The following is a 54752-nucleotide window of genomic DNA, read 5'->3' on the forward strand; positions in this document are numbered from 1 at the left end:
CATTGCTGCGCACGCGATCCTCACGCTGCCCTACCTCACCAACACGCTGCTGACCGACCTGCGCCACCTCGACCTCGGCCGTCTGGAGCAGGCGGCCGCCACGCTCGGCGCCTCGGGCTGGCAGCAGTTCACCGGCATCGTGCTGCCTAGCCTGCGCCAGAGCCTGATCAGCGGGCTAGTGATGGTGGCGGCCATCTCGGTGGGCGAGTTCGGCGTGTCGAACCTGCTCACGAGCTTCCAGAACCGCACCTATCCGGTGGTGCTGCTGCAGGCCTTCTACGGCGCGACGGGTTTCGCCTGCGCTGCCACGGTGATCCTGCTGGTGCTGGCGAGCGCGTCGGCGCTTCTTTCCTCTTCCCTCGTGAAGCAACGCGCATAAGCGGCAGGACCGATACGCCATGAGCCTCCTCCTCGACAAGGTCAGCTACAACTACCCCGGCAGCACGCACGGCCTGCACGACGTATCGCTCGACGTGCGCACAGGCGAGCTGGTCGCGGTGATCGGGCCCAGCGGCTCGGGCAAGTCGACGCTGCTCAAGCTGGTGTCGGGCCTGGAAACGGGCCACACCGGCCGCATCGCGCTCGACGGCGAGGACATGTCGCGCACGCCGGTGCACCAGCGCCACATCGGCATGGTGTTCCAGAGCTACGCGCTCTTTCCGCACCTGAGCGTGCTCGACAACGTGGCCTACGGGCTCAAGCTGCGCAAGGTGGCAGCCGCCGAGCGGCACCGCCGCGCGCAGGAGTTGCTCGACATCGTCGGGCTGGGCGAGTACTCGCGGCGCGCCGTGGCGCAGCTCTCGGGCGGACAGCAGCAGCGCGTGGCGCTGGCCCGCGCGCTGGCCATCGACCCGCGCGCCCTGCTGCTCGACGAGCCGCTCTCGGCACTCGACGCCAGCGTGCGCGGCCACCTGCGCGACCAGATCCGCGCCATCCAGCAGCGCTTCAACGCCACCACGCTGCTGGTCACGCACGACCAGGAGGAAGCGCTGGCCATGGCCGACCGCGTGGCCATGCTCAAGGACGGCCGGCTGCTGCAGATCGCCACGCCGCGCGACATCTACGAGAACCCCGCGAGCCGCGCGGTGGCGGAGTTCGTCGGGCTCTCGACGATCCTGCCCGCGAAGGTGGCCTCCCCAGGCCGGCTGGACCTGGGATTTGCCGAACTCTTCGCCGACACCGGCCAGCGCCCCTTCGGCACCGAATTGCACGTGCTGGTGCGGCCCGAGCACATCCGGCCCGACCCGGCGGCCGACGCCGTGAACCGTCTTGCAGGGCGCACCGGCGCGCAGCGCTACCTGGGCGCGCTCACGCGCTACGACTTCGAAGTGCCGGGCGCGGCCAGGCCCTTCCTCGCCGAATCGGCGAAGCCCGCGGCCGAGGCCATCGCCATTGCGCCCGAACACCTCCGTTTACTTGACCACTGACCTTTTCCTCCAAGGAGCCACCATGCAACGCAGACATCTGATCCAGGCCGCCGGCGCACTGCCGCTGGCCTCTCTCGCGGCCCGCACCGCATTCGCCTTCGACGGCCCCGAGCTCTACGCGGGCGAGAAGGCGCTGTACGCCGAGGCGCAGAAGGAAGGCCTTTGCGTCTCCTTCGACACCGGCCCCGAGTGGGCCAACTGGAAGTCGCTGTTCCGCGACTTCAAGAAGCGCTACCCCGAGATCGAGCTGACCTACAACGACATCGGCTCCGCCGCCACCGTGGTCGCGCTCGAGAAGACCAGGCGCCGCCCGCAGGCCGACACCGCCTACTACTTCGCCGCCTCGGCCGTCGACGCCGCCAGGAAGGACGTGGTCGCGCCCTTCAAGCCCGTCAACTTCGACAAGCTGCCGGCCGTGTTCCGCGAGGCCGATGGCCGCTGGTTCACCATCCACACGCTCAACATCGCCTTCCTGGTCAACAAGAAGCTGGTGAAGAACGTGCCCACCGGCTGGGCCGACCTGCTCAAGCCCGAGTTCAAGAACACGGTGGTCTACCTCGACCCGCGCTCCACCGGCATCGGCCAGGTGCTGACCTTCGCGGCGGCGTACGCCAACGGCGGCAGTGTCGACAACGTGCAGCCCGGCACCGACTACCTGGGCAAGCTGCATGCGGCCGGCAACGTGCTGCGCGTGGAAGGCACCACGCCCTACGCCAAGTTCCTCAAGGGCGAGATCCCGGTGTGGATCAGCTACGAGAACGACGGCCTGAAGGCCAAGCACGTCGACGGCATGGGCGACGCGGTGGAAGTCGTGATCCCCAAGGAAGCCAGCGTGGCCGCGCCCTACGCCATCAGCCTCGTGAAGAACGGCCCGAACCCGAACGCCGGCAAGCTGTGGCTCAACTTCATCATGAGCGAGGCCGGCCAGTCGCTGTTCGCGCAGGGCTTCGTGCGCCCCGCCGTGCCGGGCACGCCGCTGAGCGCCGACGTGGCCGCCAGGATGCCGGCCGCGCCGCAGATCAAGCCGCTCGACGTGGTGAAGGCCTCGGAGCGCAAGGCGGAAATCGACAAGCTCTGGGCGCAGGCTGCCCTGGGCAAGTAAAAGAAAGCCCGAAGGATCGTGATGCGACGCTTTGGCGCCTGGCCCGCGTGGGCTTTCATGGCGCTGTTCTTCGCGGTGCCGCTGGCGGCGCTGCTGCCCGAGGCCTTCGGCGAGGGCGGCAGCGCCTTCGGCCGGCTGTTCGGCAACCCGCTGTTCTTCGGGGCGCTGCGCAATACGCTGGCGCTCGGGCTCGCGGCGGGCGCGATGTCGGCGCTGGTGGGCACCTGCATCGCGATCGAACTCGCGCGCCAGCCCGAGGGGCGCCGCCGCTGGATGATGACCCTGCTGGGCCTGCCGCTGGCCTTCTCGGGGCTGGTGATCGCCTACGGCTTCATCCTGGCCTTCGGCCGCGCGGGCTTCGTGACGCAGTTGCTCGCGGGGCTGGGCGCCGACCCGGCCGCCATCGGCAGCTGGATCTACAGCGTGTCGGGCCTGGGTTTTGCGTATGCCTACTACCTGATTCCGCGCGTGGCGCTGTCGCTGTACCCGGTGTTCGCGAACCTCGACCTGCGCCCGGCGCAGGCCGCGCGCACGCTGGGCGCGTCGCGCTCGCGCGCCTTCCGGGACACGGTGGTGCCCGAGGTGCTGCCCTCCGTGCTTTCGAACGCCTGCATGGTGGCCGCGATCGCGATGGGCACCTACGGCACGGCGCTGGCGCTGGTGGGCACGCAGCTCAACATCCTGCCGCTGATGCTGCTGGCGCAGGTGGGCGACGGCGGTTCCGATTTCGCGGTGGCGGCGGCCCTGTCGCTGGTGCTGATGGTTGTGTGTGTGATCGTGATGGGAGTGGGCGATGTCTTTACGCGAAGGCGCGAGCGCGGCGGTGCTGCCGGCGCCGGTCACTGAGGCGCTGGAACGCCTCGCGCAGAAACAGCGGGGGCCTGCGCGCCACCGCCAGCCGGTGGCCATCATCGGCCCCGGCGACGGCGGCGCGGCCGAGTGCGAGGCCGCCCACGCGGTGGCGCATGCGCTGGCCGGCGCGGGCATGGCCGTGGTCTGCGGCGGGCGCGGCGGCGTGATGGCGGCCGCCTCGCGCGGCGCGGTGGAGGCCGGCGGCATCGCCGTGGGCATCCTGCCCGAGGACGACGACCGCAACGCCAACGAATGGCTCAGCGTGGCGATTCCCACCGGCATGGGCGAGATGCGCAACGGCATCGTCGCGCGCAGCGGCGTGTGCCTGGTCGCCATCGGCGGCAACATGGGCACGCTGTCTGAAATGGCGCTGGGCCTCAAGTGGGGCAAGCCGGTGTTCGTGATGCACGGCGACGTGGCGCTGCCCGGCGCGGTGCAGGCTTCCGACGTGAACGACATGCTCGCAAAAGTGCTCGCCTGCCTTCTGGCCTGACCGCGCGCTGGCAGGGCAGCCGCATTGCACAATGCCGGCATGCCCTACATGCCAACCTTCGTTGCTCCCGCCCGCTTCACCGACGCCGCCGCCGCACTCGAGCAGGTCAAGCGCATCTACCAGGACGGCCTCACGCACCTGCGCGAATCGATGCTGCGCTTCGTCGCCGGCGAAGAGCTGCCGGGTCGGGTGCGGGCCTGCTACCCCTTCGTGCGGGTGCACACCCACACCGTTTCGCGCCACACGCCGCCGGCCAACGCCGGCCTGAGCTACGGCTTCGTGGCCGGCCCCGGACGCTACGAGACCACGCTGACGCGGCCCGACCTGTTCGCGCGCTACTACCTCGACCAGTTCCGCCTGCTGCTGGAAAACCACCAGGTCGAGCTTGAAGTCGGCACCAGCACGCAGCCGATTCCGATCCACTTCTCATTCGCCGAGAACGACCACATCGAAGGCACCATGAGCGCCGAGCGCCGCGCCCTGATGCGCGACGTGTTCGACCTGCCCGACCTGGGCGTGATGGACGACGGCATCGCCAACGGCACCTTCGAGGCGCGCGACGGCGAGGCGCAGCCGCTGTCGCTCTTCACCGCCGCGCGGGTCGACTACTCGCTGCACCGCCTGCGCCACTACTCGGGCACCGCGCCCGACTGGTTCCAGAACTTCGTGCTGTTCACCAACTACCAGTTCTACATCGACGAGTTCGTGCGCCTGGGCCACGAGGCCATGGCCGACGAGAACAGCGAGTACGTCGCCTTCATCGAGCCCGGCAACGTGGTCACGCGCCGGCGCGGCCTGCCCGCCGGCTCGAGCGCCACCTACGGCCACCTGCTCGACGGCAGCCAGGGCACCGCCCCGCCGCGCCTGCCGCAGATGCCGGCCTACCACCTCGTGCGCGAGGACTGCAGCGGCACCACCATGGTCAACATCGGCGTGGGCCCGGCCAACGCCAAGACCATCACCGACCACATCGCGGTGCTGCGCCCGCATGCCTGGATGATGCTGGGCCACTGCGCGGGCCTGCGCAACACGCAGCAGCTCGGCGACTACGTGCTGGCCCACGCCTATGTGCGCGAGGACCACGTGCTCGACGAGGAACTGCCGCTGTGGGTGCCGATCCCGGCGCTGTCGGAGATCCAGCTCGCGCTGGAAAAAGCCGTGGCCGACGTCACGCGCTACGAAGGCCCCGACCTGAAGAAGATCATGCGCACAGGCACCGTGGCCAGCACCGACAACCGCAACTGGGAGCTGCTGCCGGGCAACCAGCCGCAGCGCCGCTTCAGCCAGAGCCGCGCGGTGGCGCTGGACATGGAAAGCGCGACCATCGCGGCCAACGGCTTCCGCTTCCGCGTGCCCTACGGCACGCTGTTGTGCGTGAGCGACAAGCCGCTGCACGGCGAGATCAAGCTGCCGGGCATGGCCAACCACTTCTACCGTGAGCGCGTGGAGCAGCACCTGCGCATCGGCATGCGGGCCATCGACATCCTGCGCGCCGAGGGCTCGACCCGGCTGCACAGCCGCAAGCTGCGCAGCTTCGCCGAAGTGGCGTTCCAGTAAGAAGAACGGCTCCAGCAGGCCTGCCGCGCGGGCCGGGCCTCAGGGTTTGTCCTGCCCGCTGGCGCGCGTGATCGGCGCGTTTCGCGGACATCATCCGGTGTACCCCACGACAACCGGAAAGAAGATGACCCAGTCGCGCTCCGTTCCCCCCATCTCCCGTCGCAGTTTTTCTGCATGGATCGCAGCCTCGGCCGCGGCAGCCGGCGCAGGACACGCCGCGCTGTGGCCGCGCACCGCGCATGCCGCCGACGCGCCGCTCAGCAACAGGCTGCGCATCGTGATTCCCGCCAACGAGGGCGGCGGCTGGGACCAGACGGGCCGTGCGCTGGGCGCCGCCATGCTGGCATCGGGCGCGGTCGGCCACGTGGTGTACGAGAACGTCGGCGGCAAGGGCGGCACGATCGGCCTGGCCAGGTACGTCGAGAAATACGACGCCGACCCCGACACGCTGCTGATGAGCGGCATGGTCATGGTCGGCGCGGTGGCGTTGCAGAAGCCCGCGGTCACCATGGCCAACATGGCGCCCATCGCCCGCCTCACCAGCGACTACGAAGTGATCGCGGTGAAGGCCGACTCGCCCATCAGGACACCGAAGGACCTGATCGCGCAACTGCACGCGGACGCGGCCAACACCGTCATCGCGGGCGGCTCGGCCGGGGGCGTGGACCACATGTATGCCGGCATGCTGGCGCGCGTGGCCGAGGTTTCGCAGTCCCTGGTCTACCAGGCGCACCCCGGCGGCGCCGAGGTGGTAGAGGCGCTGGAAAGCGGCAAGGCCGCGGCGGGCATCTCGGGCTACAGCGAGTTCGCCGAGGGCATCGCCGGCGGCAAGCTGCGCGCGATCGGCGTTTCGTCGAAGCGGCCGTTCCAGGGCATCGCCTCGGTGCGCGAACAGGGCGTGGACGCCGACCTCGCCAACTGGCGCGGCGTGCTCACCGGCCGCAAGGTGCCGCCGTACCGCAAGGCGGCCCTGCTGACGGTGGTGCGGCGCGCCACCGCCACCGACCTGTGGCAGAAAAGCATCAAGCAGAACAACTGGGACCCGTTCTGGCTGGAGGGCAAGGAATTCGAGAACTTCCTCGAAACCGACAACGCGATGGCCGGACCGCTGATCTATCTGCTCAAGCTGAAGGCTTGAAACCGGCTCTCCCCCAGGCTTCGCGCACTTCGTGTCGCTGCGCCACCCCTCTTCCGGTGGCGACACCTGCGGCCCGGCAAAGCCGGTTCCACGGCGTCCCGGCCTTGGGCTGCGCCGTGCGAAGCTTTGCGCCGAATCGGCCGCACTCTTTCATGCGAAGAGTTCCGGCATTTCGCGCAGCGCCTTCGGCGTCAGCGTGAGCGCCCGCCCATCCAGCTCCTGCCGCACCCATCCCCGTTTCAGCGACAGCTGCAGCCACGCCGCCCCCAGCGCGCCGCCCAGGTGCGGGCGGCGCTCGCTCCAGTCGAGGCAGGCGCAGGCGAAGCGCCGGCGCGAGCGGCGCACCTCGTCGATCTCCACGCCCAGGCTCTCCAGCGCGATCGCGCCTTCGGGCGTGAGTTCGTACGAGCCGCTGTGCAGGCCGCTGAGCCAGCCCTGGGCATGCAGCCGGTCGTGCAGCGCAACGCCTGCCGTGCCCGCCATGTGGTCGTAGCAGGTGCGCGCGCTGCGCAGGCGGCTCGGCGTGTTGGGCCTGAACCCGGGCGTGCGTGGTGTGCCGGCCACCACCATCAGGCTTTCGAGCGCGGAGGCGACGTCGTCGTTGGCGAGGCGGAAGTAGCGGTGCTTGCCTTGTACCAGCACGTCGACCAGCCGCTCTTCCTTCAGGCGAGCGAGGTGCGCGCTGGCGGTGGAGGCGGCCACCTCGGCGACGGTGGCGAGTTCGGTGGCTGTGCGTGCGTGGCCGTCCATCAGGCAGCTCAGCATGCGGGCGCGTGCCGGCTCGGCAATCGCGCCGGCCAGGCGGGCCAGCTGGAAGTCGGCGGAGGATGAAAGGGTGTCGTCCATGCGCCCATCCTAAGACGGCAGCGCACGCCACACTTCGTTCGCGGGCGAAGTGTGGCGGCAGCTTCGACCGCACACTGGCGCCATGACGAACACGAGCCCTACGCCTTCCGCCATGCCCGCCGATCCGGTCGCGGCCGCCACGCACGCCGATCCTTATCCGTACTACGCCGCCCTCCGCGACGGACCGCCGCTCGCGTGGGACGAGAAGCTGCGCCTGTGGGTGGCAAGCCGTGCGGATGCAGTCGAGCAGGTACTGCAGGCACATGGCGCCTTGCGCGTGCGGCCGGCCGCCGAGCCCGTGCCGCGCGCCATCGTGGGCAGCCCGGCCGGCGAGGTGTTCGGCCATCTGGTCCGCATGAACGACGGTGCCGCCCACGAGGCGCACAGGCCCGCGTTGCAACGAGCGCTCGCCGGGCTCGACCTGAACGCGGTGCATGCATCTGCCCTGCAGGTCGCGCAGCGCGTGCAGCAGCAGCCGCTCTCCGACACGCTGTTCTCGATGCCCGTGCAGTCCGTCGCGCACCTGCTCGGCTTTGCCGACGATGCACTGCCGCAGGTGGACCGGTGGATGCGCGACTTCGTGGCCTGCCTGTCGCCGCTCTCCACGCCCGAGCAGTTGCGGCACGCGAGCACGGCGGCCGGGGAGCTGATGGCGCGCTTCGAAGTCCTGGCAGCCGGCAATGCGCCGCGGCATGGCACGCTGCTCGCCGCGGTGCTGGCAGAAAGCGCGGGCGATGCGCCCCTGTCACGCTCGTTGCTCGCGAACCTCGCGGGCCTGCTCTCGCAGACCTGCGACGCCACGGCCGGGCTGGTCGGCAACAGCCTGATCGCACTCATGCGCGAGCCGTCGCTGCGGCCCTCGACTCGCACGCGCGACGGCCTCCAGGCCATCGTCGAGGAAACCGCGCGGCACGATCCTTCGGTGCACAACACGCGGCGCTTCGCCGCCGAAGCCGTCACCATCGCCGGCACCACCGTGGCCGCGGGCGACACGGTGCTGGTGCTGCTGGCCTCCGCCAATCGCGACCCGGCGTTCAACCCCGAGCCCGACCGCTTCATGCCCGTGCGCGCGCGCCGCCGCATGCTCGGCTTCGGCCACGGCATGCACGCCTGCCCCGGGCAGGCACTGGCCTGCACGTTGGCCGCTGCCAGCCTCCATACGCTGATGCTGCAGCGTGCGCCCGACCTCGATGCGCAGCGCCTGCGTGGCTGGAGCTACCGGCCCTCGGTCAACGGGCGCATCCCCGTGTTCCACTGACCGGTGCCCGCGAGGTGCGGCGACAGCTGCGCATCGCCCCAGCGCAGCGGCAGCGCGCCCGGCCGGCGCAGCGCGTGCGTGACGTGGAAGCGCACCAGCCGCTCGGCGCCTTCGAACGCGTCGACCTCGGGGCCGTTCCACACGATCTCGGCGGTGGCCGCCACGTGCAGCAGGTCGCCGCTGTCGAAGTCGACGAACAGCAGCCCCGCGCGCGGATGCACGGCCAGGTTGCCCAGCGTGTTGAAGAAGCGGTTGCCGTTGAAATCCGGCAGCACGAGCGTGTCGTCGCCGTCGATGCGCACGAAGCCCGGGCGGCCGCCGCGGTGCGACACGTCGACGCCGTGCGAGCTTGCGTCGGCCTCATCGCCCGTCGCGGTCTCGTCTGGATAAGCGGTGGCGATGAACAGCGTGTCGGCGCTGCCGATGAGGCGATGCGCCGCGAGGTCCAGCTTGTCCAGCCATTGCGCGGGCGCTGCGTTGCCGCTGCGTGGCGCGACGAACTCCGGCTCGCGCGCCTGGATGTAGCGCGGGCAGTTGCCGAAGCTCTGCTGCACGGCGACGGTGAAGCCCGCCGCATCGAGCGCCTCCACCGTGCCGTTCATGCGGTTGCGCCGCCGTGTCTGAGGCTGGATGCCGAGCAGGCCCAGCGTGGCGCCCTGCTTCAGCTGGCCGATGAGCGGATCGCCCGCCGCGGGCAGCGCATCGACGCGCAGGTGCGTGGCATCGGGCGAGTGCACGAAGCCGGTGGGCCCGGCGAGCACGCTGGCCCAGGGCTGCAGATCGGCGTCGAGGCTGCCGGCCACGATGAACGGCAGCAGCGAGAAGAACTCGCGATGCTGGTCCGGCATGTAGTCGCGGATGACGCGCGGGCCGGCGACCTCCATCTGCTCGCGCGAACCCACCAGCGCCTGCAGCGCGCGCTCGCCGGCATGGAAGGGCGCGGCGATCATGAGCCGACCTCCGCGGCGAGTCCGACGCGCGAGCGCACCATCGGCACGAAGCCCGGCAGGGCCTCCACGCGCGCCAGCCAGTCACGCACCTTCGGATAGCCGTCGAGCGAAACGCTGCCTTCGGGCGCATGCGCCACGTAGGCGTAGTTCGCGATGTCGGCCAGCGTGGCGGCGGGCCCCGCCAGGAAAGCCTGCTGCTGCAGATGCGTTTCCATCACCGAGAGCAGCGCGTGCGAGCGCTTCACCGTGTCGGTCGGATCGGTCGTGTGACCGAACAGCACCATGATCCGCGCGGCCGCCGGGCCATAGGCCAGCGGACCGGCCGCCACCGAGAACCAGCGCTGCACGCGGGCCGCGCCGACCGCGTCGCGCGGCATCCAGCGCGACGGATCGGGCGAATAGCGCTCATTGAGATAGACCAGGATGGCGTTGGAATCGGCCAGCGTCAGGTCGCCGTCCTCGATCACCGGCACCTGCCCGAAGGGGTTGCGCGCCAGGAACTCCGGCGTGCGGTTCTCGCGCTTGCGCATGTCGAGATCGATGCTCTCGAAGGGCAGGCCGAGCATCGTGAGGAACAGGCGCACGCGGTGCACATGGCCCGAGATGGGGGAGCCGTAGAGCTTGATGGGCTGGGTCGGCTGAATTGGGCGGACGGTGGTCATGGGCGATTCCTTTTCTGCAAAGAGGTGAGGCATGGGCCGGATTCTTCTCTCTTGCGCCGAACGAATGAATAGCCTTCCCTGTATTTGACTGCTGCGTTTTCCGGTTTAATCAACCCATGGATCGCTTCAAGGCCATGCAGACCTTCGTCCAGATTGCCGACCAGGGCAGCCTGACTCGCGCCGCCGAGGCGCTGGGCACATCGCTGCCCGCGGTGGTGCGCTCGCTCGCCGCGCTGGAGGCGCACCTGGGCGTGCGCCTGTTCCACCGCACCACGCGCCGCCTCTCGCTCACCGAGGAGGGCCGCAGCTACCTGCCCAGCGCGCGCGAGGTGCTGCTCGCGGCCGACGCCGCCGACCTCGCGCTCAAGGCCGAGGCGCGCGAGCCCGCGGGCCAGCTCACCATCACCGCGCCGGTGCTCTTCGGCCACATGTACGTGGCGCCCGCCATCGTGCGCTTCATGAAGCGCTACGAAAAAGTGCGCTGCAGCGTGCGGCTGTACGACCGCACGGTGAGCCTGCTGGAGGAAGGCATCGACGTGGGCATCCGCATCAGCCCGCTGGAAGATTCATCGCTCGTCGCGCAGACCATGGGCACCATCCGCCGCGTGCTGGTCGCAAGCCCCGAATTCCTCGCGCGGCACGGCACGCCGGCGCACCCGCGCGAACTGAACGGCGCGCCCTGTGTGCGCGGGCGCGTCGATGCGCCCACGCAATGGCAGTTCTACGAAAGCGGCAAGGCGATCAGCGTGACGCCCGACAACCGATTGGAGTTCAACCACCTCGCACCCGCCATCGAATCGTGCGCGGCGGGCATGGGCTTCGGCACCTTCTTCTCGTACCAGGTGATGCCGCACGTGGCGCAGGGGCGGCTCAAGCTGGTGCTCGAAGACTTCGAGCCGCCGCCTCGGCCTGTGAGCGTGATCTATCCGAATGCCCGGCTGCTGCCGGCACGCACGCGGGCGTTCATCGAATGGATGAAGATGGAGTTCGGCGGGCTCAGGCTTTGAGCGGCGGCAGCCACGCCGTCATGCGGCGGCCTGCAGCGAACTGTCGTGCAGGCATATCTGCGAGTGCTGCCTCATCAACGGCCAGCCTTCGCGCTCCAGGTGCGCGGCCAAGGCAGCGACACGCGCCTTGAAGCCGGCCAGCGGCTCATGGCTGCGCAGCGTCACGACGTGAACGTCGGGTTCATCGCCGATGTCGTTGCGCGAAAGCCGCGCGCCATGCTCTTCGCACAGCTGCTGCAGCGCCAAGGCGTCGCGCAGCCGCAGCTTGCCGTGCCACCTGAAATACTGGCCCGGCCAACCCAGGCTCTCGTGCTCCTCGATGGGCGCTTCGACCTTCACTCGCAGCACGGCCATGCCCGCGCGCGCCAGCCACTGAGCGAGTGCCATCGCCTCGGCCTTCGCCTCGGCCAGGTCGCCGCGCAGCCAGGTGGTGGCCATGGGCTGCTGCTTCCGCTCGCCGTGGGCGAGGTCGATCAGCAGCGGCTTGAGCCCGACCTGCTCGCAGACTTCGACGAAGGACGGGATCTGCGCGGCGTGCATCGCGCCGCAGGTCAGGTGCAGTTCGAGCCTGCTCTTGCCGAGTTGCCGGGCGATCGTGTTCATGGCGCGGGGGCCCTCGCAGGCAGGGGTTTGCCGTCGCACAGCGCGGCAACGTCGACGACAAGGCCGTGCACAGCCTCTTCCATGCCGAGGTTGAGCACCGACATGAATTCGCCGTTGCCACTGGCCCAGTTGGCGCGCGTGCCCATGCCGTGGTACTGGCGCACCACGGGCTCGTTGCCGGGCATGCGGTAGCTGGCCTGCAGCACGACGTGCGAGACGAGGTTGAGGCCCGACGACCACGAATGCGCGAGACGCAGCGCGACGTCGGCCGTGACCTGGCGCCCGGCGCCCGTCGACGGCAGCGTTGCGCTCGCGACCTGAAGGCCATAGCGGCTCGCGGACTGCAGCGCACCGCGGGTCCACCCGACCGGATCACCGCCGGCCCGGATGGACTGCACCTTCACCGGCGTGGCGTGCAGCGTCGGCATCATGAGCGTCAGGTTGCCGACGTTGGCCTTGTTCAGGCGGGTGTCGTCGATCCTCGGCACGTAGAGCGTGCAGCCGCTTGTCACGCGCAGCGCCGGGGCCGGCGTGCTGTTGGGCCGCTCGGATGGCTCGGGTGCCGCTTCGTAGATCAGGGGAAGCGGCTCGGTCTCGGTCAACGCTTGCGAGGTGCCCGGCGTGGCGCCGAGCATGCACAGGGCACTGAGAGCGGCCGGCCTCCAGGCGTGGCGTAGCGGCGTCATGGCGCGGCGCTCCTCACCGAATAGAGAGCACCGTCCTGATCGCGGAACAGCACGCGGCCCGGCCGCTCGTCGAAGCTCTGGCCGGCCACCGTCACCCACGAGCCATTGACGTTGAAGCGCGCGGTCTTCACCGCGCCCGAGCGCGCGCCGGCGATGTCCAGCGCCACCGCATGCAGCGTCTGCGTCATCGACTCGCGCATCATGCCGCGCAGCACCTGCCCGTCGTCGGCCGTGAGGCGCCGGATGACGGTGGCGCGCGCGACGCCGCCCACGGGCGTCTGGAAGATGGCGGCGGCGCGGTAGCTGGGCTCGCTCCTGCCGTCCTGCCAGAGCAGGGCCGAGGTGCGCGTGGTGAAGGCGCCCAGGCCGGGCTCCAGCGCGTACTGCAGCAGCAGCACCATGTAGGCCGGCCCATTCTTCGTGGCGGCGATGCGGGCCTCGTGCTCGGACTTGACCGGCATGGCCGCGAGCACCTGCGAGGAGCGGATCTTCAGCGGGAACGAGGACGGCTCGCCGAGCTGCGCCTCGAGCGCCCGGGCCGCCTCGGTGCGGTAGTCGTAGTCGAGCAGCGGGCCGACGATGGACTGCACCTCGGCGCTCATCTCTTTCTGGCGCGACTGCTGCACAGACGAATCGATGAGCGCGCCGATCAGCCCGCCGCCCGTGGCGGCGCTCACGCCGGGCGACTGCGCGGAGAACATGAAGCTCTCCTGCGCGACGACGACGCGCAGGTCGACTTCCTTGACCTTGTTGCGGTCCGCGGCCGCCAGGGGCCGGTGAAAAGGTGCGCAGGCGCCGAGCAGCGACACCGCCGCCAGCGCCAACCAGAAACGCAGCATCCTTGGGCCTCCCCCCGTGCAATGCCAGACATTCATCCGTTGATGGAGCAGAGATTGTGGGGCCGCCGGGAACGCGCTCCGACCCGGGTTATCGAGGGCCCATGGTGCCCGTCGTCTTCAGGCGGCTGTCGAGCATCCAGCCCATGGTGTCCTCGCCTGTCTTCGGGTGGATGAACATGACCTGAACCCATTCCTTGTACGGCGTGTGGACGGTGACGCGGTCCTTCGGGATCAGGAACTTGCCGCTGTCGCAGCCCGCGTCGGGAGCGGTGTAGAGACGGGCCCGGCCGGTGCCGACCACGACGGCGCCGTAGCGCGGAACGAAGCCAGGGCTCGCATTCGCGACCGCATGAAGCGCCTCGCACCGCTTGCCATCGGCGGGCGCCGCCGCCACGGCCTGCGCCGCCAACGCGGCCAGGTACAACACGCACCATGAAATTGCTCTGGACATCGGCGGATTGTCCATCGATTGAAGCGATGGGCACGCCTCGCGCCCGGCTGCGTCAGAATGGCCGCGTGCCGCCTACACCCTCTTCCTCCGCCCCGGCTCCCCTCTTCCACGCCAGCCATCTGCACAAGCGCTATGGCGACACCACGGTCGTCAACGACCTGTCGTTCGAGATCGCGCCCGGCGAGTGCCTGGGCGTGATCGGCCCGAACGGTGCCGGCAAGACCACCACCATCCGCATGTGCCTGGGCCTCACCGCGCCCGACGGCGGCGAGATCTCCGCACTCGGGCTGCAGATGCCGCGCGACGCGCTGGCCATCAAGGCGCAGCTGGGCGTGGTGTCGCAGTTCGACACGCTGGACCCCGATTTCAGCTGCGCCGAGAACCTCGTGGTGTACGGCCGCTACTTCGGTTTCAGCAAGGCGCAGGTGCGCGCACGCGTGCCGCAACTGCTGGAGTTCGCGGCGCTCTCGCACAAGGCCGATGCGAAGCCGGGCGAACTCTCGGGCGGCATGCGGCGGCGGCTCTCGCTGGCGCGCGCGCTGGTCAACGACCCGAAGCTGCTGCTGCTCGACGAGCCGACAACCGGCCTCGACCCGCAGGCGCGGCACCTGATGTGGGAGCGGCTGCAGGTGCTGCTGCAGCAGGGCAAGTCGATCCTGCTGACCACGCACTTCATGGACGAGGCCGAGCGCCTGTGCTCGCGCCTGCTGGTGCTGGACCACGGCCGCAAGATCGCCGAGGGCCGCCCGCGCGACCTGATCGCCGAGCACCTGGAGCCCGACGTGGTCGAGGTGTACGGCAACGGCGCGCTGACGCTGGCCGAATCGGCCGAGCTGAAGGCGATGGCGGCGCGCGTGGAAGTCAGCGGCGAGACGGTGTTCTTCTACACGCAGGACGCACGGCGGCTGCTCGATGCGCTGACGCGGCATGGCGGGCTGCGCACATTCCACAGACCGGCCAACCTTGAAGACCTGTTCCTCAAGCTGACCGGCCGCCAGATCCGCGAGGACGGCTAAGGATGAGGCTCACCCCCAGGCTTGCCCACTTCGTGGGGCCGCCAACCCCCTTGCAGGGGGCAATACCAGCGGCCCGGCAAAGCCGGTTCCGCGGTATTTCCGAGATGGAACAGCAACAATGAAAAACGCATCGAGCCCAGCGTCGGCAATGACAGTCTCTTCGCCCTCACCATGGCGCCCGCCGGAGCTTTCTCTGCGCTGGTGGCCCGTGTTCCTGCGCAACCTGCTGGTGTGGCGCAAGCTCGCCATACCGAGCCTGATCGGCAACATCGCCGAGCCGCTGATCTGGCTCGTGGCCTTCGGCTACGGCATGGGCGCGCTGGTCGGGCAGGTGTCGGTCGACGGCACGAAGGTGCCCTACATCCTGTTCCTCGCGAGCGGCTCGATCTGCATGAGCGCGATGAATGCGGCGAGCTTCGAGGCGCTGTACTCGGCCTTCTCGCGCATGCACGTGCAGAAGACCTGGGACGGCATCATGAACGCGCCAGTGGGCCTCGACGACATCGTGCTGGCGGAGATGCTGTGGGCGGCGTTCAAGTCGATCTTCACCGTGACGGCCATCCTGTTCGTGATGCTGGGCCTGGGCATCAGCCACAGCCCGAAGCTCGTCGTCGCGTGGATGGTGCTGATCGGCGCGGGCATCACCTTCTCGTCGATCGCGCTGATCTTCAATGCGCTGGCCAAGGGCTACGACTTCTTCACCTACTACTTCACGCTGTTCATGACGCCGATGATGTTCCTGAGCGGCGTGTTCTTTCCGCTGGAGCAGTTGCCTACGGCCGTGCAGGCGGTGGCTGCGTGGCTGCCGCTGACGAATGCGGTGGCGCTGGTGAGGCCGCTCTTCATGGACCAGTGGCCGGCCGGCTGGTGGGTGCACGCGATGGTGCTGGCGGTGTATGCGGTGGTGGCGTTCTGGATTGCGCTGGCGTTGACGCGCAAGAGGTTCAGGGCGTAGCGGGCTCAAGGCGGCTTGGCGGCCGCCACGCGATGACTCCGGCTGTTCGGGCCCGCACTTCGCGGCGAAAGCGGGCCGATGATGTAGTTCAGCGCGCGGATGTCGCGCAGCTCGAAAAGCTCGCCACCCCAAGGCCAGGGAAGCTCGAACGCGACACGGACCTCGGAGGCTGGTGCACGCAGGTCCGCGAGCTCGCCGATGGTCGGTGTTCGGCCCTGCAGCAGATCGCTTCGCAGGCTGCGGATCTTCGCGACCGTTGCTGCAAGCCCATGCAACTGCGCCTCCAGCGCCGCCTGATGAGCCGCCAATGTCTGCTCCAGCCCCTGCGGGTCGCCTTGCAGCACCCGGCCCACCTGAGCGAGGCTGAAGCCGAGCGCGCGAAGGGCGACGATTCCGGCGGCGCGAGCCATCTGTTCGGGGCCGTAGGCACGCCAGCCTGCCGCGGTCCGCTCGGGCGCCACCAGCCCGCGCTGCTCGTAAACCCGCAGGGCCTTGGCTGACACGCCGAGCCGCCTTGCGGCTTCGGACGGGTTCAGGAATCGGGTGTTCGATCGCACGATGAGAACCTTTTTCGACGAGTCTTCCTTTTTAAGGGCTGCCCCTGGGTCCAGGTCAACAGGCGGACACGAAAACCGGGTTTCATGCACTCTGGCCTTGCCTCGATACTGACACTTTCAAATTACATTGCACACAATCTAATTGCTCGCTACAATTCAGCCCATGCGTTCCACCGCCATCAACGCCGACGAAATGCTCAAGCTGGACAACCAGTTGTGTTTCGCCGTGTACTCCGCTTCGCTGGCCATGACCCGGCTGTACAAGCCGGTGCTCGAGAAGCTTCAGCTCACCTACCCCCAGTACCTCGTGATGCTCGCCCTCTGGGAGCAGGACGGCCTCATGGTCTCCGAGCTCGGCGAGCGGCTCTCGCTCGACTCGGGCACGCTCACGCCGCTGCTCAAGCGCCTGGAAGCCAACGGCTACGTGGCTCGTGTGCGCGACGTGGCCGACGAGCGCCGCGTGCACATCACGCTGACGGCCGCGGGCCGCAGGCTCAAGAGCCGCGCCTCCAACGTGCCGGCCTGCCTGATGGCGGCCGCCGAGTGCTCGGTGCCCGAGCTGGTTTCGCTCACCCAGCAGATCCAGACCCTGCGCGACCGCATCAGGAAGGCCGCCTGACACAGCGGCGAATGCACGCGCGCATTTATTTTTCTCCCGCTTCGATCGATCCCGCAAGGGGAGAGGACGAAGCCTTTTCACCACCCTCCCTTCAACTTCATCACCACCAAAGGAATCACCATGACCACCAAGCTCGACAAAGTGCTCTACACCGCAGAAGCCCACACGGTCGGCGGCCGTGACGGCGCAGGCAAGTCCAGCGACGGCGCCATCGACGTCAAGCTGAGCTCGCCCGGTTCCGGCAAGCCCGGTACCAACCCCGAGCAGCTGTTCGCGGTCGGCTATGCCGCCTGCTTCATCGGCGCGATGAAGGCCGTCGGCCCGAAGATCGGCGTGAAGGTGCCTGAAGACGTCGCCATCGACTCCAGCGTTTCCCTCGGCCCGACGAACGGCGGCGCCGCCTACGGCATCGCCGTGAAGCTGGCGATCACGCTGCCCGGCCTCGATGCAGATGCCAAGCAGAAGCTGGTCGACACGGCTCACCAGGTCTGCCCGTACTCGAACGCAACCCGCGGCAACATCGACGTCGAACTCACCATCGCCTAAGCTCCCCGAGCACACGCGAACAAGCGGTCCGGCCACAAGCCGGGCCGCTTTTTTCATGCCCGCCGATGTCTCACGGGTGACGCCGAAAACCGCCGCGCGATGGCGCCTTTCATCAAGCTTGGCTAACGTAGGCGCACACCACAACCGCCAGGAGCCACGCTCATGAGCACCACCAGCCTCCTCATCCGCAAAGACCAGCTTTCCAGCACGCGCCTTCACACCGCCACCGACGAAGCGCTCGCCGACGGCCAGGTGCGCGTGCGCATCGACAGCTTCGCGCTCACCTCCAACAACATCACGTACGCCGCCTTCGGCGACGCGATGAGCTACTGGCAGTTCTTCCCGAGCGGCGAAGAGGGCTGGGGCAGCATCCCCGTGTGGGGCTTCGCGAGCGTGGTGCAGTCGCTGCACCCGGGCGTGCCGGTGGGCGAGCGGCTCTACGGCTACTGGCCGATGGCCTCGGGCGCGGTGTTGAGCCCCGGGCGGCTCTCGCCCGAGCGCTTCACCGACATGGCGCCGCACCGCGCGGAGCTGCCTGCCGTCTACAACCAGTATTTCCGCTGCGCGAGCGATCCGCTCTACACGGCCGGCACCGAGGACATCCAGGCGCTGCTGCGCCCGCTGTTCATCACCTCGTGGCTGATCGACGACTTCATGGCCGACAACGACTTCTTCGGCGCCAACACCATGCTGCTGTCGAGCGCATCGAGCAAGACGGCCTACGGCACCGCCTTCCAGCTGCACAAGCGCGATGGCATCGAAGTGATCGGCCTGACCTCGCCGGCCAACGTGGCCTTCTGCGAAAGCCTGGGCTGCTATGACCGCGTGGTGACCTACGACGCGCTCGACAGCATCACGGCCGACACGCCCTGCGTGTACGTCGACTTCGCCGGCAACGGCGCGCTGCGCAACGCCATCCACGAGCGCTTCGCCAACCTGAAGTACAGCAGTTCCATCGGCGGCACCCACGTCGAGCAGCTCGCGTCCAAGGGCGCGGGCAAGGACCTGGCGGGCCCGCGCGCCACGCTGTTCTTCGCGCCGGCGCAGATCAAGAAGCGCACCTCCGAATGGGGCCCGGAAGAATTCGGGCGCAGCATGGTCGCCGCCTGGCACGACTTCATGGCCACCGTCACCGACGCGAAGGCGCCCTGGCTGCACGCCGAGCACCACAACGGCGGCGAGGCGGTGCAGGCGGCCTACGCGCAGGTGCTGGCGGGCAAGGGCGATCCGCGCACCGGCCACATCCTGTCCCTTTACAGGCAGCCCACCGCAGGCTGACGCCAGGGGCATCGCGCGGCGACGACAATCGCCGCATGACCCTTTCCTCCGCGGCGCCCGCGAACACACATCCTTACGAGAGCCTCACGCCCGACGTGGTGCTCGACGCGCTCGCGACGCTGGGCCTGCACGGCGACGGCCGGCTCACCGGCCTGAATTCCTATGAGAACCGCGTCTACCAGGTCTATCTGGAGGACCGCAGTGCCGTGGTGGTCAAGTTCTACCGGCCCGGCCGCTGGAGCGAGGCCGAGATTCTCGAGGAGCACGGCTTCTCGCTCGAACTGGCCGCCGGCGAGGTGCCGGCCGTGCCGCCGCTGGCCTTCGACGGCAAGACGCTGCACCACCACGCCGGCTTCGCCTTCAGCGTGAGCCCCTACCGCGGCGGCCGCGCGCCCGAGCTCGATGACTTCGAAGTGCTCGAATGGGTCGGCCGCTTCCTCGCGCGCATCCACACCGTGGGCGGCGCCAAGCCTTTCGAGGCCCGCCCCACGCTCGACCTGCAGACCTTCGGCATCGCCTCGCGCGACTGGCTGCTGGAGAACAACAAGATCCCGCTCGACGTGCAGCGCGACTGGGAAAAGATCTGCAACGAGGCGCTGGACATGATCGGCACCACCGCGCTCGCGGCCAACCCGCCTTCAGCCGACTTCCAGCCCCGCAAGCTGCGCCTGCATGGCGACGTGCACCCCGGCAACATCCTGTGGACACCCACCGACCGCCCCGGCGGCGGCCCGCACTTCGTCGACCTGGACGACGCGCGCACCGGCTTCGCGGTGCAGGACCTGTGGATGCTGCTGTCGGGCGACCGCGCGCAGCGCACCTCGCAGCTGTCGGGCCTGCTCGACGGCTACGAGCAGTTCCGCGAATTCGACCGCCGCGAGCTGGCGCTGATCGAGCCGCTGCGCACGCTGCGGCTGATCCACTACAGCGCGTGGCTGGCGCGGCGCTGGGAAGATCCGATCTTCCCGATCAACTTCCCGTGGTTCGGCTCCAGCGACTACTGGAAGGGGCAGATCCTCATGCTCGAGGAGCAGTGCGAGCAGATGGCCGAGGAACCGCTCTACGCCTGATCGCCCCGGTCGGCGGCGGCAAGGCTTTCGGCCACGCCCTCCAGCAGCCGCTCGACCAGCACGTTGGCCGGCCCGTTGCGCCAGATGCCGTAGGCCTCCGACTGCGCCACGGCCCTGTCGAGCGGCCTGAACACCGCCCCGCGCAGGGCCGAATGCCGCATCGCCTGCGGCACCAGCGCCACGCCAAGCCCCTGCGATACCCATGAGACCACCGCCAGCCAGTGGCGCACCTCGTGCCGCACCTCGGGCAGGAAGCCCGCGTCGGCGCAGATGGTCAGGATGCGCTCGTGATAGTCGGGCGAGACCTCGCGAGAGAAAAGCACGAAGGGCTGCTCGCGCAGGTCGGCCGGCGCCAGCACGCGCTTGCGGGCCAATGCGTGTCCGGCAGGCAGGCAGGCCACGAAGGGTTCGGACAACAGCAGCCGGTGCTGCAACTCGTCCGGCACGCGGTGCGTGTGGGCGAAGCCCAGATCGAGCCGGTCGTTCATCAGCTCGGCGATCTGCATGCCCGAATTGAGCTCGCTCAGCGTGATGCGCACCGCCGGATGCTTCGCCTGGAAGGCGCGCAGCGCCTGCGKCAGGCCCCGGTAGAGCATCGCCCCGACGAAGCCGATGCGCAGCCGCCCGGCCGAACCCAGCGCCACGTCGCGCGCCTCGATGGCGGCCTCCTCGGCCTGCAGGAGCAGCCGGCGCGCCGAAACCCGCAGCGCCTCGCCAGCAGGCGTGAGCCGCACCTCCTTGCTGTTGCGCTCGAAGAGGCGCGCACCCACGTTGTCCTCGAGCTGGCGTATCGCCACCGACAGCGGCGGCTGCGAGATCGACAGCCGCCGCGCCGCGCGCCCGAAGTGCAGCTCCTCGGCGAGCACGCAGAAGTAGCGCAGGTGCCGCAGTTCCATGGATAGTCAGATCGAATCGAACAAGACCAAATCGATATTAGACACGGATCGTCGCGGCTCCAACAATGCGCCAAACAAGGAACCCCAGGAGACAACGCGCATGTCCGCAGAGCACGCCCATCCGATCCCCGACCGCCACGGCCAGAACCTGTTCACCACCGACGCCGAGCTGCACGCCCTGCTCGCGCTCTACCTGCCCGACGACCTGCGCCGCCACATGCAGCCGCACTTCGAGCGCCTGGGCGGCCTCGCGGGCGGGCTGCTCGACGAGCTGGCCGGCACCGCCGACCGCAACCCGCCCGTGCTGAAGCAGCGCACCCGCACCGGCCTGGACGAGCAGAAGGTCGTCAAGCACCCCGCCTACGTGGAAATGGAGCGCCTCGCGCTCGCCGAATTCGGCCTGGCCGCCATCTCGCACCGCGACGACACGCTGGGCTGGAAGGGCAGGATGCCGCCGCTGGTCAAGTACGTGCTGACCTACCTGTTCGTGCAGGCGGAGTTCGGCCTGTGCTGCCCGGTGTCGATGACCGACTCGCTCACACGCACGCTGAAGAAGTTCGGCAGCCCCGAGCTGGTCGCCAAGTACCTGCCGCGCCTGAGTTCGCTGGACTTCGACGAGCTGGCGCAGGGCGCGATGTTCATGACCGAACAGGCCGCCGGCTCCGACATCGCCGCCACCGCCACGCTGGCCCACCGCGAATCGGACGGCAGCTGGCGCCTCACGGGCGACAAGTGGTTCTGCTCCAACCCCGACGCCGACTTCGCGATGGTGCTCGCGCGCGCCGATGCCGAATCGGGCGGTGCCGCCGGCATGAAGGGCGTGTCGCTGTTCCTGCTGCCGCGCCGGCTGGACGACGGCAGCCTCAACAGCTACCGCATCATCCGGCTCAAGGACAAGCTGGGCACGCGCTCGATGGCCAGCGGCGAGATCCGCCTCGAAGGCGCCACCGCCTGGCTGGTGGGCGAGGAAGGCCGCGGCTTCGTGCAGATGGCCGACATGGTCAACAACTCGCGCCTGTCGAACGGCGTGCGCGCCGCCGGCCTGATGCGCCGTGCGGTGGCCGAGGCCGAATTCATCGCTTCCGAGCGCCGCGCCTTCGGCCGCACGCTGGAACAGATGCCGCTGATGCAGCGCCAGCTCGACAAGCTGCGCCTGCCGGCCGAACAGGCCCGCACCATGGTGTGCCAGACGGCGCAGGCGCTCGCGCGCTCCGACGCGGGCGAGCCCGATGCGTATGCGCTGCTGCGCATCCTCACGCCGCTCATCAAGTTCCGCGCCTGCCGCGACGCGCGCAAGGTCACGGGCGACGCGATGGAAGTGCGCGGCGGCTGCGGCTACATCGAGGAATGGAGCGACGCGCGCCTGGTGCGCGACGCCCACCTGGGCTCGATCTGGGAAGGCACGAGCAACATCGTGGCGCTGGACGTGATCCGCGCGGTGAAGCGCGAAGGCTCGCTGCCGGTGCTGCGCGCGCACTGCGAGAAGCTGCTTGCAGATGCGGCGCTGGCTCCCGCCTTCGCCAAGGCCCTGCGCGACGCGCTGGACCACGCAGCCGCGCTGACCGGAACCGCCGCGCGCGAAGGCGGCGACGTGCTCGCGCGCCAGGCCGCGTCGGCGCTCTATCACTGCGCCAGCGCCATCGCCATGGCCTGGGAGGCCGCGCGCGGCGGCTCCGCGGCGCGCCTGCGCTGGGCTCAGTTGGTGCTGCTGCACCGCGTGCTGCCGCGCGATCCGCTCTCGCCCGATGCGATGCCGGCGGACTGGAACGCCGCGGCCGGTGCGCCCACAGCCGTGCCAGCCTGAGCTTCCTTTCTTTCTTTCTTCCTTCCTTCAAAAAAAACGGAGACATCCCTTGAAACGCTTCACCTTCCTGCTGGCCGCCTGCGCGACGACGCTGCTTGCCGCCATGCCGGCGGCACAGGCCGCCGACGCCTTCCCCACCAAGCCCCTGATGCTGGTCGTGCCCTTCCCGCCCGGCGGCCCGACCGACGCGATGGCGCGCACGCTCGCCGCCGAGATGAAGGACCGGCTCGGCCAGCCGATGATCGTGGAGAACCGCGCGGGCGCCGGCGGCAACATCGGCGCCGAATACGTGGCGCGCGCCGAGGCCGACGGCCACACGCTGATGTTCGGCACCTCGGGCCCTCTGGCCATCAACAAGAGCCTGTACCGCAAGATCAACTACGACCCGGTGAAGAGCTTCGCGCCGGTGATCCAGGTCGGCTACCTGCCGAACATCCTGGTGGTGAACCCCGCGCTGCCGGTGCAGAACGTGCAGGAGCTGGTGGCCTACGCCAAGGCCAACCCTGGCAAGCTCAGCTATGCATCTTCGGGCAACGGCGCCTCGTCGCACCTGGCGGGCGTGCTCTTCAACTCGATGGCGGGCACCGACCTGCAGCACATTCCCTACAAGGGCACCGGCCCCGCGCTCAACGACCTGCTGGGCAACCAGGTCAGCATGACCTTCACCGACATCCTCACCGCGCTGCCCTACGTCAAGGCCGGCAAGCTGCGCGCGCTGGGCGTGGCCACGTCGGCGCGCTCGCAGGCGTTGCCCGACGTACCGACGATCGCGGAGCAGGGCTACAAGGGTTATGACGTGAGCGTGTTCTTCGGCATCGTCGCGCCGGCCGGCACGCCCGCGGACCGCGTAGCCAAGCTGAATCACGCTTTTGCCGAGGTGCTCAACTCACCCAAGGTGAAGCAGATGTTCACCGCCCAGGGTCTGGAAGCATCGGCCGACACATCACCGCAGAAGCTGGGGCAGTTCATCGCCGCGGAGTCGGTCAAGTGGAAGGACGTGGTTCAGAAGTCCGGGGCGCAGCTGGACTGATGCAGTCATTCAGGGCGCGATCACGCCGACGGGGGGACATTCGCGGAGGGGAGTACCCGGTGGCCTGTGCACGCGCCCCGAAAGAAAGAACAAACGAAAGACAGAAATGACACAACCCCAAGGCGCCCTCGCAGGCATCCGCGTGCTGGACATCTCCCGCATCCTCGGCGGCCCCTACTGCGGACAGATCCTCGGCGACCACGGGGCCGATGTGCTCAAAGTGGAGCCGCCACAAGGCGACGACACCCGCACCTGGGGCCCGCCGTTCAAGGAAGGCGTAGCCTCGTACTACCACGGCCTCAATCGCAACAAGCGCGTGCAGCATCTCGACTTCTCGACCGACGAAGGCCGCGAAGACTTTCTCGCGCTGGTGGCCGAGGCCGACGTGCTGATCGAGAACTTCAAGACCGGCACCATGGAACGCTGGGGCATCGGCTACGAGGAACTGTCGAAGCGCTTCCCGCGCCTCGTGTGGTGCCGCGTGTCGGGCTTCGGCGCCGACGGCCCGCTGGGCGCGCTGCCGGGATACGACGCCGCGGTGCAGGCCATGACCGGCATCATGAGCATCAACGGCGAGGCCGACGGCGGCCCGCTGCGCGTGGGCCTGCCGGTGGTCGACATGGTGACGGGCCTCAACGCGGTGATCGGCGTGCTGCTCGCGCTGCAGGAGCGCAGCCGCAGCGGGCGCGGCCAGTTCGTGGAGGCAGCGCTGTACGACAGCGGCCTGTCGCTGCTGCACCCGCATGCGGCCAACTGGTTCATGGACGGCACCGAGCCCCGGCGCACCGGCAACGCACATCCGAACATCTATCCGTACGACGCGCTGGCCACCGGCACCGACCCGGTGTTCGTCGCGGTGGGCAATGACCGGCAGTTCGCGAGCATGTGCCGCTGCATCGGCCTGCCCGAGCTCGCTGAAGACCCGCTCTTCCGCACGGCGGGCGCACGTTCGGTGCATCGCGGGCAACTCAAGCAGCGGCTCGAAGCGGCGATGGCCGCCTTCGACGGCCGCGCGCTGGTCGATCAGCTCATGGCCGCCGGCGTGCCCGCCGCGCCGGTGCTGCCGGTGGACGCAGCGCTGCAGCATCCGCACACCCTGCACCGCGAGATGGTGGTGGAAATGCCCGGCGGCTACCGCGGCATCGGCGCGCCGGTGAAGCTGAGCCGCACGCCGGCCAGCTACCGGCATGCGCCGCTCACGCCGGGCGACGCCTTCCTGCCGCAGGACTGATGGACTGACGTACCGGCCGGACGACTGCCTCAGCGCGGCACCGCGCGTCCGCGCCCGATGCCGTAGTACGCGATGCCAGCGGCCTCCACCTGCGCCGCGTCATACAGGTTGCGGCCGTCGAAGATCGCCGGCATGCGCAGTTCCCGCGCGATCTGCGCAAGGCCGGTCTCGCGGAACACCGGCCACTCCGTCACCAGCGCCAGCACGTCGGCGCCCTGCAGCGCCTCTGGCGCGGTGGCGCACCAGCGCAGGCCGTCGCGCTCGCCGATGATGGCGCGCGCATTCGCCATCGCCGCCGGGTCGTGCGCCTGCACGCGCGCGCCGGCCGCCAGCAGCCGCTCCAGCAGCACCAGGCTGGGCGCGTCGCGCATGTCGTCGGTGTCGGGCTTGAAGGCCAGGCCCCACAGGGCGACGGTCTTGCCCGCAATGCGGCCTTCGAAGTGGTGCGTCATCAGCTCGAACAGCCGGCCCTTCTGCTCGTCGTTCACGGCCTCGACCGCCGAGAGGATGCGCAGCGCATGGCCGTCGCGCTCGGCCATGCGCGTCAGCGCGCGCACGTCCTTGGCAAGGCAGGAGCCGCCGTAGCCCGCGCCAGCCTGCAAGAAACCAGGGCCGATGCGGCGGTCCGCGCCGATGCCGCGCCGCACCATCTCGATGTCCGCGCCCACATGCTCGGCTACGCGCGCCATCTCGTTCATGAAGCTGATGCGGGTGGCGAGCATCGCGTTGGCCGCGTACTTGGTGAGTTCGGCCGAGCGGCGGTCCATCACCAGCAGCTGCCTTTGCGGGTCCCGGATGAAGGGCGCGTAGAGCCGGGTCAGCAGCTCGATGGCCCACGGGTCCGCGCTGCCGATCACCACGCGGTCGGGCTGGCGGCAGTCGCGCACGGCCGAGCCTTCGCGCAGGAACTCGGGGTTCACCGCCACCGCGACGCGGTGCCGCGCGCCACGTTGCGAAAGCTCGCCGCCCAGCACGGACTCGACCTGCGCGGCCGTTCCGACGGGCGCGGTCGATTTGCAGACCACCAGCGCGTCACGGTCGCGATGCCGCCCGATGGCGGCGGCCACCGCGATCACATGCCGCAGGTCGACCCGCCCTTGCGCATCGGCCGGCGTGTTCACCACGATGAAGAGCACATCGCCATGCTCGCAGGCCGCGCGCTCGTCGGCCGTGAACCGCAGGCTGCCGGCAGCGATGCCCGAGGCCACCAGCGTCTCCAGTTCCGGCTCGTGCAGCGGCATCAGGCCGCGCTTCAGCCCCTCGATGCGCGCCGGGTCCGCGTCCGCGCAGAGCACCTCGTGGCCCGCCTCGGCCAGGCAGGCGGCGAAGCTCAGGCCCACGTAGCCCGCGCCGAAGATGCTGACTTTCATGGGCGAGCCCATGGCGTGCGGCACTGGTGGCGGGCGCGGTTGTGCGATAAAAGCAGGATGCAAGCCTTCAAAACGATGTCCGGACAGGAAAATTCGATGATGCCCGATCAAGTTGCCGCGCGTTGCGCGCTGGTCCTGGAGACCAACAACCTGCGCGGCGGAGCCGATGCAGAGGCCAGGGCGGGTGCCAGCCTGCAGCGCCTCGTCGCCCTGCTGGCGAAACAGAAACTGCCGCTGAACTCGCTCGCGCAGGTGGTCATCACCCACGACGGGCTGAGCGCCGCCACCTGCGAGGCCGTGAGCGCGCTCGCGGGCCGCCCGGTCGACTTCGTGCGCATCGACGCGAGCACCGGCTACTACGACGCCAAGAACGCCGGCTTCGCGGCCACCGATGCGCAGCGCTGCACGCACGTGGTGTTCGCCGACGCCGACTGCCTGCCCGACGACGACTGGCTGCTGCAGATGCTGCTGCCCTTCACCAGGGGCGCCGACGCGCCCGCCGTGGTGGCCGGGCGCACCAGCTACGCCGCCAACGTGGTCGGCACCGCGCTCACCACCATCGACTTCATGTACTTCCCGAACGCCGGCCATGCCGGCGCCACGAGCAACTTCTACGCGAACAACGTCGCCTTCCGCCGCGAGGTGTTCGAAGAGCACAGCTACCAGGCGCTGGACGGCGTGTACCGCGCGCACTGCCAGGTGCTGGGCATGCGGCTGAAAGCGGCGGGCGTGCCGATCCACTACGCGGCCGCCGCCCACACCGAGCACCGCCTGCCCGACACGCGCGCCGAGGCGCTCAAGCTGCGCTGGATGCGCGGGCAGGACACTTGCTCGCTCACGCCGCACCTGCTGCGCAGCTACGTCTCGCCGCGCTGGCAGTGGCTTGCCAGGAGCGGGCCGATCGGGCCGCTGGCCGTGCTCTTCACGCGGCTGGGCTTCAGCATGAAGGCGCTCAACCATCAGGACCTGCCGCCGCTGCGCGGACTGCGCTGGCTCGCGGGCGTGGCGCTCATCCTCGGCTTCTCGGCGGTCGACATGCTGGGCGCGTTCGCGCGCGGCATCGGCTGGCACACCACCGGGCGCACCAACGCGGATGCGCAGGCGCTGTCGTATCACCGGCCCTGATCGATTCCTCTCTCCTTTCCGCAGAAGAAGAACAACCAGGACCATGCGCAACTTCTCTTCACTTTCCCTCCGCCGCACGGCAATGGGCCTCGCGCTCGCGAGCGCCTTCACGCTGGCCGGCGCCGCCGACTTCGCCGGCCGCGGCGTCTTCAACTTCAAGTCCGATGCCGGCTGCCCCTTCGCGGCGCTCGCGGGCGCCGGCGGCGAATGCAACCGCCTCGCGCTGGACGACGCCGACACCCACGCCGCGCTCGACCCCGCGGCCCACACCATCCGCTTCGCAAGCACCCGCAGCTACCCCGAGAAGACCATCGTCGGCGACGTGCTGCTGCAGGGCTCGGGCCGCGCGCGCGACGGCCAGCGCGTGCCGCTGACCTTCCACGCGCTGCTGAGCCGTTCGGGCAGCGAGTGGTCGGTGAGCAGCCATGCCCACTCGCCCGTGAGCGGCGAGTTCGACGACATCCGCATCGATCCGTACAAGGTGACGGTGAACGAGCCCGGCACCGAGCGCGTGATGCTCACCCCCGAGCAGATCGTGGAAGCGCTGGCCAAGCCCTCGTTGACCGCGCGGCTGGCCAACGTGTTCGTGCAGGTGGACGACAACCGCGCCGAAGGCGCGAGGGATGCCGACATCACCATCGGCCTTGGCCTGAGCCGGGCCTCGAAGTCGGTGGCGCGCGCGCGTTTCCKCGCGCCGGGCGCCAGGGGCCGCGACCTGGCCGAGGCGATGCAGCAGGGCAACTGGACGCTGGAGCTGCAGGCGCTCAGCGGCCAGATCCCGCGACAGGTGATCCAGCGCGACATGTTCCTCTACGGGCTCGAATCGCAGTCGCTGCTGCAGCCCCTGCTGCAGCGCGGCTTCCACAAGAACGAGAAGCTGCTGCTGGGCGCCGCCAACGGCAAGGGCTACATCCGCTACGACGGCCAGCAGCGCGAGTTCGCGGGCGCCGACGCGGCCGCGCGCGCCTTCCTGCAGGACAGCTTCATCGGGCTGGTGCTGGGCTGGCAGCAGCAACAGCCGCAGACGGTGAAGACCAAGGCCGATGGCCGTTGATTCACCAGCCGGCACCGCGCCCGGCTTCGACTGCCTCTCGCCGCCAAGGCTGCGCGGCTGGCCCGCGCTGCAGGCCTGGCTGGTGCATCACGTCAAACGCGCCGCGCTGCGCCAGCTGCATGCGAGCAACGAGGGCGAGATGCTGCTGCTGCGCTTCTACCTGGTGGGCGAAGAATCTTCCGAGCAGGCGCTGCAGCGCGAGCTGCGCATCGCGCCGCCCGAATGGCTCGCGCGCCAGCTCGACCAGCACCTGGCCGACGAGCAGCTGCACGCGCGCCTGTTCGCGCAGGCCATCGTCGAGCGCGGCGGCAGCGCGCAGGCCGCTGCATCGCCCGAAGAGGCGCCACGGCCCGACTGGTTCAGCCGACGCAAGCTCGCGCGCTGGCAGGCGCTGATCCGCCGCCACGCGCCGCACTTCGCGCAGGGCGGGCTGGTGCCGGCCTATGCCATCGGCCTCGCGGCCGAGCAGATGGCCTCGCGCATCCTGCAGCGCCACTGCGCGCTGATCGGCCCTCGGCACGCGCTGCACCCGCTGCTGTCGCGCGTGATGGCCGACGAGGAGCGCCACATCCGCCTGTGCAGCCACACCTTGCAGCGCTGCGTGGCGCCGCACGAAGAGACGCGGCTCGCGCAGCTGATGCGCGAGGTGCGCGACACCGAGCGCGGCTTCGGCGTGACCGGCGCGGCCGGCATGTGGCTGGCCGGCGTGGCGCTGCGCCTGCGCCCCGGCGCGGCTCGGCCGATACGGCACCACGCCTGAGCGATGCCGCCGCGCATCCTCTACCTCGCGACCGCGGACGCGCGCGGCCACCTGATGCGCGCCCAGTTGCTCGCGCACGCGCTGCGCGAGGCCGGTGCGCAGGTGCGCGTGCTCACCACCTCGGACGAAGGCGCGCGCTTTCTGGCCGGCTTCGGCATCGACGCGCGGGTGCTCTCGCGCCACTACGCGGTGCAGTTCGACACGCAGCAGAACATGCTGCGCCGCGAGACCGACCGCAACGTGGCGCTGTACATGTTCAGGCCCGAGCGCATGCTGCGCGACGTGTGGCGGCTGCGCGCGCACTTCCGCGATGCCGACCTGGTGGTGAACGACTCCTTCCACCCCGCGCTGCTGCTGATGGGCTGGCTGCCGTTCTGGCGGCGCAAGGTGGTGCACGTGTACGGCGCGAGCCTGCGGCATGCGCTGGAAACCAACTTCGGCGGCCGCATGCCGGGCTTCGTCGCGCGCCTCTTCGGCGGCATCGTGGCCTGGCAGATCGACCGCAGCCTCGCACGCATCGAGCACGACTTCGCCTACGGCGAGCCGCGGCACGACGGGCACGGCCGCCACCGGCTGGCCACGCCGGTGGCGGTGGTCGACGCGGTGGACAGGGGCGACGCGGCGCAGCAGCGCGTCGCGGCCGTGTACCTCAATCCGCACTTCCAGGAACCGGCGCTGGCCGACGGGCTGGAGCGGGGCCTCGCCGACGCGGGCGTGCCGGCGCACCTCGTCGGCGAGGGCTATGCGCACCGCCCGCACTGGCATGCGCGCGACGAGCACTGGATCGAGACGGCCGCGCACAGCGCCTTCATCGTCTCGGCGCCGGGCATGGCGGCGCTGTCGATCGCGGCGGTCTACCGCAAGCCGATCCTGCTGCTGCTCACCGACCAGCCCGAGCAGGCGATCAACGCGGGCCGCGCGGCGCAGCTCGGGCTGGCGCATCGCGTGGTGGTGTGGCGCGGCGATGCGCGGAAGTTCGCGCGGGCCGTGGCGGCCGCGGCCGATGAGTTGCTTGCCATCGCGGCCGAGTCCGGGGACGCCACCGAAGGACGCCAGGCCGCACTCGACCGGCTCGGGCGCTGGACCGCGCTGCTTATGGCCCTGGCCACCAAGGCAGGCAACTGATCGCGCCGCGCTCCGCCTCTCCCAGGGCATGGGATCGCTGGGCGTACTAGGGCCTGTTCACACTATTTCCGGGGTCGCGGAAATAGTGTGAACAGGCCCTAATCGAGCGAAAGGTTCAGGTCGCGGATCAGCGGATGCCACCGCGCCGACTCGCCCTGCAGCAGTGCCGCGAAGCGCGACGGCGTGTCGCCCGCGGGCTCCACGCCGAACTCGGCCAGCCTGCGCTGCACGGCGGGGTTGTGGATGGCGCTGGCCACCGACTGCTGCAGCCGCGAGACGATCTCGCCCGGCGTGTTGGCGGGCACCACCAGGCCCAGGAGCGCGGCGGCTTCCACGCGCGGCAGGCCGATCTCGGCGAAGGTGGGCACGCGCGGCAGCTGCGCCAGGCGCGCGGGGTTCGCCACCGCCAGCGGGCGCAGCCTGCCGCCCGGGATGAAGCGGCGCGAGGCGGCCAGGTCGCACATCATCACCGGCAGCTGGCCGCCGGCCACGTCGGCCACCGCGGCCGCGGCGCTGCGGTAGGGCACGTGCACCATCTCCAGCCCGGCCTCGCGCTCGAGCAGTTCCATCGCCAGGTGCTGCGGGCTGCCGGTGCCGGCCGAGGCGAAGCTGACCTTGCCGGGAAAGGCGCGCGCGTCGTCGATGAAGGCCCGCGCGTCCTTCACGCCGCTGGCCGGGCCGACCAGCAGCACCATCGGCAGCCGCCCGAGCAGGGTGACGGGCGCGAAGTCGCGCGAGGGGTTGTAGCTGAGGTTGCGGTACAGCGCCGGGTTGAACACCAGCGTGCCGCTGTCGGCCGACAGCAGCGTGTAGCCGTCGGCCGGTGCGCGCGCCGCCTCGATGGCACCCAGCGCGGTGTTGCCGCCCGCGCGGTTCTCGATGATCACCTGCTGGCCCGAGTCGATGGCCAGCTGGGCGCCGATGGTGCGCGCGACGATGTCCGTGCCCACGCCGGCCTGGTAGGGCACGATCCAGCGGATGGGCTTGGAGGGATAGGCGAACTGCGCCTTCGCCGCGCGCGGCGGCCATGCCGTGGCCGCGAGTGCGGTCATGGCCAGCAATTGCTGCAGAAACGGTCGGCGGCGTGTCATGGGGCGGACGGGTTCTGCGCCATGGTAGTGGCATCGCCGTGCGCCGCGCGATACGGGACGCGCGAGGCCACAAGGGCCGAGCGGGATCAGGAGGGAGTCAGCGGGATCAGGGCGCGACCGGATTGCCCGGCGTGCCGGCCTCGCGGGCCGATGCCGCGGCGGCGGCCACGGCCGGTGTGCGGTAGGTGACGTTCACGGCGGGCGCCGCGGCAGCAACAGGCGCCACGGGGGCCGCGGGCTCCGGCGGCGGACGCGTGATCTTGACCAGCGGAGCCCTCCGGACCGGCGCGGCGGCCACGGGGACTGTCGGAATGACCGGGCCCACGGGCGTGAATGGCGCCGCGGGTGTCGAGTAATACTGGACCGGGGCAGGCGCGGCTGCGGCAGCCGGCAAAGCCACGGGGGCGGCAGAGGCCACCGCGCCAGCCGCTGGTGGCGCTCCGGCCGCCGTGGCCGGCGCCACGGGAGCCACCGGCTGCCCCTTCGGGTCGTAGAGCATGGCGCTCTTGCTCACCCCGGTGCGCACCGGCCCCACGCCGACGCCCACGCCGGCCGAGCCCGACACCTGCCCGCCGTTGTTCACCGCCACGCCCGCGCCGAGCGGGCCGAAGCCGGTGTTCAGTCCGACGGAGAAATTGCCGTCCTTCGTGGCGCCGAGCCCCAGCGAGAGCCCGGGCACCAGCGGAATGCCGACGTGATAGTGGGAACAGCCGCCCGTCAGGAGCAACAGCGCCGCCGCCGGAACGACGGCTGCTGCACGGATGACGCGCGGCCGACCGTTCACACCAGCAGCGCGTTGACGCGCCTCACGTAGGCCGCAGGGTCCGCCGGCAGGCCGCCTTCGGCCAGCAGCGCCTGGTCGAAGAGGATGTTGGCCAGATCGTCGAAGTGCGCCGAGCCTTCGAGCTTCTTCACCAGCGGATGCTCGGCGTTGACCTCGAGCACCGGCTTCAGCTCGGGCGCGGGCTGGCCGGCCTGCTTGAGCATGCGCGCGAGCTGCGTGCTCATGCCGCCGTCCTGCACCACGAGGCAGGCGGGCGAATCGACCAGGCGGGTGGTCACGCGCACGTCTTCGGCCTTGTCCTTGAGCGCTTCCTTGAGCTTCTCCAGCAGCGGCTTGAACGACTCGGCGGCTTCCTCGGCGGCCTTCTTCTCGGCCTCGTCCTGCAGCTTGCCGAGGTCGACCGCGCCCTTGGCCACACTCTGCAGCGGCGTGCCGTCGAACTCGTTGAGGTAGTTCAGCGCCCACTCGTCGACGCGGTCGGTCATCAGCAGCACCTCGATGCCCTTCTTCTTGAAGACTTCGAGCTGCGGGCTGTTCCTGGCGGCGGCGAGCGTGTCGGCGGTGATGTAGTAGATGGCGTCCTGGCCTTCCTTCATGCGGGCCTTGTAGTCCGCGAAGCTCACGCTCACCGTGTCGGTGGTGGTGGAGGCGTAGCGCAGCAGCTTGGCGATGCGATCGCGGTTGCCGAAGTCCTCGCCCAGGCCTTCCTTGAGCACCGAACCGAACTCGGCGTAGAACCTGGCGTACTTGCCCGATTCGTCGGCGGCAGCAGCGGCGGTTTCGGCGGCGGTGGGCGCGTTCTTGTCGACCACGTCGGTCACACCCTCGGTCGGCTCGGGAGCCGGCACCGATTCGCCCGAGCCCACGTCGATCCTGCCCTCACCACTTTCCGGCGCGGTCTTCTGCTTCTTCGCCAGGTCTTCGAGCATGCCGAGCACGCGCTTGGTGCTGCCTTCGCGGATGGCCTTCACGTCGCGGCTTTCCTGCAGCAGCTCGCGGCTCACGTTCAGCGGCAGGTCGGCCGAGTCGATCACGCCCTTCACGAAGCGCAGGTAGCTGGGCATCAGCGCCTCGGCGTCGTCCATGATGAAGACGCGCTTGACGTACAGCTTCACGCCCGCGCTCTTGTCGCGGTTCCACAGGTCGAAGGGCGCCTTGGCCGGGATGTAGAGCAGCTGCGTGTACTCGGTGCTGCCTTCCACGCGGTTGTGGCTCCAGGCGAGCGGCGCCTCGTAGTCGTGGCTGATGCTCTTGTAGAACTCTTCGTACTGCTCGGTGGTGATGTCCTTCTTGGGGCGGCTCCACAGGGCGTTGGCCTTGTTGACAGTTTCCCACTCGCCGGTCTTCACCATGTCGCCGGGCTGGTCGTTCTCGCCGTCCTTCCACTCTTCCTTCTCCATGAGGATGGGCAGGGAGATGTGGTCGGAGTACTTGCCGACGATCTGCTTGAGCTTCCAGGCGTTGAGGAACTCGTCGGCACTGTCCTTTTCGTCACTGCGCAGATGCAGCGTGATGCTGGTCCCGCGCTCGGCACGCGTGATGTCGGCCACCTCGAAGTCGCCGGCGCCGCCGCTCACCCAGCGCACGCCCTGGTCGGCCGGCAGGCCCGCGCGGCGCGATTCGACGGTGATCCTGTCGGCCACGATGAAGCCCGAGTAGAAGCCCACGCCGAACTGGCCGATGAGCTGAGCGTCGGCCTTCTGGTCGCCGCTGAGCTTGCTCATGAAGTCCTTGGTGCCGCTCTTGGCGATGGTGCCGAGGTTGTCGATCGCCTCCTGGCGCGACAGGCCGATGCCCTTGTCGGTGATGGTGATGGTGCGCGCGGCCTTGTCGAAGCTCAGGCGCACGTCGAGCGTGGGCTGGTCTTCGTACAGCTCGGGATGGTCGAGCGCCTCGAAGCGCAGCTTGTCGCAGGCGTCCGATGCGTTCGAGATCAGCTCGCGCAGGAAGATTTCCTTGTTCGAGTAGAGCGCATGGGTGACCAGATGCAGCAGTTGTGCGACTTCGGCCTGGAACGGAAGTTTGGTGTTGGAGGAATCAGCCATGGAAATTGAAATGTCGAAACCGGAAAAATTCTAAGTCGGGCGCGGCGCCGCAGAGCGCCGCCACGCCAACGTCTTCAATTGGGCCGTCTTTTGTTCTCATCAAGAGCAAATGAAATCCAACGTTCCATTTTTTGGCTTTCCGAAGGCCCGATGCCCGTGTCTCCTCTGGGGAAAACCCTCCGCCCCCCGAAAAATTGACTCTTGTTAACAGTTCTGAAATATCCTGACGACTGCCAGGAAGTGACACGAACAGGGGTGCAGCCCCGGGGAGCGAGACAAGGGATGACTTCTGATGACTTGCACGTCGCCAGGGGCCGTTTCCGGCCCGCCCGGAGCCGCGAGGCGCCCGGTAGCCGCCCTTGTATGGATCGAGTGCACGACCGCCCTCGCGTGGCTGTCCTGTGCGCAGGCACAGGCGGAGCCCCAGCAGAAACCCCAGCAGGCGACGGCCCCGGCCGCCCATGTCGTGGCTGACGCGCGCATCGAATCCCTCGACCGTGCCCAGGCGGAGCAGGCGCGGCTGAAGGCGCTCATCGAATCCGCGCCCAAGGCCTACGAAGACCGCTTCATGACTCCCGACACAGCCCCGTCGGACAAGGCTTCGGCCGACGACTCGCCCGAGGCCGCGCAGCCCGAGGGCTACCGCGCCTGGCTGGTGGAAAGCCGCATCGGCTTCGGCGAGGCCACCACCACAGGCTACGGCCGCCAGCGCGCCACCGAGCTGGGCCAGCGCTTCGAGTACCGCCGCGAGACGCTCAACTACGGCGAGTTCGTGCTGCAGGCCGATGGCCGCCACCTGGGTGGCGACAACACCACGGGCAGCTTCGGCATCGGCTCGCTGGGCTATGCGCGCGAGAACACCAGCGGCCGCTTCACGCTGCGCAACCTCGGCTTTCCGCTGACCACGCAGACCTTCGCCGACACCACCGTGGGCGACACCTACAGCGAGCTCACCGACGGCCTCTCGCGCAACTACAGGCTCTCGCTGGGCTCGACCACGGTGCGCGGCGCCTCCACGCGGGTCTTCAGCAGCGAGTTCGACCTGCGCGCCGGCTTCGGCCAGCGCGGCAACCTCACGGGCGGGCCGTACCCCGGCTTCGAGAAGAGCCAGGGCACGCTGGGCTGGCTCGGCGCCACGCTGCGGCTGGACGAGAAGTGGTTCACCGCGTTCCAGCTCGACCAGGCGCGCAACGTCGCCGCCTACTACTACGACCCGCTGACGGCCCAGGGCTTCGGCCGCAAGGACGTCACGAGCTGGGCCACCTCGCTGGGCTACGGCCGCGACGTGCTGCGCGACGGCGACTTCAAGGCGCGCGCCACGCTGGTGGGCAGCCGCGTGAGTTCGCCCACGCCGGGCGTGCCCACCGGCGATTCGCACGGCCTCTTCGTCGAGGCGAGCGCGCGCACCGGCCTGTACCGCCACGAGTTCGGCGCCTACACCGCGCGGCCCAACCTCTATTTCGGCGACTACGCGCTGGCCACCGGCACGCGCGGCGCCTACTGGCGGGTGGACCGCAACACCAGCCGCATGAGCTGGGGCGCCGGCCTGGACTACGAGCGCGCGGCGGCCGACGCGAGCTTTCGCCTCTCGGGCTACCGGCGCGTGGGCGCGAACGGCAACTTCCAGTACCTCTTCGACCGCTACAACTCCGTCGGCGGCAGCGTGAGCGCCTACCGCACGCGCTACGAGGGCTATCCGGACGGCAGCCTGCTCCCGGGCACCGCGATCGGTGGCGGCGACGGCCGCAGCCTCTACGGCAGCGCCTTCTACCAGACCCGTTTCTTCGACTGGCCGCGCAGCCGCTTCACGCTGACGGTGCGCCGCAACGAGCTGATCGTGCTGGGCGACTCCGCCGCCACCGGCCAGGAAGTGCAGTGGGAGCAGGACTGGATCGGCGGGCGCTACGAGACCATGCGCCCCGAGCTCACCACCACCATCGGCCATGCGCGCGACCGCAGCGGCGGCACCGGGCGCAGCTACCCGACGGCGGGCCTGCAGTTCCGCTACTGGATCGACGGCGGCTTCAACGTGGGCGGCAACCTGCGCTACACCTCGCAAAGCGGCGGCCTCTACACCAGCCGCGGCCTGTCGGGCTCGCTCACGGCCGAGAAGGACCTGGGCTCGGGCTGGCGGCTGGGCTTCGTCGCCAACTTCAACCAGGCGCGGGCATCGCTGCTGCCGACTTCGTGGTCGGCTCCCAATCTCTATCGCAGCAACGAGAAGACCGCTTATGTCTACCTGCGCTGGGAGGGCAGCGCCGGCACCGGCTACCGGGCGGCCGGCATGCGCGCCGAAGGGCCGGGCGGGGGCAGCGCGTCGGGCCGGGTGTTCTACGACGCCAACCGCGACGGCGAGGAGCAGGCTGGCGAAGGCGGCGTCTCGGGCGTCGAGGTGCTGCTAGACGGCCGCTACCGCGCTGTCACCGACCGCGACGGCCGCTTCGAATTTCCGCTGGTGACCACCGGCCGCCATCAACTGACGCTCAGGCTCGAGAGCGTGCCGCTTCCATGGGGCGCGGCCGGCGAGAACGGGGTGAGCGTCAACGTTCCGCTGCGCGGCCATGCCAGCGTGGCGATCCCCGTCGTCAAGGTGGGCGAATGAACCGCGCCGGCCTGCCAGCAGCCCCTTTCCCCACCCCAGTGCATTCAACCCAAGGAGACTTCATGACCAGAGCCCCCATCTCCCGCAAACTGCCGGTCCTCTGCCTCGCGGGCCTCGCGCTGGCCGGCGGCAATGCCGTGGCCGAGAGCCAGTACGGCTCCGGCACGGGCACGATCACCGCGCAGGCCAAGGTGAACCTGAGCGTGACGGTGCCCAAGCTGATCCTGCTGCGCGTGGGCTCGACCGACACCACGGTCGACACAGTGACCTGGACCTCCGCCCTCAGCATTCCGGCCGTGCCCACCACGCCGGTCACCGGCAACAACACCAACGTGGACTGGAACGGCGCGGCCCCCACCGTCACGCCCGCTTCGACCACGAACACGCTCAACGTGTACGCCTGGACCAACGCCGGCGCCGGCACCATCAACTGCGCCATGGGCACCTGGGCGCCCGCCACCGGCGGCCCGGCGAACGCGGACTTCACCGTCGCGACCACCGGCACGCTGCCGCACCCGGGCGCCAACCTCGGCGCCTGCGCCTCGACCTCGTTCCCCTCGAACGCGGTGGCCACGGGCACCTGGGCCTACACGCTCGGCGGCACGCCCGCCGGCTGGGTCGCGGGCACCTACACGAACACCATCACGTACACCGCACAGGGCATCTGATGCCGGCGCAGGCGGTGGTGACGGCGATGGCGCTCGCTGCGGCGGCCGTGCTCGCCGCCATGCCCGCGCGCGCCGTCATCACCACCGTGACCGACACCGGCAGCACCTACGGCCTCACGCTTCGCGTGGGATCGGCCGGCGCGACCGTCGACACGGTGGCCTTCAGCGTGACCGGCGCCAATGCCGGGCTGACGCCCACGGCCGTGACCGGCACGCCGGCCATCAGCGTCTGGGTGATGCCGGTGCGTCCCGTGGCCAACACCACGGTGGCACGGCCGGTGACGCTGCGCGTCGACTCCTCCACCGGCCTGAGCTGCCAGTCGGGCGGCTGCGGCACCACGGTCATTCCCTTCAGCAAGGTCAGCTGGGTGGCCACCAACAACAGCAGCGCCGCCTCGGGCGACATCCAGAGCGGCCGCTTCGACGGCACCGCCACCCAGTCGATCGCGAGCTACAACGCGAACGCGACCTTCTGCACGGGACTGCTGTGCCTGCTGGGCATCGGCACCTGGACCTACCTGTCGAACAACATCACGGCCACGCAGCTGCAGTTCTCCTACGACAACAACGTGATCTACCCGGGCGGCAATTACAAGGGCACCGTGCGCTTCACGGCGTCGATGGAATGAACGCCGCTTGCTTTCCTCGCCTTCCTTGCCTCTTTCGCCGACGCACGGCCGCGGCGCCGCTGGCGGTGCTGCTCCTGTGCACCGCCGCGCTCCATCCCGCGCGGGCGACGATCGCCCGGCTCGACGACTCCGCCTCGCCGCGCGCGCAGGTGCGCAGCGACTTCGGCAATGCCCAGGGCATGGACGGCAACATGCTGGTGCTGCCCCTCGGGCGCGTCGAATACCGGCTGGCCACCGCGTCCCACGTGGGCCGGCGCGCGCGCATCTTCTACGTGATCCCGGCGATGGTCGCGGGCCTGCGCTCTCCCGCCGGCATGCAGGTGCAGTGGCGCGGCAACGGCGTCTTCGCGAGCGGCAGCGGCCGCCCCGGCGACCGGGTGCAGGTGTGGAACGGCGTGATCCAGTCGCCATGGATGAACGAAACCTTCGAGCTGACGCTGCGCGTCGATCCGCGCGAGCTGCGCATGCCATCGGGCTCGGCGCTGAGCTTCGAGTCGTTCTTCGAGATCGAAACCCTGCCATGAAAGCTTCCGCCCTTCTCCTGTCCTCCTTGCTGCCGCTGGCGGCGGCCGGTACGGTCGCGGCCGCGCCCTTCGAGCTCGCCGTCACCCCCTCGCGCTTCGAGCTGACGGGCAAGGCCGGCGCGCGCCTCGGGCAGTCGCTCGACATCCACAACCTGGCCTCGACCGCCTCCGAGGTGACGATGCGCACCATCGACTGGAGCTACTCGGCCGAGGGCAACATCGGCTATCACGACGAACTGCTGCCCGGCAGCTGCAGGCCGTGGGTGGTGCTGGAGCGGCGCAGCGTGACGGTGCCCGCGCGCGGCAAGCGATCGTTCCGCTTCCAGGTCGAACCGCCGGCCGACGCGCCGCGCGGCGAGTGCCGCTTCATGATCGCCATCGAGGGCTCGGAGCCGGCGCAGCAGACCGTCATCCGCAGCGGCGGCGCCAGCCTGAGCCTGCCGGTGACGGGCCGCATCGCGGTGGCGGTGTACGTCATGCTCGACGGCGCGGAGCCCAGGCTGGAGATCAGGCAGATCGCCAGCGGAGAAGCCGGCGGCGCGCGCCGCGCGGTGGTGACGGTGGCCAACACCGGCGACGCGCACGGCCGGCTCGAAGGCAGCCTGGACGCCACCGACAGCAAGGGCCTCGCGTTCGAGCTGGTGCCCGAGGGCACGCCGATCCTGCCGGGCCAGACACGCACGCTGGCGCTGGTGCCCAAGGGCGAGGGCGGACAGCCGCCGCCGCAGCCCGTCTACCCGGTGAAGGCCAGCGGCCGGCTGGACTGGGACAAGGGCAGCTTCAAGGTGGACGTGGAACTGAAATGAACATCCGCGCGATGCATGGCGCCGGCACGCTCGCCGTCGTGCTGGGCATGACAGGGGCGCAGGCCGCCTCCAGCACCGCCGGCCCCAGCGCGACCGTGCCGCTGAGCACCGGCGTGAACCTGGACTTCACCATCGCCATCGACAAGTTCATCTTCTTCCGCATCGGCGACGGCGCCTGGCCCACGCCGGGCGGCACCATCAGCACGGTGAGCTTCGTGCTCACGCCGTCGATTCCGGCCGTGCCCACCACGCCGGTCGCTGGCAACAACACACCGGTGAACTGGAGCGGCGCGGCGCCCGGCTTCAGCGTCACGCCCTCGGGCAACGCGCTGCCGGTGGAGGTGCGCAGCAACGCGGGGCAGATCACGCTGCGGGCCAGCGCGACGACGCCGCTGGCGAACGGCGCCAACACGATCCCGCTGTCGGAGATCACCATCGCCAGCAGCGATGCCAACCTGCCCGCGCCGCAGATTCCGAACACCGGGACGGGCACCGCAGTGAACGTCGTGGGCACCGCCTTCACCAACCTCGTCACCCAGCGCGCCGCGACCTGGACCTTTTCCTACGCGAACCTCGCCAGCCGCACCGCCGGCACCTACACCGGGCAGGTCACCTTCACCGCCAGTTCGCCCTGACTGGGCCGCCGCGCAGCCAGGTCAGCTGGCGCCAGGATCGCTCGCCAAGGCTCCGGGGTGGATTCAGGAGCTTTGCATGAACAAGAAAAAGGGCCGGGAGCCGCCTACCTCGGCAAGGACTCGACCTCGCGCGTCCAGCGGTCGATGAGACGCTTGCGCTCGGCCGCCTTGCCGTACTTCTCGAAGTCGTACCTGATGAGCTTCACATCGGCCATCGACGGGATGCGCGGGTCGGGCTTGAAGGTCTTGTTGGCCGGCGACTGCAGGCTGCCCGACTTGCCGCCGATGGCCTGCCCCGCGGGGCTCATCAGCCAGTCGTAGTAGCGCCTGGCGTTCTCCTTGTTGCGCGCGCCCTTCACGAGGGCGATGCCGCCGATCTCGTAGCCCGTGCCCTCGCAGGGCGCGGCGGTCTTCACCGGAAATTTGTCGTAGCGCCAGCGCTCGAAGCCGAAGATGAAGCTCACGCCGATGGCCACCTCTCCCTTGGCCACGTTGGGCGCCTGCGCCTGGCCGCTACGGGTGTAGCTGGTCACGTTCCTGTGCAGCTTCTTCAGGTAGTCGAAGGCTTCTTCCTCGCCCATCTGCTGCACCAGGCCCGCGATGATGGTGTAGGCCGTGCCGCTGGTGGCGGGATGCGAGATCTCGATCTCGCCCTTGTATTCGGGCTTGATCAGGTCGGCCCAGCATTTCGGCTCGGGCAGCTTCTTCTTCCTGAGCACGTCGGTGTTGAAGCCGAAGCCGATGGCGCTGGTGTAGAAGCCGCCCACCATGTTCTGCGACAACGCGTACTGCCGCACCGCCCAGTCGTGCAGGTCGTTGATGTAGGCCGGGCGGTAGGGCTCCAGCAGGCCCTGCTCGGCCGCCTGCAGGAACGGGTCGCCGGTGCCGCCCCACCAGATGTCGGTCTTGGGATTGGCGGCCTCGGCGCGCAGCTGGGCGCCGATCTCGCCGGTGCCCTTGTGGGCCTGCTGCACCTTGATGCCGGTCTCGCGCGTGAAGGCCGTGGCAGCGGCCTCGCACCAGCCGGCGTCGGTGCTGCACAGTGCGTTGACGGTGCCCTGGGCCGCGGCGTTCGGCGCACCCACAAGGGCGGCCGCGGCAATGCCTGCTGCGGCGGCGATGTGACGGATGGCGGATGGGCGCATGCGCGAATCTCCTCGTTGTCGTTGTTGGAAGGCGCAGGATAGCGCTCGACAGCCGCTCAGCGTGCAGCCAGCAACGGCGGCAGGTGCTCGGCCAGCCAGTCGGTCACCACGCGCGTCTTCAGCGGCAGGTAGCGGCTGCGCGAACGTATCAGGTTCAGCTCGAAGCCGAAGGGCCGGGGCTCGTCGAACACGCGCACCAGCGTGCCGGCCGCGAGCGCATCGGCCGCCAGCCAGGCCGGCAACCGCGCGAGGCCCATGCCGCCGACGGCCGCCTCCAGCAGCACCTCGGCGCTGTCGCAGCGCAGCCGCGAGGGCGGCGTCACCTCGACGAGGCGGCCCTCGACATCGTGGAAGCGCCAGGACGAGACCTGCCCGTCGCGCGCGTAGAGCACGGCCCCGTGCCCGTTCAGTTCGTCGATGCCGGCGGGATGCCCGTGCGCGGTAAGGTAGGCGGGCGAGGCGCACAGCACCATCCATTGCACGCCGACCGGCCGTGCGACCAGCTCCGTGCTGTCGGCGAGCTCGCCGCTGCGGATGGCGAGATCGAGCCCCTCCTCGACGAGATCGACGCGCCGGTCGTTGAACGAGAGCTCCAGCGACAGCTGCGGATGGTTGCGCGCCAGCGCCAGCAGCAGGGGCCCGACCTTCAGCCGGCCCAGCATCGCCGGCATGCTCAGGCGCACGAGCCCCGAGGCTGTGCTGCGCGCCACGTCGGCGATGGCCTCGGCCGCTTCGAGTTCAGCCAGCGCGCGGCGGCAGCGCTCGTAGTAGCCGTGGCCTTCCTGCGTGAGGCTCTGGCTGCGCGTGGTGCGCAGGAAGAGCCGCGTGTCCAGCCGCGATTCGAGCCGCGCGATGCTCTTGGCGACGGCCGAGCGCGTGACGTGCAGGCGCTGTGCGGCCAGGGCGAAGCTGCCCGCCTCCACCGCCGCGACGAATTCTTCTATGCCTTGCAGACGCTGGCTTATCGGATACTTTCAGGCGCCATTGATCGGAAAATTATCCACCACCGGATAACTTTGATCGTCAATAGCATGAAGGCTTCCTGTCTTTCTTCCCCTGGAGCCCATTCATGCAAGAACCCCGAACGCTGCGCCGCTGGCAGCTTCCCGAATTCGGCCGCGCCCATCTCGAGCAGGCCGAGGCCCCGGTGCCCGAGCCGGGTGCAAACCAGATCCTCGTGAAGGTGGGCGCCGTGTCGCTCAACTACCGCGACCTGCTGATGATCCGCGACGGCATGGGCATGGCGATCGGCATGCCCTTCGTGCCCGGCTCCGACATGGCCGGCACCGTGGAGGCCGTGGGCCCCGGCGTGACGCGTTTCGCGGTCGGCGACCGCGTCGTCAACACCTTCTGGGGCGGCTGGATCGACAGCCACTGGCATGCCGACACCACGCTGCTCGGCGGGCCCGGCCCCGGCATGCTGGCCTCGCACGTGCTGCTCGATGCGGCCTGGGCGACGGCGGCGCCCGGGACGCTGAGCCTGGCCGAAGCCAGCACGCTGCCCTGCGCGGGCCTCACTGCGTGGTTCGCGCTGGTCGAGACCGGCGCGCTGCGCGCTGGCGAGACGGTGCTGATCCACGGCACCGGCGGCGTCGCGCTCTTCGGCCTGCAGATCGCACGGCTGCATGGCGCGCGGGCCATCGTGGTGACGGGCGGCGACGATGCCAAGCGTGCGCAGGCCCTCGCGCTCGGGGCCTCGCACGCGCTCTCGCGCGACGGCGACTGGCCCGCCGAAGTGCGGCGCCTCACGCAAGGACGCGGTGCCGACCACGTGCTCGAACTCGCGAGCGGACCGAATCTCGACCGCTCGCTGCAGGCCGTCAAGCAGGGCGGGCGCGTGTCGATCATCGGCATGCTCGGCGGMGAGACGCTGAGCGCGTCGTTCTACGCGATGGTGCTGGGCCGCGTGACGGTGCAGGGCATCGGCGTGGGCCATCGCCGCGCGCTCGAAGATCTCGTGCGCGCCGTCGATGCGAACGCGCTCAAGCCGGTGATCGCGGCAAGCTACGGCTTCGACGCATTGCCCGATGCGCTCGACCACCTGGAGCGCGGCGCGTTCGGAAAGATCGTCGTGACGGTGTAAAAGATCACGAAACGAACTGGTGCGGCAGATGCAACGCAGTTGCGGCAGTGCACAAAAGCCGCGCCATCCGTGAACAGGTTCCGTTAGTGCCAACGACTTGCTCGACGCTCCCTCTTCGCGTTCCTAGAATCCGCCCGCGCATCGCCTCGCGGCCCGCGCGCTTTCTCAACTTCAGGATGGAGCGTCATGGAACACAGTACCTATAAAAAGTGGTCTGCCGAGTTCATTGGTACTTTCTGGCTCACGCTCGGAGGCTGCGGAAGCGCAGTTCTGGCAGCCGCTTTTCCAAATGTCGGCATCGGCCTGCTCGGCGTCGCGCTGGCCTTCGGTCTCACGGTGGTGACGGGGGCCTACGCACTGGGCCCGATCTCGGGCGGACACTTCAATCCGGCGGTGTCCATCGGCCTCGCGGCCGCGGGCCGCTTCAAGGCCTCGCAGCTCGCTGGCTACATCGTGGCGCAGGTGCTCGGCGCCATCGCCGCGGCGGGCATTCTCTATCTCATCGCCACCGGCAAGCCGGGCGCGGACATCGGCGGCTTCGCCACCAACGGCTATGGCGAGCACTCGCCCGGCAAGTACGGCATGACAGCTGCCTTGCTGTGCGAAGTGGTGATGACCGCCGTGTTCCTGATCGTGATCCTCGGCGCGACCGCCAGGCGCGCGGCCGGCGGCTTCGCGGGGCTGGCCATCGGCCTGTGCCTCACGCTCATTCACCTGATCTCGATTCCCGTGACCAACACCTCGGTCAACCCGGCGCGCAGCACGGGCCCGGCCCTCTTCGGGCCGTCCTATGCGGTGTCGGAGCTGTGGCTCTTCTGGGCGGCGCCCATCGCGGGCGCCATCATCGGCGCGGTGATCTACCGCGCACTGCTCAGCAACGGCAACGACGACTGATCGCCGTCTTCACCGGCGGCAGCGAAGAAGTCTGTTCGACTCAGCTGCCGCTGCCCGACTTCACCATCGGCAGTGAAGTCGATTGCCCGATCGGCTCGGTGCCGCTCGGGTGCGACGCCGCATAGGCGCCGGCCTGGATGTCGGCCACCGGCATCGTCGAACTCATCGCGGGAGCGCTGGTCGACTGGCCCACGGGCTCGGTGCCGCTCGGACGCGCGGCGGCCATCGCGCCGGCCTGGACCTCGGGGCTCTCCGGCGAATTCATCTGCAGCGGATGGAAGTCCGAACCATCGGTGGTTTCGGCCGATGCGGTGACGGCGCCCATCGCTGCGAATGCAGCGAAGGAACCGACCGCGAGAAGCTTGAAGGAAGTGCGCATGGTGTGTTCTCCTGGTTGATTGCAGCAGGCTGTCTCCGGTCACGAGCCATCGCACGAGCTGCGCGTGGCAGAACCTGAATGCACTCTAGGCACGCCGGCTGAGTTGGCTGTGAGTGAAGAGTTAGGCGCGCGTGAGCGCCGCTCTTTCTCCTGAGGCTGTGGGCCTCGGTGAGGCTTGCTAGGCGCAGGGCGCGGGCAGATGCACGCGCGCCATCAGCCCCGGCCCGTCGGCGCGATTGCGCAGTTCGATGCTCAGTCCGTGGCGCTCCGCCGCCGTGCGGGCAATCGCCAGCCCCAGCCCGCTGCCACCCGCGGCAGCGCCCGGCACACGGAAGAAGCGATCGAACACGCGGCCCATGGCGTCCTTCGGAATGCCGGGGCCGTTGTCGAGCACGTCGACCACCGCATGGCCTTCCACCTTGTGCAGCTTCACGTCGACCACGCCGCCTTCGGGCGCATAGCGCAGCGCGTTGTCGATCAGGTTGTCGAACACGCTGCGCAGCTCGGCGGCCGGCGCCACCACCACGGCGGCGATGCTGCCCTCGAATCCGATGTCCACGCGCCGCGAATCGGCCAGCACCATGAGCTGGCTCACGCTGTCGCGCAGCAGCACTTCGATGTCGACGCGCTCGCTGGCACCGCCCACGCGCGGCGCGTCCTGCCGCGAGAGATGCAGCAGCTGTTCGATGAGGTGCTGCGCGCGCGTCACGCCCGCCTCCAGCTGGTTGAAGCGCTCGGTGGCCTCGCCGGCCGGCACGTGCGCGCGCAGGTTCTCGATCTGCAGGCCGATGGCGGCCATCGGCGTGCGCAGCTCGTGGGCCGCGTCCTGCACGAAGCGCCGCTGAGTGGCGAAGGCGCTGCGCACGCGCGACAGCAGGTTGTTGAAGGCGCTCACCAGCGGTGCGATCTCGTCGGGCACGCGCGCGAGCGACAGCTCGGTGGGGCTGCGCTCGTCCTGCGAGGCGACGTCGCGCGCCACCGCGCGCAGCGAGCGCGAGGCGGCCGACACGATGATCCACAGGATCAGCAGCGCCAGCGGCAGCAGCAGCGTGATCGGCAGGCCTTCGAGCAGCGCGCGGCGCAATGCGCGGCGGCGGCGATAGTCCTCGTTCTGCAGCACCTGCACGCGCGGCTGGTCGGCGCGCGAGCCGGGCTCGGCGGTGAACACTCGCCATGCGGAGCCCGCGTGCGTGCCGGTGTTCACGTCGCTGAAGCCTGGCTGCGGCTGCAGGGGCACCGTAAGCACCGGCCACGAGGTGGCGCGCAGCGTGCCCCCATCGGGGCTCCAGATCTGCACGATGAAGGCGCCGCGCGAGAAGGCGGCCTCGCCGTCCATGGGGCGCGGCAGCTTCTGCGGATCGCTGCCCGCGTACGACTCGGCCACCAGCCGCATCTGGTCGTCCAGCGCGTTGTGCACGAGGTTGCCGTAGGCCACGAAAGAGAACCACGCCGTGAGCACGGCCGCGCCCAGGTGCAGCGTGACGAGCCACAGCAGCAACTGCGTGCGCAGCGATCGCGGCCGCCACCAGCGGCCCTTGCCGCGCGAAACTCCGCTCATCGAGAGGGCAACCCGTCCGCCTGTTCGCGGAACTCCGTGGAACCGGCTTTGCAGGGCCACCGGTGTTGCCCCCGGCAGGGGGTTGGCGACGCGGCACGAAGTGCGCGAAGCCTGGGGGCGAGCATCATCATGCGGCCACGCGCCAGCCCAGTCCGCGCACGTTGCGGATCGCATCGGCGCCGAGCTTGCGCCGCATGCCGTGGATCAGCACATCGATCGCGTTGCTGGTGACCTCTTCGCCCCAGCCGTAGATGCGGTTCTCGAGCTGCTCGCGCGAAAGAATGGCGCCCGGGCGCTCCAGCAGCGCATGCAGCAGCGCGAACTCGCGCGCGGTGAGCGCATCTCGCGCGCCGTTGACCACGACTTCGCGCGTGGTGAGGTCCAGCTGCAGCGCCCCGCTGCCCACCAGCGAGTGGGCCGCGCCATCGCGACGGCGCACCACGGCGCGCATGCGCGCGAGCAGCTCGCGGAACTCGAAGGGCTTGAGCAGGTAGTCGTCGGCGCCGAGGTCGAGGCTGTGGATGCGGTCGTCGAGGCCGTCGCGCGCGGTGAGCACCAGCACCGGCGTGGCGTCGCCGCGTTCGCGGGCGCGGCGCAGTACCTCGGTGCCGTCCTGCTTCGGCAGGCCCAGGTCGAGCAGCACGCAGGTATAGCCGCCGTCGCCGAGCGCGCTCTGCGCCAGCTCGCCGTCGCGCACCCAGTCCGCGGACCAGCCCGCGCCCTCGAGCGCCTGCTTCAGGCTGCGCCCGATCATTTCATCGTCTTCCACCAACAGAACGCGCATCGCCGCGACTCCTTCGGCCGCAAGGTAGCACGCGACCGGGATGATCGGAAGAGCCTGCGCCGGGGCGCAGAGTAGGTGCGAATACTTAGGGCACGCTTAGGCGACGGGGGCGCCGCGGGGTCAATGGCCCAATGGCTCAGGCCGGGTCAGGCCACGCGCACCGCGTGGCGCTCGCCCTCGCCATCCGAGGCGAAGGCCAGCAGGTCGAGGGCTTCCTTCTCCACGCCGGCGCGATCCGCCTTCGACCAGCGGCCGAAGGGCTCCAGCAGCACGGTGGCGATGTTCTTCAGCTTCTCTCGCTCGATCTTCCAGGTGCCCGCCACGAAGCCGTCGAGCAGCACCGTGCCGCGCACGATGCCGTTGACGGTGAACACGCGGGCGCGGTGCGCCTCGCTGAGCACGCGGCTGCGGTCGGCGTGGGAGAGCAGCAGGTTGTCCCACTCGGCCACCAGGCGCGGCGGCGCGGGCGTGCCGGGGTCGGGGCGCGGCGCGCGCGGCAGGTCGAAGAGCTCCTGGCCGTCTTCGCCCGCGAACACGCGCAATTGCGGCCGCAGGCGCTCGGCGACGGCCTTCCAGCCCGCGAGGCCCGACCATGCGCCGGCATCGGCCAGCGTGGCGGGGCCGAAGGCGGCGAGGTAGCGCAGCAGCAGGTCGTCCTGCGTGGCAGGGGCGGCTTCCATAGCCTCTGCGAGCCAGTCTCCCAGGGGCTGCAGCACCGCGTTCTGGCGCGAGTTCCAGGTGCCGGCCGGCTGCATGTGCACGAGCGGCAGGTTGTTCCGGATCAGCGCGGCCAGCGATGCGGCCTCGCGGCCCTTCCACTGCAGGGCCAGGGCCTGCCCGAGCTCGGCACTGGTGCGAGGCTGCTCGCCGAGCAGTGCGCGCCCCGCCGCGATCACGGCCGCGCGATCGAGCCCTTCAAGCTCTTTCTTGTGGCTGCTGCCCAGCAGGCCACGCTGATGCACGGGCTCCAGCAGCGGGCGCCATGCCAGCGCGTCCTTCGCGGTCATCAGGTGCAGCGTCGCGCGCAGGGTCGACATGCGAACGATGCGGCGCTTGCGCAGGGCCTCGGTGAGCTGTTCGCGCCGAAAGCCTTCGATGCGGCTCCAGAGGCCGATGTAAGGCGGATTGGGCGCCTGCGCCTGCAGCCCGGCCAGCCGCTCGACGGCCTGTGTCGCACCGAGCTTGCGCCGCTCCAGCAGCATCTGCCGCGCCAGCGTGGCGCGGTTCAGCGCGCGCAGGCTCAGAACTTCTCGTGCGGCGCGAGGTATCGCCATTGGCCCACGGGCAGGTTGCCGAGCATCACCCGGCCGATGCGCACGCGCTTGAGGCCGACCACCTTGAGGCCGACCAGCTCGCACATGCGGCGGATCTGACGCTTCTTGCCCTCGGTGAGCACGAAGCGCAGCTGCTCGGGGTTCTGCCAGTCGACGCGTGCCGGCTTCAGCGCCTGGCCGTCGAGGCTCAGGCCGTGGCGCAGCTTCGCGAGCATGGCCTTCGGGAAGACCGCCTGCACGTTGGTGGTGACGGGGTCGTCGTCGTCCAGCCGCACCAGCTGGCCGGTGGGCGCGGGCAGGCCCAGGCCGTGGTAGGCCACGCGCACCAGGTACTCCTTCTCCATCGTCGAGTCCTCGCCGATGAGCTGGCGCGCGATGCGGCCGTCCTGCGTCATCACCAGCAGGCCGGTGGAATCGATGTCGAGCCGGCCGCAGGGCGCGAGGCCACGCAGCTGTCCGGGGCTGAAGAAGAAGCGCGCGTTGTCGTCGGCCCAGCGGTTCTGCGGCGTGAAGAGCTTCACCGCCGGATCGTGCCCGTCCTCGGCCTGCCCGCTCACATAGCCGATGGGCTTGTTGATGAGGATGGTGACCTGGTTCGCCTGCTGGCCCTTGGCGGCCTTGTCGACCTCGATGCGGTCCGAGGGCGTGACCTTCACGCCCATCTCGGCCGGCTTGCCGTTGACCTTCACCCAGCCGTTGGCGATCCATTCGTCGGCTTCGCGGCGCGAGCACAGCTTGAGCTCGGCCATGCGCTTGTTGAGGCGCACGGCGTCGGTGGGGGAGGAAGAAGAGGGCTCTGTCATCGGGGCTTGATCGGAATGCGGCACCGATGCTATCCTGAACCCGGACGCGAGTTGATCGCGTTCTTTTTGGGGGATTCCCAAGTGAGCACACGCAAGTACCAATACGCCATCGTCATCGGGCGCTTCCAGCCCGTTCATTTCGGACATCAACGACTCATCGAGGAAGGCCTTCGCGCCGCCGAGCGGGTCATCGTGGTGGTCGGCTCCGACCGGCAGCCACGCAGCGTCAAGAACCCCTTCACCTTCGACGAACGCGAACGCATGGTGCGCGCCTGCCTGCGCGGCACCGMGCAGATGCGCGTGAGCGTGGCCGGCGTGGGCGATTCGCCCTACAACGACCAGATATGGATCGCGTCGATCCAGTCGGCGGTCGAGCGGCTCATCGTGCAGGACGGTCACACGCCCGCCAAGGCCAAGGTGGCGCTGGTGGGACACCTGAAGGACGCGTCGAGCTACTACCTCAAGCTCTTCCCGCACTGGGAGTTCGTCGGACAGAACAGCGTGGAGAGCCTCAACGCCACCGACGTGCGCAGCCTCTACTTCGACCCCGAGAACCGCGGCCAGCTCGCGCGCGCCGACCTGCCCGACGGCACCGCGGCCTTTCTCGACCAGTTCACACGCACGGCCGACTACGCCGAGCTCTGCGAGGAGCGCGCCTTCCTCGCCGACTACCGAGACAAGTACCGCTATGCCGGCAGCGAGTTTCCGCCGATCTACACCACCGTCGATGCCGTAGTCGTCGAGGCCGGCCACATCCTGCTGGTGCAGCGCAAGTTCCATCCCGGCAAGGGCACCTGGGCGCTGCCCGGCGGCTTCGTCGGCCAGCACGAGCGGCTGCAGGACGCCGCCATCCGCGAGCTGAAGGAAGAGACCCGCCTCAAGGTGCCCGTGCCCGTGCTCAACGGCAGCATGAAGGCCAGCCATGTGTTCGACGCGCCCGACCGCTCGCAGCGCGGGCGCACCATCACGCACGGCTTCTTCTTCGAGCTGGCGCACAACCAGTGGACGGGACTGTCGGAGGTGCGCGCCGACGACGACGCGGCCGAGGTGCGCTGGGTGCCGATTGCCGAGTTCCTCGACATGCAGGAGCGCATCTACGAAGACCACTTCTTCATCGCGAATCACTTTTTGGGTGGCCTGGGCAAGAACTGAACGCCTGGCCTTGTCAGCAAGAACGGCCCCGGTTGACGGGGCCAACAGTGAAAGGAGCTTTCACATGAACCGCAATCTCGCCTCCTCGCCCCTGGGCAACAACCTGCTGCTGCGCACCGACTCGTACAAGGTCTCGCACTGGATGCAGTACCCACCCGGCACGCAGACGGTGTACAGCTACATCGAGTCTCGCGGCGGCATCTTCAGCCACTCGCTCTTCTTCGGGCTGCAGGCCTACCTGCGCGAATACCTGCAGACGCCGGTGACGCGCGACGACGTCGAGGAAGCCGCCGCGCTCATGGCAGTGCACGGCGAGCCCTTCAACCGCGAGGGCTGGCTGCGGCTGATCGAGAAGCACGGCGGGCTGATGCCGGTGCGCATCCGCGCCGTGCCCGAGGGCAGCGTGCTGCCGGTGCACAACGTGCTCGCGACCATCGAGAACACCGACCCCGAGTTCTTCTGGGTCACGAGCTTTCTGGAGACAGAGCTGCTGCGCGCCATCTGGTATCCCACCACGGTGGCCACGCTGTCGGCCGCCGCGCGCACCACGCTGCTGCGCTACCTGGAAGCGACCTGCGACGACCCGCAGGGCCAGATCGCCTTCCGGCTGCACGACTTCGGCGCACGCGGCGTGTCGAGCCTGGAATCGGCCGCGCTCGGCGGCATGGCGCACCTGGTGAACTTCATGGGCACCGACACGCTGGCCGCGCTGGTGGCGGCGCGCCGGTATTACGACTGCGACGTGGCGGGCTTCTCGATTCCAGCGGCGGAGCACAGCACCATMACGGGCTGGGGCCGCGAGCATGAGGCCGATGCCTACGCCAACATGGTCGACCAGTTCGGCAAGCCGGGCGCCACGTTTGCGGTGGTGAGCGACAGCTACGACATCTTCAACGCCTGCGCGCGCATCTGGGGCGACGAGCTGAAGGCCAAGGTGGTGGCCTCGGGCGCGACGCTGGTGGTGCGGCCCGACTCGGGCGACCCGGCCGAGACCACGCTGAAGGTGGCGCAGATCCTGGCCGAGCGCTTCGGCACGACGACCAACGCCAAGGGCTTCCGCGTGCTGAACAACGTGCGCATCATCCAGGGCGACGGCGTGAATCTCGATTCGCTGCGGCTGTGCCTGTCGAACTTCTTCCACAACGGTTTCTCGACGGAGAACATTTCCTTCGGCATGGGCGGCGGGCTGCTGCAGCAGGTCAACCGCGACACCATGCAGTGGGCGATGAAGTGTTCGGCAATGCAGGTGAATGGCGAGTGGCGCGACGTGTACAAGTCGCCAGTGGGGGACATGGGCAAGGCTTCGAAGAAGGGACGTCTTGCGCTGGTGCGCGGTGCGAACGGTGTCGAAAGCACTGTGCGGGAAGAGACGCTGGCGGCAGGCCAGGCCGACTTGCTTCAGACGGTGTTCGAGAACGGGCGCATCGTGGAGAGCACCACTTTCGATGCTGTTCGCGAGCGGGCTGCTGCGGGGGTGAATCAGTTCATTACGTCGCGGGCTCCTCTCTAGGCTTTTGGTTCATTCATTCAGGGCGGGTGCACAGGCCACCGGGTACTCCCCTCCGCGAATGTCCCCCGGCCTTCGGCCTCCTCCTTTATTTCGCTGCGGGGAGCACCCGATGCCCTGTGCACGACGAGCGCTACTCTTGTGCTGGCTGATCAACCAGCACTCTGTCCACGCTCACGCCGGCGGGGTGCCTTGCGCAGCGAAATAAAGGAGGAGGGGCGCAGCCCCGGGGGACATTCGCGGAGCAAGGTACCCCGTCGTCGTGATCGCGCCCCGAACGACAGCGCCAATCACAGCCCCAAGAACACTGCCACATGGCATCGCCATAATCCGCGCAAACCCCGGATTCCATGACCAAACTCCTGATCCTCAGCGTGAGCGCCGGCAACGGCCACGTGCGTGCAGCACAGGCGCTTGCCGCCACCGCCCAGTCCCTCGCCCCGCCCTGCACGGCGGTCCACATCGACGCGATGGCCCACGTGGCCGCGGGGTTTCGCAAGGTCTACACCGACTGGTACATCCAGCTCGTGAATCGCGCGCCCGAGCTGTGGTCTTACCTGCACCAGCGCACCGACGTCACGCCGCACCATGCGCCCTCGCAGCGCCTGCGCCGCGGCATCGAGCGGCTGAGCACCGGCGCGCTGGTGCGCGAGATCCGCCGCGAGAAGCCCGATGCGGTGATCTGCACGCATTTCCTGCCGGCCGAGCTGCTGATGCGCGAGCGCAACCGTGGCCGCATCGACTACCCCGTGTGGCTGCAGATCACCGACTACGACCTGCACAACATGTGGCTGGTGCCGGGCATGACGGGCTACCTCGCCGCGACCGAGGAAGTGGCCTTCCGCCTGCGGGCGCGCGGCGTTCCGGCCGAGCGCATCCACGTCACGGGCATCCCGGTGATGCCCGCGTTCTCCGAGCCCGATTCGCCTTCGCTGGCGCGCGATGCCTGCGTGGCCGGGCTCGGGCTCGATCCTTCGCGGCCGGTGCTGCTGATGGTGTCGGGCGGTGCCGGTGTCGGCGACCTGCCGAGCATGGTCGAGCGCGTGCTCGGCATGGGCGGGCCGGACGGCAAGCCGAACGACTTCCAGGTGGTCGCTGTCGCCGGCCGTAACGTGGAGGCGCACGGCAAGCTCGAAGCGCTGGCCAGGCGCCACCCGGGCCGCGTGGCCGCCGTCGGCTTCACCAACGAGATGCACCGGATGATGGCCGCCTCCGACCTGGTGGTGACCAAGCCCGGCGGCCTCACGGTGTCGGAGTGCCTGGCGCTGGGCAAGCCGATGCTGCTGATCTCACCCATTCCCGGACAGGAAGAACACAACGCCGGCTTCCTGATGGAAGAAGGCGCGGCCTGGCTTGCCTACGACGCCATCGGCCTCGACTACAAGGTGGCGCGCCTCATGGCCGACCCGGCCAAGCTCTCGGCCATGGCCGCGCGCAGCCGGGCGCTGGGCAAGCCGCAGGCAGCGCGCTCGGTGCTGCAGCGCGTGCTGGGAACCGCGACGGGAACAGCCGCATGAGCCCGGCCGTCGAAAAGGCGAGCGTGGCCCGCACGCTCGGGTATCTCGCCTGGGTGGTCGTCATGGCCTTCTTCTTCGCCAACGCCGAGATCCAGATCGAAGGCGGCGCCGGCTGGGCCACCTCGCTGCCGACATGGCGCATCGAGAACAGCATCTGGCTCGACATCTTCTGGGGCGGCCGCGCGATGACGGGCTACCACGCCTGGGTCTTCACCTTCATGGCGCTGGTGTTCTTCTCACCGCTGGCCTTCAACGGCCGCTGGACCTGGCGCGACGTGGGGCTGGCGGTGGCGGGCCTCATCGTGTTCTGGGTCTGCGAGGACTTCACCTGGTTCCTCATCAACCCGGCCTTCGGCTGGGAGCGCTTCAACCCGGTGGATGCGTTCTGGCACAAGCACTGGATATGGGGGGCGCCAGTCGACTACTGGGGCGGCCTGGCGGTGGCGGCGATCATCCTGGCGACGCGGCACTGGCCGCGCAAGGGCGCCCGATGAGCGGCGGGAGAAAGCGCATGGAACGCCTGCAGGAGCCCATCGCCGAGGCACCGCGCCCCGGCCACTGGGCTGATCCGCTGGACGCACTCGGCGTCGAGAACCTGCACCGCATCACGCCCACGCTGTACCGCAGCGCGCAGCCGAAGCGTTCGAATCTCGCCGCGCTGAAGTCGCTGGGCATCCACACCGTGGTGAGCCTGCGTTCGTTCAACGACGACCGAAAGGTGTTCGCCGGCAGCGGCATCCGGCTGGTGCGGGTGCCGATCAACACCTGGTCCATCGACGACGCCAAGGTGCTGCGCGCGCTGCAGGCCATTCGCGCGGCCGAGAAGCAGGGGCCGGTGCTCATCCACTGCATGCACGGCGCCGACCGCACCGGCGTGGTCGCGGCGGTCTACCGCATGGCGCTGCAGGACTGGGACAAGGACAGTGCCCGCCAAGAGATGCTGCGCGGCGGCTACGGCTACCACACGCTGTGGCGCAACATCCCGCGCTACATCGAGCGGCTCGACCCGGCCGCCATGCGCGACGCGCTGGCCCACGCGCCGGCGATTCCGGTGGTGTCCTGAAGGCGCCAGCAGGGCGCGGAACCCGCTCCTATACTGGCCGCCCCGTGGCCGAAGGCCATCCGCGAACCTGACCAGAAGGGCTCTTCCATGGCACTCCAAATCCGCTCCCTCATCCGCTCCAGCGGCGAACTCGAACTCTCGCTGCACGACGCCCCCATTCCCGAGCCGCAGGCCCACGAAGTGGTGATCCGCGTCGAGGCCTCGCCGCTGAACCCGTCCGACCTGGGCCTGCTGTTCGGCGCGGCCGACATGAGCACCGCCAAGGCCTCCGGCACCGCCGATCGCCCCGTCGTCACCGCCACCGTGCCCGAGCGCGTGCTGCCCGCCATGAAGGCGCGGCTCGACGAGTCGATGCCGGTCGGCAACGAAGGCGCGGGCGTGGTGGTGAAGGCCGGCTCGTCGCCGCAAGCGCAGGCGCTGCTCGGCAAGACCGTGGCGGCCATCGGCGGCGCGATGTACTCGCAGTACCGCTGCCTCGCCGCCGCCCAATGCATGGAGCTGC

56 protein-coding genes (2 of these 56 cut by a window edge) are annotated in these 54752 nt (G+C 69.5%); 36 read left to right on the plus strand and 20 right to left on the minus strand.

Going from position 1 to position 54752, the window contains the following annotated elements; all coding sequences use genetic code 11:
• The 7 genes from QMO14_RS10815 to QMO14_RS10845 all read left to right on the plus strand — a co-directional run.
• A protein-coding gene (locus QMO14_RS10815) for an ABC transporter permease (RefSeq protein WP_301506981.1) crosses the window boundary here: on the plus strand, nucleotides 1-379 show its end. It extends 389 nt beyond the left edge of the window; the window shows 379 of its 768 coding nt (coding positions 390-768); its start codon lies off the left edge, out of view; it ends in the stop codon at nucleotides 377-379.
• A 19-nt stretch (nucleotides 380-398) separates the two neighbouring features.
• Nucleotides 399-1427, plus strand: a complete 1029-nt coding sequence (locus tag QMO14_RS10820; RefSeq protein WP_301506982.1) for an ABC transporter ATP-binding protein — start codon at nucleotides 399-401, stop codon at nucleotides 1425-1427.
• Nucleotides 1428-1449: 22 nt separating this feature from the next.
• Nucleotides 1450-2529 (plus strand): extracellular solute-binding protein, encoded by a 1080-nt coding sequence (locus QMO14_RS10825; RefSeq protein ID WP_301506984.1) that lies wholly within the window; start codon nucleotides 1450-1452, stop codon nucleotides 2527-2529.
• Between the two features lie 21 nt (nucleotides 2530-2550).
• The gene (locus QMO14_RS10830; protein ID WP_301506986.1) at nucleotides 2551-3375 is read left to right on the plus strand and encodes an ABC transporter permease; all 825 of its coding nucleotides are present in this window, start codon (nucleotides 2551-2553) and stop codon (nucleotides 3373-3375) included.
• Nucleotides 3323-3874 (plus strand): TIGR00725 family protein, encoded by a 552-nt coding sequence (locus tag QMO14_RS10835; protein WP_301506988.1) that lies wholly within the window; start codon nucleotides 3323-3325, stop codon nucleotides 3872-3874. Before QMO14_RS10830 ends, QMO14_RS10835 begins: the two co-directional genes overlap by 53 nt.
• Before the next feature lie 39 nt (nucleotides 3875-3913).
• Nucleotides 3914-5431: an AMP nucleosidase gene (locus QMO14_RS10840; protein WP_301506990.1), complete on the plus strand. Its 1518-nt coding sequence runs from the start codon at nucleotides 3914-3916 to the stop codon at nucleotides 5429-5431.
• 124 nt (nucleotides 5432-5555) lie between these two features.
• Nucleotides 5556-6569 carry a tripartite tricarboxylate transporter substrate binding protein gene (locus QMO14_RS10845; protein ID WP_301506992.1) on the plus strand — a complete coding sequence of 338 codons (1014 nt, stop codon included), beginning with the start codon at nucleotides 5556-5558 and terminating at the stop codon, nucleotides 6567-6569.
• Nucleotides 6570-6719: 150 nt separating this feature from the next.
• On the opposite strand, the gene QMO14_RS10850 is transcribed toward QMO14_RS10845, so the two are convergent.
• Nucleotides 6720-7415, minus strand: a complete 696-nt coding sequence (locus QMO14_RS10850; RefSeq protein WP_301506994.1) for a helix-turn-helix transcriptional regulator — start codon at nucleotides 7413-7415, stop codon at nucleotides 6720-6722.
• Between the two features lie 112 nt (nucleotides 7416-7527).
• Here QMO14_RS10850 and QMO14_RS10855 point away from each other — a divergent pair, with 112 nt between their 5' ends.
• The gene (locus tag QMO14_RS10855; RefSeq protein WP_301507120.1) at nucleotides 7528-8673 is read left to right on the plus strand and encodes a cytochrome P450; all 1146 of its coding nucleotides are present in this window, start codon (nucleotides 7528-7530) and stop codon (nucleotides 8671-8673) included.
• On the opposite strand, the gene QMO14_RS10860 is transcribed toward QMO14_RS10855, so the two are convergent.
• Entirely contained in the window at nucleotides 8631-9623 is a 993-nt protein-coding gene (locus tag QMO14_RS10860; RefSeq protein ID WP_301506996.1) for a pyridoxamine 5'-phosphate oxidase family protein, read from the minus strand. The genes QMO14_RS10855 and QMO14_RS10860 overlap by 43 nt on opposite strands.
• Nucleotides 9620-10285, minus strand: coding sequence for a glutathione S-transferase family protein (locus QMO14_RS10865; protein WP_301506998.1), 666 nt, complete (start codon nucleotides 10283-10285; stop codon nucleotides 9620-9622). The genes QMO14_RS10860 and QMO14_RS10865 overlap by 4 nt, the downstream gene beginning before the upstream one ends.
• Before the next feature lie 116 nt (nucleotides 10286-10401).
• Here QMO14_RS10865 and QMO14_RS10870 point away from each other — a divergent pair, with 116 nt between their 5' ends.
• The gene (locus tag QMO14_RS10870) at nucleotides 10402-11292 is read left to right on the plus strand and encodes a LysR family transcriptional regulator (protein WP_301507000.1); all 891 of its coding nucleotides are present in this window, start codon (nucleotides 10402-10404) and stop codon (nucleotides 11290-11292) included.
• 18 nt (nucleotides 11293-11310) lie between these two features.
• On the opposite strand, the gene QMO14_RS10875 is transcribed toward QMO14_RS10870, so the two are convergent.
• From QMO14_RS10875 to QMO14_RS10890, 4 genes are all read right to left on the minus strand, one after another.
• Nucleotides 11311-11895 carry a hypothetical protein gene (locus tag QMO14_RS10875; RefSeq protein ID WP_301507002.1) on the minus strand — a complete coding sequence of 195 codons (585 nt, stop codon included), beginning with the start codon at nucleotides 11893-11895 and terminating at the stop codon, nucleotides 11311-11313.
• Nucleotides 11892-12581 (minus strand): hypothetical protein, encoded by a 690-nt coding sequence (locus tag QMO14_RS10880; RefSeq protein WP_301507004.1) that lies wholly within the window; start codon nucleotides 12579-12581, stop codon nucleotides 11892-11894. The genes QMO14_RS10875 and QMO14_RS10880 overlap by 4 nt, the downstream gene beginning before the upstream one ends.
• On the minus strand, nucleotides 12578-13420 hold the full coding sequence (locus QMO14_RS10885) for a hypothetical protein (RefSeq protein ID WP_301507006.1): 843 nt from the start codon (nucleotides 13418-13420) through the stop codon (nucleotides 12578-12580). The genes QMO14_RS10880 and QMO14_RS10885 overlap by 4 nt, the downstream gene beginning before the upstream one ends.
• Nucleotides 13421-13508: 88 nt before the next feature.
• Nucleotides 13509-13871 carry a hypothetical protein gene (locus QMO14_RS10890; protein WP_301507008.1) on the minus strand — a complete coding sequence of 121 codons (363 nt, stop codon included), beginning with the start codon at nucleotides 13869-13871 and terminating at the stop codon, nucleotides 13509-13511.
• Between the two features lie 26 nt (nucleotides 13872-13897).
• On the opposite strand from QMO14_RS10890, the gene QMO14_RS10895 reads away from it, so the two are divergent.
• Both QMO14_RS10895 and QMO14_RS10900 read left to right on the plus strand, forming a co-directional pair.
• A complete protein-coding gene (locus QMO14_RS10895; RefSeq protein WP_301507010.1) occupies nucleotides 13898-14887 on the plus strand; it encodes an ATP-binding cassette domain-containing protein in 990 nt (329 codons plus the stop codon).
• Between the two features lie 148 nt (nucleotides 14888-15035).
• Nucleotides 15036-15842 carry an ABC transporter permease gene (locus tag QMO14_RS10900; protein ID WP_301507012.1) on the plus strand — a complete coding sequence of 269 codons (807 nt, stop codon included), beginning with the start codon at nucleotides 15036-15038 and terminating at the stop codon, nucleotides 15840-15842.
• Nucleotides 15843-15847: 5 nt separating this feature from the next.
• Here QMO14_RS10900 and QMO14_RS10905 read toward each other — a convergent pair whose 3' ends face one another.
• Nucleotides 15848-16399 (minus strand): MerR family transcriptional regulator, encoded by a 552-nt coding sequence (locus QMO14_RS10905; protein WP_301507016.1) that lies wholly within the window; start codon nucleotides 16397-16399, stop codon nucleotides 15848-15850.
• A 163-nt stretch (nucleotides 16400-16562) separates the two neighbouring features.
• Here QMO14_RS10905 and QMO14_RS10910 point away from each other — a divergent pair, with 163 nt between their 5' ends.
• The 4 genes from QMO14_RS10910 to QMO14_RS10925 all read left to right on the plus strand — a co-directional run bounded on the left by QMO14_RS10910 (nucleotide 16563) and on the right by QMO14_RS10925 (nucleotide 19912).
• A complete protein-coding gene (locus tag QMO14_RS10910) occupies nucleotides 16563-17018 on the plus strand; it encodes a MarR family winged helix-turn-helix transcriptional regulator (RefSeq protein ID WP_295981273.1) in 456 nt (151 codons plus the stop codon).
• Between the two features lie 120 nt (nucleotides 17019-17138).
• Nucleotides 17139-17564, plus strand: a complete 426-nt coding sequence (locus QMO14_RS10915) for an organic hydroperoxide resistance protein (protein WP_093058675.1) — start codon at nucleotides 17139-17141, stop codon at nucleotides 17562-17564.
• A 162-nt stretch (nucleotides 17565-17726) separates the two neighbouring features.
• On the plus strand, nucleotides 17727-18842 hold the full coding sequence (locus tag QMO14_RS10920) for a DUF2855 family protein (RefSeq protein ID WP_301507023.1): 1116 nt from the start codon (nucleotides 17727-17729) through the stop codon (nucleotides 18840-18842).
• A gap of 35 nt (nucleotides 18843-18877) precedes the next feature.
• Nucleotides 18878-19912, plus strand: a complete 1035-nt coding sequence (locus QMO14_RS10925) for a serine/threonine protein kinase (RefSeq protein ID WP_301507024.1) — start codon at nucleotides 18878-18880, stop codon at nucleotides 19910-19912.
• Here the strand turns inward: QMO14_RS10925 and QMO14_RS10930 are convergent.
• Nucleotides 19903-20808 (minus strand): LysR family transcriptional regulator, encoded by a 906-nt coding sequence (locus QMO14_RS10930; protein ID WP_301507026.1) that lies wholly within the window; start codon nucleotides 20806-20808, stop codon nucleotides 19903-19905. The genes QMO14_RS10925 and QMO14_RS10930 overlap by 10 nt on opposite strands.
• Nucleotides 20809-20908: 100 nt before the next feature.
• Here QMO14_RS10930 and QMO14_RS10935 point away from each other — a divergent pair, with 100 nt between their 5' ends.
• The 3 genes from QMO14_RS10935 (at nucleotide 20909) to QMO14_RS10945 (ending at nucleotide 24873) form a co-directional block, all read left to right on the plus strand.
• Entirely contained in the window at nucleotides 20909-22612 is a 1704-nt protein-coding gene (locus QMO14_RS10935; RefSeq protein WP_301507028.1) for an acyl-CoA dehydrogenase family protein, read from the plus strand.
• 103 nt (nucleotides 22613-22715) lie between these two features.
• The gene (locus QMO14_RS10940; RefSeq protein ID WP_301507122.1) at nucleotides 22716-23642 is read left to right on the plus strand and encodes a tripartite tricarboxylate transporter substrate binding protein; all 927 of its coding nucleotides are present in this window, start codon (nucleotides 22716-22718) and stop codon (nucleotides 23640-23642) included.
• A 106-nt stretch (nucleotides 23643-23748) separates the two neighbouring features.
• The gene (locus tag QMO14_RS10945; RefSeq protein ID WP_301507029.1) at nucleotides 23749-24873 is read left to right on the plus strand and encodes a CaiB/BaiF CoA-transferase family protein; all 1125 of its coding nucleotides are present in this window, start codon (nucleotides 23749-23751) and stop codon (nucleotides 24871-24873) included.
• Between the two features lie 29 nt (nucleotides 24874-24902).
• Here QMO14_RS10945 and QMO14_RS10950 read toward each other — a convergent pair whose 3' ends face one another.
• Complete coding sequence (locus QMO14_RS10950) at nucleotides 24903-26243, minus strand: UDP-glucose/GDP-mannose dehydrogenase family protein (RefSeq protein WP_301507031.1); 1341 nt, start codon at nucleotides 26241-26243, stop codon at nucleotides 24903-24905.
• 96 nt (nucleotides 26244-26339) lie between these two features.
• Between QMO14_RS10950 and QMO14_RS10955 the strand changes: the two genes are divergently transcribed.
• From QMO14_RS10955 to QMO14_RS10970, 4 genes are read left to right on the plus strand one after another with little or no spacing between them, the layout of a single operon-like run.
• On the plus strand, nucleotides 26340-27368 hold the full coding sequence (locus QMO14_RS10955; protein WP_301507033.1) for a glycosyltransferase family 2 protein: 1029 nt from the start codon (nucleotides 26340-26342) through the stop codon (nucleotides 27366-27368).
• A gap of 43 nt (nucleotides 27369-27411) precedes the next feature.
• Entirely contained in the window at nucleotides 27412-28422 is a 1011-nt protein-coding gene (locus tag QMO14_RS10960; RefSeq protein WP_301507035.1) for a hypothetical protein, read from the plus strand.
• Nucleotides 28412-29182 carry a hypothetical protein gene (locus QMO14_RS10965; RefSeq protein WP_301507037.1) on the plus strand — a complete coding sequence of 257 codons (771 nt, stop codon included), beginning with the start codon at nucleotides 28412-28414 and terminating at the stop codon, nucleotides 29180-29182. Before QMO14_RS10960 ends, QMO14_RS10965 begins: the two co-directional genes overlap by 11 nt.
• 3 nt (nucleotides 29183-29185) lie before the next feature.
• The gene (locus tag QMO14_RS10970) at nucleotides 29186-30307 is read left to right on the plus strand and encodes a hypothetical protein (protein ID WP_301507039.1); all 1122 of its coding nucleotides are present in this window, start codon (nucleotides 29186-29188) and stop codon (nucleotides 30305-30307) included.
• A gap of 98 nt (nucleotides 30308-30405) precedes the next feature.
• Here the strand turns inward: QMO14_RS10970 and QMO14_RS10975 are convergent, their stop codons facing one another.
• From QMO14_RS10975 to htpG, 3 genes are all read right to left on the minus strand, one after another.
• Complete coding sequence (locus QMO14_RS10975) at nucleotides 30406-31359, minus strand: tripartite tricarboxylate transporter substrate binding protein (protein WP_301507041.1); 954 nt, start codon at nucleotides 31357-31359, stop codon at nucleotides 30406-30408.
• Nucleotides 31360-31504: 145 nt separating this feature from the next.
• On the minus strand, nucleotides 31505-32182 hold the full coding sequence (locus QMO14_RS10980) for a hypothetical protein (RefSeq protein WP_301507042.1): 678 nt from the start codon (nucleotides 32180-32182) through the stop codon (nucleotides 31505-31507).
• The gene (gene htpG / locus QMO14_RS10985) at nucleotides 32179-34227 is read right to left on the minus strand and encodes a molecular chaperone HtpG (protein WP_301507044.1); all 2049 of its coding nucleotides are present in this window, start codon (nucleotides 34225-34227) and stop codon (nucleotides 32179-32181) included. The genes QMO14_RS10980 and htpG overlap by 4 nt, the downstream gene beginning before the upstream one ends.
• Nucleotides 34228-34693: 466 nt before the next feature.
• Here htpG and QMO14_RS10990 point away from each other — a divergent pair, with 466 nt between their 5' ends.
• The 6 genes from QMO14_RS10990 to QMO14_RS11015 all read left to right on the plus strand — a co-directional run bounded on the left by QMO14_RS10990 (nucleotide 34694) and on the right by QMO14_RS11015 (nucleotide 40091).
• Nucleotides 34694-36829 carry a hypothetical protein gene (locus QMO14_RS10990; protein WP_301507046.1) on the plus strand — a complete coding sequence of 712 codons (2136 nt, stop codon included), beginning with the start codon at nucleotides 34694-34696 and terminating at the stop codon, nucleotides 36827-36829.
• Between the two features lie 62 nt (nucleotides 36830-36891).
• A complete protein-coding gene (locus QMO14_RS10995) occupies nucleotides 36892-37497 on the plus strand; it encodes a hypothetical protein (protein ID WP_301507048.1) in 606 nt (201 codons plus the stop codon).
• A complete protein-coding gene (locus tag QMO14_RS11000) occupies nucleotides 37497-38126 on the plus strand; it encodes a hypothetical protein (protein ID WP_301507050.1) in 630 nt (209 codons plus the stop codon). The genes QMO14_RS10995 and QMO14_RS11000 overlap by 1 nt, the downstream gene beginning before the upstream one ends.
• Entirely contained in the window at nucleotides 38123-38650 is a 528-nt protein-coding gene (locus QMO14_RS11005; RefSeq protein WP_301507052.1) for a hypothetical protein, read from the plus strand. The genes QMO14_RS11000 and QMO14_RS11005 overlap by 4 nt, the downstream gene beginning before the upstream one ends.
• Nucleotides 38647-39456, plus strand: coding sequence for a hypothetical protein (locus QMO14_RS11010; protein WP_301507054.1), 810 nt, complete (start codon nucleotides 38647-38649; stop codon nucleotides 39454-39456). The genes QMO14_RS11005 and QMO14_RS11010 overlap by 4 nt, the downstream gene beginning before the upstream one ends.
• Nucleotides 39453-40091: a hypothetical protein gene (locus QMO14_RS11015; RefSeq protein ID WP_301507056.1), complete on the plus strand. Its 639-nt coding sequence runs from the start codon at nucleotides 39453-39455 to the stop codon at nucleotides 40089-40091. Before QMO14_RS11010 ends, QMO14_RS11015 begins: the two co-directional genes overlap by 4 nt.
• Nucleotides 40092-40195: 104 nt before the next feature.
• On the opposite strand, the gene QMO14_RS11020 is transcribed toward QMO14_RS11015, so the two are convergent.
• Nucleotides 40196-41236: an ABC transporter substrate-binding protein gene (locus QMO14_RS11020; RefSeq protein ID WP_301507058.1), complete on the minus strand. Its 1041-nt coding sequence runs from the start codon at nucleotides 41234-41236 to the stop codon at nucleotides 40196-40198.
• Between the two features lie 56 nt (nucleotides 41237-41292).
• A complete protein-coding gene (locus tag QMO14_RS11025; RefSeq protein WP_301507124.1) occupies nucleotides 41293-42201 on the minus strand; it encodes a LysR family transcriptional regulator in 909 nt (302 codons plus the stop codon).
• 104 nt (nucleotides 42202-42305) lie between these two features.
• Here QMO14_RS11025 and QMO14_RS11030 point away from each other — a divergent pair, with 104 nt between their 5' ends.
• Together QMO14_RS11030 and aqpZ are read left to right on the plus strand one after the other, a co-directional pair.
• Nucleotides 42306-43319 carry an NAD(P)-dependent alcohol dehydrogenase gene (locus QMO14_RS11030; RefSeq protein WP_301507060.1) on the plus strand — a complete coding sequence of 338 codons (1014 nt, stop codon included), beginning with the start codon at nucleotides 42306-42308 and terminating at the stop codon, nucleotides 43317-43319.
• 186 nt (nucleotides 43320-43505) lie between these two features.
• Nucleotides 43506-44213 carry an aquaporin Z gene (gene aqpZ / locus QMO14_RS11035; protein WP_301507062.1) on the plus strand — a complete coding sequence of 236 codons (708 nt, stop codon included), beginning with the start codon at nucleotides 43506-43508 and terminating at the stop codon, nucleotides 44211-44213.
• Nucleotides 44214-44253: 40 nt separating this feature from the next.
• Here aqpZ and QMO14_RS11040 read toward each other — a convergent pair whose 3' ends face one another.
• From QMO14_RS11040 to QMO14_RS11060, 5 genes are all read right to left on the minus strand, one after another.
• Nucleotides 44254-44592 (minus strand): hypothetical protein, encoded by a 339-nt coding sequence (locus QMO14_RS11040; protein ID WP_301507064.1) that lies wholly within the window; start codon nucleotides 44590-44592, stop codon nucleotides 44254-44256.
• Nucleotides 44593-44770: 178 nt separating this feature from the next.
• Nucleotides 44771-46150, minus strand: coding sequence for a HAMP domain-containing sensor histidine kinase (locus tag QMO14_RS11045; protein WP_301507066.1), 1380 nt, complete (start codon nucleotides 46148-46150; stop codon nucleotides 44771-44773).
• A gap of 127 nt (nucleotides 46151-46277) precedes the next feature.
• A complete protein-coding gene (locus tag QMO14_RS11050; RefSeq protein WP_301507068.1) occupies nucleotides 46278-46934 on the minus strand; it encodes a response regulator transcription factor in 657 nt (218 codons plus the stop codon).
• Between the two features lie 146 nt (nucleotides 46935-47080).
• Nucleotides 47081-48208, minus strand: coding sequence for a winged helix DNA-binding domain-containing protein (locus QMO14_RS11055; RefSeq protein WP_301507070.1), 1128 nt, complete (start codon nucleotides 48206-48208; stop codon nucleotides 47081-47083).
• On the minus strand, nucleotides 48175-49011 hold the full coding sequence (locus QMO14_RS11060) for a pseudouridine synthase (protein WP_301507072.1): 837 nt from the start codon (nucleotides 49009-49011) through the stop codon (nucleotides 48175-48177). The genes QMO14_RS11055 and QMO14_RS11060 overlap by 34 nt, the downstream gene beginning before the upstream one ends.
• A gap of 81 nt (nucleotides 49012-49092) precedes the next feature.
• Between QMO14_RS11060 and QMO14_RS11065 the strand changes: the two genes are divergently transcribed.
• The 6 genes from QMO14_RS11065 to QMO14_RS11090 form a co-directional block, all read left to right on the plus strand.
• The gene (locus tag QMO14_RS11065; protein WP_301507074.1) at nucleotides 49093-50163 is read left to right on the plus strand and encodes a bifunctional nicotinamide-nucleotide adenylyltransferase/Nudix hydroxylase; all 1071 of its coding nucleotides are present in this window, start codon (nucleotides 49093-49095) and stop codon (nucleotides 50161-50163) included.
• A gap of 64 nt (nucleotides 50164-50227) precedes the next feature.
• Nucleotides 50228-51673 (plus strand): nicotinate phosphoribosyltransferase, encoded by a 1446-nt coding sequence (locus QMO14_RS11070; protein WP_301507075.1) that lies wholly within the window; start codon nucleotides 50228-50230, stop codon nucleotides 51671-51673.
• Between the two features lie 347 nt (nucleotides 51674-52020).
• A complete protein-coding gene (locus tag QMO14_RS11075; protein WP_301507078.1) occupies nucleotides 52021-53187 on the plus strand; it encodes a glycosyltransferase in 1167 nt (388 codons plus the stop codon).
• Nucleotides 53184-53681 carry a hypothetical protein gene (locus tag QMO14_RS11080; RefSeq protein ID WP_301507080.1) on the plus strand — a complete coding sequence of 166 codons (498 nt, stop codon included), beginning with the start codon at nucleotides 53184-53186 and terminating at the stop codon, nucleotides 53679-53681. The genes QMO14_RS11075 and QMO14_RS11080 overlap by 4 nt, the downstream gene beginning before the upstream one ends.
• Nucleotides 53682-53698: 17 nt before the next feature.
• Nucleotides 53699-54250, plus strand: a complete 552-nt coding sequence (locus QMO14_RS11085; RefSeq protein ID WP_301507082.1) for a dual specificity protein phosphatase family protein — start codon at nucleotides 53699-53701, stop codon at nucleotides 54248-54250.
• A gap of 87 nt (nucleotides 54251-54337) precedes the next feature.
• Nucleotides 54338-54752: the beginning of a zinc-binding dehydrogenase gene (locus QMO14_RS11090; RefSeq protein WP_301507084.1), read on the plus strand. It continues 707 nt past the right edge of the window; 415 of the gene's 1122 nt are visible here — the first part of the coding sequence; the start codon lies at nucleotides 54338-54340; the stop codon falls past the right edge of the window.

This window comes from Variovorax sp. CAN15 (assembly GCF_030462475.1).
In the GTDB taxonomy this organism is placed as follows: domain Bacteria; phylum Pseudomonadota; class Gammaproteobacteria; order Burkholderiales; family Burkholderiaceae_C; genus Variovorax.

Bases quoted from the DNA above. Each gene is read 5' to 3' on its own strand.
- QMO14_RS10820 (WP_301506982.1), top strand. From the start codon at position 399: ATGAGCCTCCTCCTCGACAAGGTCAGCTACAACTACCCCGGCAGCACG.
- QMO14_RS10825 (WP_301506984.1), top strand. From the start codon at position 1,450: ATGCAACGCAGACATCTGATCCAGGCCGCCGGCGCACTGCCGCTGGCC.
- QMO14_RS10830 (WP_301506986.1), top strand. From the start codon at position 2,551: ATGCGACGCTTTGGCGCCTGGCCCGCGTGGGCTTTCATGGCGCTGTTC.
- QMO14_RS10835 (WP_301506988.1), top strand. From the start codon at position 3,323: ATGTCTTTACGCGAAGGCGCGAGCGCGGCGGTGCTGCCGGCGCCGGTC.
- QMO14_RS10840 (WP_301506990.1), top strand. From the start codon at position 3,914: ATGCCCTACATGCCAACCTTCGTTGCTCCCGCCCGCTTCACCGACGCC.
- QMO14_RS10845 (WP_301506992.1), top strand. From the start codon at position 5,556: ATGACCCAGTCGCGCTCCGTTCCCCCCATCTCCCGTCGCAGTTTTTCT.
- QMO14_RS10850 (WP_301506994.1), bottom strand. From the start codon at position 7,415: ATGGACGACACCCTTTCATCCTCCGCCGACTTCCAGCTGGCCCGCCTG.
- QMO14_RS10855 (WP_301507120.1), top strand. From the start codon at position 7,528: ATGCCCGCCGATCCGGTCGCGGCCGCCACGCACGCCGATCCTTATCCG.
- QMO14_RS10860 (WP_301506996.1), bottom strand. From the start codon at position 9,623: ATGATCGCCGCGCCCTTCCATGCCGGCGAGCGCGCGCTGCAGGCGCTG.
- QMO14_RS10865 (WP_301506998.1), bottom strand. From the start codon at position 10,285: ATGACCACCGTCCGCCCAATTCAGCCGACCCAGCCCATCAAGCTCTAC.
- QMO14_RS10870 (WP_301507000.1), top strand. From the start codon at position 10,402: ATGGATCGCTTCAAGGCCATGCAGACCTTCGTCCAGATTGCCGACCAG.
- QMO14_RS10875 (WP_301507002.1), bottom strand. From the start codon at position 11,895: ATGAACACGATCGCCCGGCAACTCGGCAAGAGCAGGCTCGAACTGCAC.
- QMO14_RS10880 (WP_301507004.1), bottom strand. From the start codon at position 12,581: ATGACGCCGCTACGCCACGCCTGGAGGCCGGCCGCTCTCAGTGCCCTG.
- QMO14_RS10885 (WP_301507006.1), bottom strand. From the start codon at position 13,420: ATGCTGCGTTTCTGGTTGGCGCTGGCGGCGGTGTCGCTGCTCGGCGCC.
- QMO14_RS10890 (WP_301507008.1), bottom strand. From the start codon at position 13,871: ATGTCCAGAGCAATTTCATGGTGCGTGTTGTACCTGGCCGCGTTGGCG.
- QMO14_RS10895 (WP_301507010.1), top strand. From the start codon at position 13,898: ATGGGCACGCCTCGCGCCCGGCTGCGTCAGAATGGCCGCGTGCCGCCT.
- QMO14_RS10900 (WP_301507012.1), top strand. From the start codon at position 15,036: ATGACAGTCTCTTCGCCCTCACCATGGCGCCCGCCGGAGCTTTCTCTG.
- QMO14_RS10910 (WP_295981273.1), top strand. From the start codon at position 16,563: ATGCGTTCCACCGCCATCAACGCCGACGAAATGCTCAAGCTGGACAAC.
- QMO14_RS10915 (WP_093058675.1), top strand. From the start codon at position 17,139: ATGACCACCAAGCTCGACAAAGTGCTCTACACCGCAGAAGCCCACACG.
- QMO14_RS10920 (WP_301507023.1), top strand. From the start codon at position 17,727: ATGAGCACCACCAGCCTCCTCATCCGCAAAGACCAGCTTTCCAGCACG.
- QMO14_RS10925 (WP_301507024.1), top strand. From the start codon at position 18,878: ATGACCCTTTCCTCCGCGGCGCCCGCGAACACACATCCTTACGAGAGC.
- QMO14_RS10935 (WP_301507028.1), top strand. From the start codon at position 20,909: ATGTCCGCAGAGCACGCCCATCCGATCCCCGACCGCCACGGCCAGAAC.
- QMO14_RS10940 (WP_301507122.1), top strand. From the start codon at position 22,716: ATGCCGGCGGCACAGGCCGCCGACGCCTTCCCCACCAAGCCCCTGATG.
- QMO14_RS10945 (WP_301507029.1), top strand. From the start codon at position 23,749: ATGACACAACCCCAAGGCGCCCTCGCAGGCATCCGCGTGCTGGACATC.
- QMO14_RS10950 (WP_301507031.1), bottom strand. From the start codon at position 26,243: ATGAAAGTCAGCATCTTCGGCGCGGGCTACGTGGGCCTGAGCTTCGCC.
- QMO14_RS10955 (WP_301507033.1), top strand. From the start codon at position 26,340: ATGATGCCCGATCAAGTTGCCGCGCGTTGCGCGCTGGTCCTGGAGACC.
- QMO14_RS10965 (WP_301507037.1), top strand. From the start codon at position 28,412: ATGGCCGTTGATTCACCAGCCGGCACCGCGCCCGGCTTCGACTGCCTC.
- QMO14_RS10970 (WP_301507039.1), top strand. From the start codon at position 29,186: ATGCCGCCGCGCATCCTCTACCTCGCGACCGCGGACGCGCGCGGCCAC.
- QMO14_RS10975 (WP_301507041.1), bottom strand. From the start codon at position 31,359: ATGACCGCACTCGCGGCCACGGCATGGCCGCCGCGCGCGGCGAAGGCG.
- htpG (WP_301507044.1), bottom strand. From the start codon at position 34,227: ATGGCTGATTCCTCCAACACCAAACTTCCGTTCCAGGCCGAAGTCGCA.
- QMO14_RS10995 (WP_301507048.1), top strand. From the start codon at position 36,892: ATGACCAGAGCCCCCATCTCCCGCAAACTGCCGGTCCTCTGCCTCGCG.
- QMO14_RS11000 (WP_301507050.1), top strand. From the start codon at position 37,497: ATGCCGGCGCAGGCGGTGGTGACGGCGATGGCGCTCGCTGCGGCGGCC.
- QMO14_RS11005 (WP_301507052.1), top strand. From the start codon at position 38,123: ATGAACGCCGCTTGCTTTCCTCGCCTTCCTTGCCTCTTTCGCCGACGC.
- QMO14_RS11010 (WP_301507054.1), top strand. From the start codon at position 38,647: ATGAAAGCTTCCGCCCTTCTCCTGTCCTCCTTGCTGCCGCTGGCGGCG.
- QMO14_RS11015 (WP_301507056.1), top strand. From the start codon at position 39,453: ATGAACATCCGCGCGATGCATGGCGCCGGCACGCTCGCCGTCGTGCTG.
- QMO14_RS11020 (WP_301507058.1), bottom strand. From the start codon at position 41,236: ATGCGCCCATCCGCCATCCGTCACATCGCCGCCGCAGCAGGCATTGCC.
- aqpZ (WP_301507062.1), top strand. From the start codon at position 43,506: ATGGAACACAGTACCTATAAAAAGTGGTCTGCCGAGTTCATTGGTACT.
- QMO14_RS11040 (WP_301507064.1), bottom strand. From the start codon at position 44,592: ATGCGCACTTCCTTCAAGCTTCTCGCGGTCGGTTCCTTCGCTGCATTC.
- QMO14_RS11045 (WP_301507066.1), bottom strand. From the start codon at position 46,150: ATGAGCGGAGTTTCGCGCGGCAAGGGCCGCTGGTGGCGGCCGCGATCG.
- QMO14_RS11050 (WP_301507068.1), bottom strand. From the start codon at position 46,934: ATGCGCGTTCTGTTGGTGGAAGACGATGAAATGATCGGGCGCAGCCTG.
- QMO14_RS11055 (WP_301507070.1), bottom strand. From the start codon at position 48,208: ATGGCGATACCTCGCGCCGCACGAGAAGTTCTGAGCCTGCGCGCGCTG.
- QMO14_RS11060 (WP_301507072.1), bottom strand. From the start codon at position 49,011: ATGACAGAGCCCTCTTCTTCCTCCCCCACCGACGCCGTGCGCCTCAAC.
- QMO14_RS11075 (WP_301507078.1), top strand. From the start codon at position 52,021: ATGACCAAACTCCTGATCCTCAGCGTGAGCGCCGGCAACGGCCACGTG.
- QMO14_RS11080 (WP_301507080.1), top strand. From the start codon at position 53,184: ATGAGCCCGGCCGTCGAAAAGGCGAGCGTGGCCCGCACGCTCGGGTAT.
- QMO14_RS11085 (WP_301507082.1), top strand. From the start codon at position 53,699: ATGGAACGCCTGCAGGAGCCCATCGCCGAGGCACCGCGCCCCGGCCAC.